This is a genomic window from Ruegeria sp. CF5, assembly GCF_056537325.1.
In genome coordinates this window covers 55,138-112,209 of the sequence record NZ_JBQFRI010000002.1, presented here as the reverse complement: position 1 = coordinate 112,209, position 57,072 = coordinate 55,138, and the positions used below count along the sequence as shown (strand labels likewise).

Sequence of the window (57,072 nt, the reverse complement as noted above, 5' to 3'; positions counted from 1 at the left end):
GTTCTTGAGATGCTGCGCCCCGGTGGATACTTTTGGCTGGCTGTCCCATTTTTTGTGCCATTTCATGCGGCTCCACAGGATTGCTCGCGCTGGTCGGCGCGAGGATTGAAGAACCTTCTGCTTGAAGCAGGGTTTGATCCATCCGCAATCAAGGCCGAGCAATGGGGGAATCGTCAGGCGGCCATTCGAAACTTGGAACCTGAATGGCCACCTGTCTTCAAACCGGACACGGACGTTCTGGACAATGACCCGAACTTTCCGATCGTCGCCTGGGCGCTGGCCCGGAAAAGCCACGAATGAGGCAAACCGGGTGAAATCTTGCTTGTTCACTATTCGTTCGCATTTTTCGGTTGGAGTCTCGGCTCAGCTCGCCTATCTCTAGGACACTTGTTTGTTGGGGGCCGAAATGGCTGAGCTGAAGAATATTGAGGTGCGCGGCGCGCGCGAGCACAATCTCAAAAATATCGACGTGGATATCCCGCGCGATCAGCTGGTGGTGATCACTGGCCTGTCCGGTTCCGGCAAGTCGTCACTTGCGTTTGACACCATCTATGCCGAAGGGCAGCGCCGCTATGTCGAAAGCCTTTCGGCCTATGCGCGCCAGTTCCTGGATATGATGGAAAAGCCGGATGTGGATCACATAAGCGGCCTTTCCCCGGCAATCTCGATTGAACAAAAGACCACATCGAAAAACCCACGCTCGACCGTTGGCACGGTGACCGAGATTTATGACTATCTGCGCCTGCTTTTTGCGCGCGCGGGAACACCTTTCAGCCCTGCAACCGGATTGCCGATCGAGGCACAGCAGGTTCAGGACATGGTCGACAGAATCATGGCAATGGAGGAGGGGACGCGGGGTTACCTTCTGGCTCCAATCGTGCGCGACCGTAAAGGCGAATACAAAAAGGAATTCCTTGAGCTCCGCAAACAGGGGTTCCAGCGGGTCAAGGTTGATGGCGAGTTTTATGAACTGGACGAGCCGCCTGTGCTGGATAAGAAATTCCGGCATGACATTGACGTTGTTGTTGATCGTCTTGTCGTGCGCGAAGGCATGGAAACCCGGCTGGCCGACAGTTTGCGTACCGCACTGGATCTGGCGGATGGCATTGCGATTCTGGAGACCGCACCACGTGAAGGCGAAGCAGAGCGGCTTACATTCTCAGAGAACTTTGCCTGTCCGGTCAGTGGGTTCACGATTCCAGAGATCGAACCGCGTCTGTTTTCGTTCAATGCTCCGTTTGGGGCATGCCCGGATTGCGACGGGCTGGGCGTTGAGTTGTTTTTTGACGAACGCCTCGTGGTGCCGGACCAGACCCTAAAAGTATATGATGGCGCTTTGGCCCCTTGGCGCAAAGGCAAGTCGCCGTACTTCCTTCAGACCATCGAAGCGATTGCCCGGCACTATGAGTTCGACAAGAACACGGCGTGGAAAAACCTGCCGGAGAAAGTGCAGCAGGTGTTCCTGTACGGGTCCGGGGATGAGGAAATCCAGTTCCGGTATGACGAGGGCGGCAGGGTTTATCAGGTGACCCGTACGTTTGAAGGCGTCATCCCGAATATGGAACGTCGTTACCGTGAGACGGACAGCGCCTGGATTCGTGAAGAGTTCGAAAGGTATCAGAATAACCGCCCCTGCGGCACATGCCGGGGTCACCGCCTGAGAGAAGAGGCGCTGGCCGTCAAGATTGCAGGGATGCACGCCGGTAACGTGGTGCAAATGTCCATTCGTGAGGCGTTGAGCTGGATCGAAGATGCGCCAAACCACCTGAGCGCGCAAAAGAACGAGATCGCGCGTGCCATCCTCAAGGAGATACGCGAACGACTGGGATTCCTGAATAACGTTGGATTGGAATACCTTACGCTGTCCCGGTCCAGCGGGACCCTTTCAGGTGGCGAAAGCCAGCGTATTCGTCTGGCAAGTCAGATCGGTTCAGGTCTGACCGGCGTTCTTTATGTGTTGGACGAGCCTTCGATCGGATTGCACCAGCGCGACAATGACCGACTGCTGGGAACGCTTAAGAACCTGCGTGATCAGGGCAATACCGTGATCGTGGTCGAGCATGACGAGGAAGCCATCCGCGAGGCGGATTATGTGTTCGACATCGGGCCGGGGGCAGGGGTGCACGGTGGCGAGGTCGTCAGTCACGGAACGCCCGATCATATTGCATCGGACACCTCGTCGATCACCGGGCAATACTTGTCCGGAACACGTGAGATTGCAGTGCCCGCAACCCGGCGAAAGGGGAATGGCAAGAAGGTGTCGGTGGTCAAAGCCACGGGCAACAACCTCAAGAATGTCACGGCAGACTTCCCTCTGGGCAAGTTCGTATGTGTTACTGGCGTGTCCGGTGGTGGAAAATCCACGCTGACCATCGAGACGTTGTTCAAGACTGCTTCGATGCGCCTGAATGGAGCGCGTCAGACGCCTGCACCCTGTGAGACGATCAAGGGGCTGGAGCATCTGGATAAGGTCATTGATATCGACCAACGACCGATTGGACGAACACCCCGATCGAACCCAGCCACATATACCGGGGCGTTTACCCCGATCCGGGACTGGTTTGCAGGACTGCCAGAGGCCAAGGCGCGCGGCTATAAGCCGGGCCGATTCAGTTTCAACGTCAAAGGCGGACGATGCGAAGCCTGTCAGGGGGACGGTGTCATCAAGATCGAGATGCACTTTTTGCCCGATGTCTATGTGACCTGCGAAACCTGCAAGGGTGCGCGTTACAACCGCGAGACCCTCGAGATCAAGTTCAAGGGAAAATCCATCGCCGATGTTTTGGATATGACAGTCGAGGATGCGCAGGAGTTCTTTAAGGCGGTGCCGTCCATCAGGGACAAAATGGATGCGCTGGCACGCGTCGGACTTGGGTATATCAAGGTGGGCCAACAGGCGACGACGCTGTCGGGCGGTGAAGCGCAAAGGGTGAAGCTGTCAAAGGAACTCAGCAAGCGGTCTACGGGGCGCACGCTGTATATTCTGGACGAGCCGACCACGGGGCTGCATTTTGAAGATGTGCGCAAGCTGTTGGAAGTGTTGCACGAACTGGTCGAGCAAGGGAACACGGTTGTCGTGATCGAACACAATCTGGATGTTGTCAAAACGGCGGATCATATCATTGATATCGGCCCCGAAGGTGGCGACGGAGGAGGGCAGATTGTAGCTGAAGGCACGCCTGAGGATGTCGCCGAGTGTACACACAGCCATACCGGTCACTATCTAAAGTCGATGTTGAATCCGGAGCGCGTAGCTGCGGAATAGTGACAGCTTTCCAGTTCGTGACATATCGGAAATTCACGCTATGGCACGGTCTGGATTTCAGCTTCCTCAGTTGAGGATATCCGCCACTGCGCCTATGAGGTTCAGAACCTTGTGCGTGTCGCTGTCAACACTGTAGACGTAGTCCCCGGCCCGCACGTAATACCCGTCGCGGCGCAACCCGTACCGATAGGGATCATTGATCCAGACATAATCCCGCGTGATATAGTCACCAACCCGGTAGCGCTGTTTCACCTGTCCGGGCGGAACACATGGAACAGCCTTTTTCGCGAGGCCCGGCGGGCAATGATAGGCTTGCTTGCCGACGGTACTATAGCCCGGTGAGACGCGCTCCACTTTCAGGCTGTTCTTGTTTTTGCCTTTTCCCTTACCATTCCCGTTACCTGCCCAACTGGCAGCCGGACCAAGGGCAAGAACAACAACCATCAAAGTACGGACCAACGTCTTCATATTCCCGTGCTCCTTTGCATCGAAGGATTACGCAGGTTTAGTGCGTATCCACAAAGGAAAGATAGGGCGCCGGGCAGCGGTTTTCGACCAGCAGGCAAGAAACCGCCAGAGCGACCGCGTTAGCTGCGACCGCGTTTTTCGAACCTTGGCAGCATGGCGCTGAAATCCATACCTTGTCCGTCTTCCTGCTCGACGAAAGTTTCGTACAGCGTGGTTGCTGCTTGACCCATCGGTGTGTCCGCATCGGCGCTTTCGGCTGCCTGTTGGCTGAGGCGCAAATCCTTGAGCATCAGTTCTGCGGCAAATCCCGGCAAATATTCATTGTCGGCCGGGCTTTGTGGTCCGACGCCCGGAGCGGGGCAATATGCATTCATGGTCCAGCTGTAGCCGGAAGAGGTTGAGACGACATCGAACATTTTCTGCCGGTCAAGGCCCAGTTTGTCAGCCAGCGCGAATGCTTCGCATGTGGCGATCATGGTTACGCCAAGGATCATGTTGTTGCAGATTTTGGCAGCCTGACCCGCACCCGACTCGCCGCAATGAACTGCCTTTTGACCCATGATGTCGAAAAGCGGTGTGGCCTTGGCGAATGCGTCGTCTGAGCCACCGGCCATAAAGGTCAGTGTACCCGCCGCGGCGCCTCCGATGCCGCCGGAAACCGGGGCATCCACGGCAAGTAATCCGGCGGAAGTGGCCTGGTCGGCGACAGCTCGCGCGCTTTCAACGTCCACCGTAGAACAATCGACAAATGCGGCGCCCTGAATCATTGCGGGGATGATTTCGTTGGCGACTGAGCGGAGGATGCGGCCATTAGGTAGCATCGTAACTACAACGTCAGCGCCCGTCGCTGCGCCTGCCGCAGTTTCAGCCATCGCGACGCCGTCGACCGAGATATCCGCCATGTCAAAACCGATGACTTCGTGGCCCGCTTTCGCGAGGTTGGCCGCCATTGGCGCACCCATGTTGCCAAGGCCAATGAAACCTATCTTCATCTCTCAATCCTCCTCGAATGTCAGGGCATCTTTGCCAAGAGGTTGCAGCATTTTGGAAACGGCCACGCCGGGCACGTCCATATCGGCGTATTGCCAATCAGGGTTGCGGTCTTTGTCAATGATCTGAGCGCGGATTCCTTCCAGAAAATCCCCGTGTTCCATCGCACGGTGCGTAAACCGGTACTCAAGTTCCAGAGATTTGCGGATGGTCAGCGATGGCGTGCGCAGGCGATGAAGCATTTCGGCGGTGCAGGCCATGGATATAGGTGAGTTTCGGTTTAGCGCTTTAAGCGCGTTCTGAGCGAATTCACTTTGATCGTTTTGCAGAGAATTCAGAATATCGCCAAGTGTTTCACCAGAGAAATGTTTGTCTATCATCGCCTGTTCGTCCCGGAGTTTGCCCGGGTCGGCTTTTTGCGCGTGGGATTCGATATGGCTCGCGTCACCCGATGCCTCAAGCATTGCAATCAGGGAGCCCCAATTCTCCTGCGGGATGTAGTGATCTGCGAAGCCCGCAAAAATGGCGTCATCGGGACCCATTCGGCCTGCCGTCATTCCAAGATATTCGCCGCTGCGTCCGGGCGCGAGCGCCAGCATAAGTGTTCCGCCAACATCCGGGATAAGACCAATTCCGCATTCGGGCATCGCGATTTTTGAGCTTTCCCCGACGACCCGGTGCGTCCCATGGCAGCCGATACCGACGCCGCCGCCCATCGTGAAGCCTTGAAGAAAACTGACCACTGGCTTGGGATACTCAAAGATCATCGCATTCATACGATATTCATCGCGCCAGAAAGTGCGGCCGTACTCAAAGTCGCCGTTGGTGCCTGTCTCGTACAATTCGGCAATATCGCCGCCCGCACAGAACGCCTTTTCGCCTTCGGCGTCCAGCACGATCAGATCGATGTCGTCATCCTCGCGCCAATTGCGCATTGCGGTGTCGATCGCCATGCACATGTCATAGCTCATCGCGTTCAGAGCATGTGGCCGGGTCAGCGTGATGCGACCGGCGCGACCGGCAACGCGGATATCAATGTCAGCCATGATGTCCTCAGCGGTTGGCAAGCATGTTGCGCGAAACGATCACTCGCATGATCTCGTTGGTGCCTTCAAGGATTTGATGCACGCGCAGATCGCGGACCAGCTTTTCAATCCCGTAATCGGCGAGATAGCCGTATCCGCCATGAAGTTGAAGGCACTGATCGACAACCTTCGATCCGGTTTCCGTCACAAATTTCTTGGCCATGGCGCAGAATTTTGTCGCGTCTGGCGTACCCTGATCCAGTTTCCAGGCGGCTTGGCGCAGGAATGTGCGCGCCGCCTGCATTTCGATTTCCATATCGGCAAGACGGAACTGAAGGGCCTGAAACTGGTCGATGGATTTTCCGAAAGCCTTACGCTCGGACATGTATTGCAGTGTCATGTCCAGCCCGGCCTGCGCAGCACCCAATGAACATGAAGCGATGTTCAGACGCCCACCATCGAGGCCCATCATGGCGTACTTAAACCCGTCTCCTTCTACACCGACAAGATTTCCGGATGGAATCTTGCAGTCGTCGAACTGAACCTGAGCGGTGGGTTGGCTTTTCCATCCCATTTTCTGCTCAAGCCCTCCAAAGCTGAGGCCGGGCGTGCCGTCCTCGACATAGACCGTCGAAATGCCTTTGGGGCCATCTTCGCCCGTGCGCACCATACAGACATAGGCATCGGAATATCCACCGCCAGAGATAAACGCCTTGGTTCCGTTCAGCGTGTATCCTTCATTGGTGCGTTCTGCACGGGTTTTCAGGGCCGCTGCATCGGAACCAGATCCGGGTTCGGTCAGGCAATAGCTGAGAACCGTATTCAGGCTCAGCACATCCGCCATGATGCGGGATTTCAGGTCATTATCGGCGAAATTGTCCAGCATTTTCGCGCACATGTTGTGGATGGATAGAAACGCCGCGACTGAGGGGCAGGCCATCGAAAGGGCCTCGAACACCAGAGTTGCGTCCAGCCGGGACAGACCGGACCCACCGCCTTCTTCGGACACATACAGACCGCCAAACCCAAGTTCCCCCACCTTCGGCCACAGATCCTTGGGGATTGTTCCTTCGGCTTCCCACTGACGGGCGAAAGGCGCGATGTTTTCCTGCCCAAATGCATAGGCCATGTCGAATATGGCTGTCTGTTCCTCGGTCAGCGCGAAATCCATGGCCTCTCTCCCTTGCAGCGTATGAATTGAACGATTGTTTATTTCCCAATCCTTACAGAAATTTTGCAGCGGCAGCAATCGGACAGCCTCTTACCAAAGGGGTGTTTTGGTGTTTGCCGAGGTCTGACGTATATTTTTGAGGAATTTTGTTGAGGAGAATTGGTATGTCGCATTTCAAAATGGCAGTTGTGATTATTCATGGCATGGGCAGTCAATTTACAGGAACGCCCCTGCCATCGTCTGCCGTGACATTTTCCCGCGATCTTCACAAACAGGTCGGGCGGTTTGTTGGGCCGGATCTGAACCGTGTTGCGTGGCGTGAAATCGTCTGGGCTCATGTTCTGCAACCGCGTCAGAACCGTTATCTGCGGAAAATAAAACGGCGAACCGGTTATGATGACGTTCGGGAGTTCGTGGTTCACAATTTGTCGGACGCGGCTTCGTATCGCAAAACACAGGATGGAAGCGACAAAACCTACGAGGCCATTCATGCCGAGATCGACCGAGTGATGGAGGATGTTAAAACGCAGGTAGGCGATCGTGCGCCGGTGCTGTTGCTGGCCCATTCCCTTGGTGGGCATATCATGTCGAATTACATCTACGATCTGCAAAGCCACCTTCGGCACACTGGGCAAACCCTGCACAATACGCCCGTCCGAAATATGCAGACAGTTGCGGGGATCATGACCTTTGGCTGCAATATTCCGATTTTTCTTTTTGCCTACCCGCAAAACCAGATCAAACCGATTGACCCGCCGAATTCCGAACTGCCGCATGCGCTAAAGTCCAGGACGTGGTGGTACAACTTTTTCGACAAGCACGACGTGCTGGGTTATCCGCTGCGTGATTGCGCACCGGCCTATGATCAACTGGAAGCAAATAACGAACTTCGTGACGTATCGATAAATTCCGGAAACATCTTTACGTCGTGGAATCCGCTTTCGCACAATGGGTACTGGAAGGATCCGGATTTTTATGAACCGGTCGGCCGCAAGATCAAAAACATGTTGCGTGTGATCTGAGCCCGATCACAGATCCATATGAAATTCCTCGATAAGATGTTTCACCACGGCTTTGCCGGGGTCTTCACCATTTGCGACGGCTTCGGCGTGTACGCGGCGCTGGCGGGTGGCCGAAGTGCCGTTATTTGCGATCTGCCGCAGGCGCGCAAGCTCTGTCATAGTGCCCAGCGCCTCGGCATCTTCAGCCAGCATTCCCATGAGTTCGTCCATCAGTTCCGACATCGGTTTGATCGAACGGTCTCCGAAATCAATCAGACCCTCGCCGACACCATAGCGCTGCGCACGCCACCGGTTTTCACCAATCAGGAAGCGGTCATAAGAACGCCAGCGCAGATTGCGGGCCTTCAGGCGGCAGAGCATCCGCGTAAGCGCCTGAACCATCGCGGCAAGCGACAGGGTGTGTTCCAGCCGGGGCTGGACATCCATGATCCGTGTCTCAAGCGTGGGAAATTGGTGCGACGGGCGCAGATCCCACCAGATTTTGGTCGTGTCTTCGATTACGCCCAATTCGACAAGTATGCCCGTTGTGCGTTCGTATTCGGCCCAACTTGTGAATACCGGTGGCAGGCCGGTTCGCGGAAGATTGTCGAAAACCGTCAGCCTGTACGAAGAAAGCCCCGTATCCTCGCCATTCCAGTAAGGCGAGGAGGTAGACAAGGCCAGAAGGTGCGGCAGGAAATAGCACAATTGGGGCACTAGATCAGCGCGCAGGGATTTGTCCTCGACACCTACGTGAACGTGCATCCCGCAAATCAGCATCCGACGTGCGACGCCGCCCAATGCGTGCTGCAGTGCGTCATACCGTTCCTTGCGGGTGTGATGCTGATCTTTCCAGTTGGCAAAAGGATGACAGGACACAGCAATCGGGGCCAGATTGTATTCGGAGGCGCGTCTTGAGACGCAGGAACGCAATCGCTTCAGGTCTTCGCGAGCGCCTTTTATCGTGGAATGTGGGCGGGTTCCCACCTCGATCTGGCATTGCAGGAACTCCGGGCTGACCTGACCTTCAAAGTCATTCTGACATGCTTGCATCAGGCCCTCGGGCGCCTCGGACAATTGAAGGGAAACCTTGTCGACAAGCAGGTATTCCTCTTCGATTCCCAGGGTGAAGTCCTTTTGCATCTTCCGCCTCCCGTCTGGAATTTGAACCAGTGAATACGGAATTTTTCTTTTTGCCAAGGGTTTGCGGTACAGATGCTTGCAGTTGCGGGGCAAGCGGCGGTAAGGACCAGATGCAATCGTCGCAATGGAGCCGTCGCGTGAAACCCAGGAAATTTCCACGTACAAATGCCTTTCTCGATCGGTTTGGCGTCAAGTTGATCGACCGAGTTACAGAGCGGGATGAGCACCAACGGTTGAGCGCCTTTGAGCGGGCAGGGGGATTGACCCGCCCGGCCTATGCTTTGTCGCCCGGGATGGACGGTTTCGATCTTGGTCAACTGGTCGAGGAATATCAGGTTCACGCCGGGGCGCTCTCGGCCCTCAAGGATCCTCAACGAAATCAGACCGGGTACCGCGTAAACAATGGCTACTACGACAGCCCCGATGCTGATGCGCTGTATCTGGTGATCCGGCGGTTCAGGCCGCAACGTGTGATCGAGGTCGGTTGCGGGAACTCTACACGGGTCACGCGGCAGGCGGTGATTGATGGCGGTCTTGAAACCCGCATCACCGCAGTAGACCCGTTTCCGCGCGCAGACATCGCGCACGTTGTCGATCAGTTTGAACAGAAGCGGCTGGAAGAGGTTGATCCCGCCCTTTTTGATCAGCTGGAGGCGGGGGATGTTCTGTTTATCGACTCCAGCCACGTTGTGCGGATGAGCAACGATGTGGCGCACCTGTTCTGCCGCATCATTCCTTCACTCAAGCCCGGCGTTGTCATCCACGTCCACGATGTGTTTCTGCCTTACGAATATCCCAAGCGTTTCTTCTATGATTGCCCGGGATGGGGGGAACAGTATGTGCTTCACGCGATGCTGCAATCGGGTGATTATGAAATGTTGTGGCCCGGGTACTATTTGCAGCAAGACCGCCCCGACGCGATGGAAGCGCTGCCGTTCCTGAAAGAAGGGCGGGCGCAGAGTATCTGGGTTCAGAGAAAGTAAAATCGCACCCAAAGTGATCCGGATATCCGGTCATGCCGTACCTCTCTGCATAACAAGCACCAGAGGAGATCACTGAAATGTTTCGTCGTACGTTTATCGGGGCCGCCGCTGCAATGGCCCTTGCACTGCCACTGAAGGCTCAGGCAAATCAGGATATTGTTGATACAGCCGTTTCAGCAGGCTCGTTCAATACACTTGTCGCAGCGGTTCAGGCGGCCGGACTGGTCGACACCCTGAAGGGTAAGGGGCCGTACACGGTTTTCGCTCCTACGGACGAGGCTTTTGCTGCATTGCCGGAAGGCACTGTTGAGACATTGTTGCTGCCCGAGAACAAGGATCAACTGGTATCCATTTTGACTTACCATGTGGTGCCGGCAAAAATCATGTCCGGGGATATTGCTGGCAAGCGCGCCAAGGTTTTGACTGTTCAGGGCGAACGGCTCAGCGTTAATGCGCGTAACGGCGTCAAGGTGGACAATGCCGATGTCGTGCAAGCAGACATCGTCGCAAGCAACGGTGTAATTCACGTTGTCGACAAAGTGCTGTTGCCTGAATAATTCAAAGTAACCAATGAAAAGCCCCGGTCCTGTGTCAGGCCGGGGCTTTTGCGTTCAGACCAGTCGGACCTGAGTTCCGATCTGTACCAGATCGTACAGTTCCTCGACATGTTGATTATAAAGACCGATGCAGCCGGATGAGCTCTGGCGGCCAATCTTGCGCGTATCATGAGTTCCGTGAACCAGATAGGCAGGCCAGGTCAGATACATTGCGCGTGTGCCAAGCGGATTGTTGGTCTCTCCGCCTTCGACACGGACCGGAAGCGACGGATCGCGTTCCCGCATTGCCGCTGTTGGCGTCCAGCTGGGGTTTTCACGTTTGCGAACAACTTCGGTGTAGCCGCGCTTGGTCAACTCTTCGCTCTGGGGTACCGAGCTTGGATACAGCCTATAGGTTCCGTCAGCGCCCCAATAATGCACTGCACGGCTGGTTATATCGGCGAGCAAACATCCGACCCCCAACTTGTCAAAGTGATCCTGCCAGTTTTGTTGCGAAAAGGACGAAACGTTCCTCCGCACCGGTAGTTGAGTGCCGATTGCATCCTCGCTTTCGGGAAAGGCATCCAGACTTTGCGCGCGGACAAGCGCGGGTGTTGCCAGTGTTGATGCGACGCCCAGCAATGCGGCGCGACGGGTCATGCGGGACTGGGACAAGGGTGCCTCCGGTAATTCTGCTCAATTTGCAATTTTGGCAGCATAACTAAGCACGTTGCCCGGTTTTTTCCAGCCCTCACTGACTGAACTTATTGTGAGGCGGCTTTTGCAGTCTTCTATTCGGCAAAAGCCCGCTTAAAAAAAATCCCGGCCGCTAGGCCGGGATTTGATCGAATTGTTTGAACCGTTGGAACTACGGTCAGTCCATGGCCTTGAAGTTAAACTCGCCACCTTCTTTGATGCCCGAGGGCCAACGCGAGGTGACTGTTTTGGTGCGAGTGTAGAACTTGAACGAATCCGGGCCGTGCTGGTTCAGGTCACCAAACATGGATTTCTTCCAGCCGCCAAAGGTGTGATAGGCCAGCGGAACCGGGATCGGTACGTTGATGCCGACCATGCCGATGTTCACACGGCTGGCGAAATCGCGGGCTGTGTCGCCGTCACGGGTGAAAATCGCGGTGCCGTTGCCATATTCATGGTCCATGGCCAGTTTCAGCGCCTCTTCGTACGAACCGGCGCGAACAGTCGACAGGACGGGGCCAAAGATCTCCTGTTTGTAGATATCCATCTCTGGCGTCACATTGTCGAACAGGTGCGGGCCGACAAAAAAGCCGTCCTCATAGCCCTGAAGCGAGAAGTCACGGTTATCCACGACCAGCTTCGCGCCTTGTTCCACACCGGAATTGATCAGACCCAGAATGCGCTCTTTGGCGGCGGCGGTAACTACGGGGCCCATGTCCACATCGTCGCCTGCTGTGTAGGGGCCGACCTTCAGCTTTTCGACGCGGGGGATCAGTTTCTCGATCAGTGCATCTGCGGTTTCCTCGCCCACCGGAACGGCGACGGAAATCGCCATGCAGCGTTCGCCTGCCGCGCCAAAGCCAGCGCCGACCAGCGCGTCGGCAGCCTGATCCAAATCGGCATCCGGCATCACGATCATGTGGTTTTTTGCGCCGCCAAAGCACTGTGCACGCTTTCCGTTCGCAGTGGCGCGGGCGTAAATGTACTGCGCAATCGGGGTCGAACCCACGAAAGACACGCCCTGAATGATGTCGCTGTCGAGCAGAGTGTCCACAGCTTCTTTATCGCCGTTCACGACTTGGAACACACCCTTGGGCAGACCTGCCTCAACAAACAGTTCCGCCAGCATCAGCGGGACAGAGGGGTCACGTTCGGACGGTTTCAGAACCACTGCGTTACCGCAAGCCAGGGCAGGCCCGACATGCCAAAGCGGCATCATGGCGGGGAAGTTGAACGGCATGATCGACGCGACAACGCCCAGCGGCTGGCGCATCGAATACATGTCGATACCTGGGCCTGCGCTGTCGGTGAACTCACCTTTCAGCATCTGCGGTGCGCCGATGCAGTATTCAACCACTTCCAGACCGCGCTGCAGATCGCCCTTGGCATCAGGCAGGGTCTTGCCGTGCTCGCGGCTGAGTGCTTCGGCCAGCTTGTCCATGTCGCGGTTCATCAGGCCAACCATTGCCATCATGACGCGCGCGCGTTTCTGGGGGTTTGTTGCGCCCCACGCCAGTTGCGCCGCAGCGGCCTGTTCGATCGCGGCCGTGGTTTCGGCAGCGCTGGCCATCGGGCATTTGTACTGCACCTCGCCAGTCGCAGGGTTAAAGACATCGGCGACACGGCCGGACGTACCGGCGACATTCTCGCCATTGATGAAGTGGGACAGTTCCTGCATCTCAATCTCCTCCGGTAAATTTGTGCGCACCATAGGCTTGCAGAAATCCCCTGAACAGAGGCAATGTTCCAAAAGTGTTTTGCAAAAATGCAAGGATGCAAGAGTGGAACCCAACTGGGATGATATGCGGGTGTTTCTGGCTGTCGCGCGTGAAGAGAGCCTTTCTGCAGCGGGTCGGTTGCTGAAGATGGACCCCGCAACCGTCGGTCGGCGGATCGGGCGCCTTGAGTCAGCCCTGGATGCGCCGCTTTTTGTCAAATCACAGCAAGGATATGTACTGACCCCGGCCGGTGAACGTTTGCTGGAACACGGAATGCAGGCCGAAGAGGCCATGCGTGCCGCCGCCGGAGCGATGGAGGGGCCGACAAAGTCTCTTAGCGGCCAGATCCGGATCGGAGCACCGGACGGAAGTGCAAATTATTTGCTGCCGCAGGTGTGTGCAAAAATCAGCGAGGCAAACCCTGATCTGGATATTCAGATTCTGGCGCTGCCCCGCATTATCAACCTGTCCCGGCGCGAGGCGGACATGGCCGTGACAGTCAGCGCCCCGACAGCCGGGAAATTGCTGGTTCAGAAAATAAGCGATTACAAACTGCATATGGTGGCGACGCAGGACTATCTGGACCGTCATTCTGAAATAACATCCCTTGCGGACCTCAAGGGTCACTGCATGATTGGATACATTCCGGATATGATCTTTGATCGCGAGCTTGATTATCTCAATGACATTGGAATTGACCGTGTCGCTCTTGCATCGAATTCGGTCTCCGTTCAGTTGCGGCAGGTGTCACATGGATCAGGGGTATGCGTGGCCCACGACTTTACCCTGCCGTTCCATCCGAAACTGCGGAAAATACTGACGGATCAAGTCAGTCTGACGCGTAGTTTTTATCTGGTGCGCCATCAGGGGGACCAGCGCAACGAACGGTTGAACCGTTTCGCGAATGCGCTGACAAGAGGTATCCGCGATGAAGTGGCGCGGCTTGAGGCCGAGGCTTCACCTTGACAGGCTGCCACAATCGGGCAACGCTTTGGAAAACGTAAAATAATTTCGGAGGTGTTGTATATGCTTGTTCAGGCCATTCTGAAGTCCAAGGGGGCTGTGGGCGTGGTATCGGTAAGCCCGTCGGCAAGCGTTTCCGAAGCAGCTAAAATACTGGCAGAGAAACGGATCGGTACGGTTGTTGTCTCAGAAGATGGGGGTGAGACGGCAGTTGGAATTTTGTCCGAGCGTGACATCGTTCGAGAGCTGGCGGCAAGTGGCGGAGATTGCCTGTCACAGCCTGTCAGCGCCTATATGACGAAAGAACTGGTTACGACGACCCGTCAGGCTACGGTTCAGGACATTATGGCGCAAATGACCCAGGGGCGGTTTCGCCACATGCCGATTGTAGAAGAAGGCAAGCTTGTCGGCATCGTGACGCTGGGGGACGTCGTTAAGGCGCAACTCACTGAACTTGCAATGGAAAAGGATGCCTTGCAGGGCATGATCATGGGCCACTGATTTCGGTCTGGCCTTTCCCGCCTCTTGCACCTGCGGCAAAGATGTGTTTGCTTGCGCAGAAATATTGTTGCGCAGGAGTGCACCATGCGGGTTGGATTGTATCCGGGAACCTTCGATCCAATTACATTGGGTCACATCGACATCATCCGTCGTGCTACCGCCTTGGTGGACAAGTTGGTGATCGGGGTGGCCATCAATCGCGACAAGGGGCCACTTTTCCGGCTGGAAGAGCGAGTGGCAATGATCGAGGCGGAATGCGCCCGGCTGACGGAACAAACCGGTACCGAGATTGTGGCCCATCCGTTCGAAAATCTGCTGATTGACTGTGCTCATGACGTGGGTGCGCAGCTTATCGTGCGCGGTTTGCGCGCGGTTGCCGATTTCGAGTACGAATTCCAGATGGTCGGCATGAACCGCGCGCTGGATGATACCGTGGAAACGGTGTTCCTGATGGCCGAGGCGCGGCATCAGGCCATCGCCTCGAAACTGGTCAAGGAAATCGCCCGTCTAGGCGGGGACGTGTCCAAATTCGTCACGCCGCGCGTGAACACTGCTTTGCTGGAAAGACTGGGATAAACCTCCCATCGCTGCGGCGGTGTCCAGCATCCGGTTGGAAAACCCCCATTCGTTGTCGTACCAGGCAAGGACGCGCACCAGCGTCCCATCTGTCACGGTGGTTTCCGGCAGCGAAACGGTTGAACTGTGCGGGTCGTGGTTGAAATCCACCGAGACCAAAGGCCGACTTTCCGCGGCAAGAACGCCCGGTATCTTATCGGCTGCACTGGAAAGCAGAGCATTCACCTCATCGACGCTTGTCTTCCGGGACACTTCGACAACAAGGTCCACAACTGAAACGTTGGGCGTCGGTACCCGTATTGCCTGGCCGTTCAATTTTCCGGCCAATTGAGGCAGCACAAGGCCAACTGCGGCAGCCGCGCCCGTGGTGCTGGGGATCATCGAAAGGGCTGCGGCCCTCGAACGGTAGGGGTCTTTGGTTGCGGTGTCGTGAACAGGTTGACTGACGGTATAGGCATGGACGGTCGTCATCGAGCCGTGTCTGATCCCAAGGGCTGCATCAAGCGCCGCAGCAACCGGTGCCAGGCAATTTGTGGTGCAGGACGCGTTTGAAACGATCTTATGATCTGAGGTCAACTCGTGATCGTTAACGCCGAATACGACCGTTTTTACGTGTGTTGTCCCGCGGGCGGGGGCGGATATCAGAACCTTGCCCGAGCCATTTTTTAGGTGCCGGGCAGCGTCTTCGTAGGTGCGGAACGCGCCGGTACATTCCAGCACGACATCGACATCCGACCAGTCCAGGTCTTCGGGGTTTCGATGGCTGCTCAGCCGGATGGGCCCGGCACCAACATCAATCTGGCTTTGTGTAAATGTCACCGGTGCGCGATAGCGGCCATGCACACTGTCGAACTCGAACAGATGGGCGTTCATCTCAGGCGGGGACAGGTCGTTAATGGCGACGACTTCGATATCCTTGCGACCGCGTTCCATAGCCGCACGCAGCACACCGCGCCCGATCCGTCCAAAGCCGTTGATTGCCAGCCTGAGTGTCATTAGCGCAGCCTTTCTTTTGCAGTTCAGTGAAAAGTTAGCGCTAACATCGCGATTGCTGAAAAAATGTCAACAGGCATTGTTTGTCAGCGCCAAAAAGCGAGCCAATCCAAAAATTCGTAGAATTTTTTTCCAAGGAAAAGCAGATGCTCTGTGCCGTAAAGTGCGTAGTCGAGCATCACGGCCCCCAGAATCAGAACAGCAAGCCAGATTGCGAGTTGATTGGTCATGTCTATCCCGAAGCACAAAAAAGCCCGCCCAGATAACCTGAGCGGGCTTTGTCTCTCAAGGGGTTAGGCAGAATTCAGCCTAGTTTTCCCATGGCGACCGCGACGTCTGCCATGCGGACGGAGAAACCCCATTCGTTGTCATACCAGGCCAGAACCCGTACCATACGGTCCTCGACGACGCGGGTCTGATCCGGTGCAAAAATCGAGCTTTCATTGGTGTGGTTGAAATCGGTCGACACCAGGGGGGCGGGCTCGTATCCCAGAACACCCTTCATCTTTCCTTCGGCTGCGTTTTTCACAGCTGCATTTACTTCCTCTGCGCTGACGTCACGGCCCGCGCGGAAGGTCAGGTCAACGGCCGAAACATTCGGGGTAGGGACCCGGATCGCAGATCCGTCGAGGCGGCCCTTGAGGCGCGGCAGCACTTCTCCCAGCGCTTTGGCAGCACCGGTGCTTGTGGGAATCATCGACATCGCTGCAGCGCGGGCGCGGTACAGATCCTTGTGGCGGCGGTCCAGAGTTGGCTGGTCGCCGGTATAGGCATGGATCGTGGTCATGATGCCATGTTCGATTCCAAACGCGTCGTCCAGAACTTTGGCCAAAGGCGCAAGGCAGTTGGTGGTGCAGGAACCGTTCGAGATCATCTTGTCGCCCGCTTCAAGCTGATCGTCGTTCACGCCGAAGACAATCGTCTTGTCCACGTTCTTGCCCGGAGCAGACAGCAGAACCTTCTTTGCGCCGCGATCCAGATGGGCCTTGGCCTTTTCACCATCATTGAACTTGCCGGTGCATTCCAGAACGACATCACAGCCGTCCCAATCCAGTTCGCCCATGTCATAGGTCGAGAACATCTGCATATCGCCACGACCCAGGTTCATGGTTCCGTCGCCGATGGTCACTTCACCTGGGAAGCGGCCATGAACACTGTCGTATTTGATCAGGTGGGCAGCAGTATCCAGAGGACCGGTGGCGTTAACCTTGATCACTTCGATATCGTCGCGCCCCGAGGCTGCGATGTGGGACAGGGTACAGCGGCCGATACGGCCAAATCCGTTGATGCCAACCTTGATGGTCATTATGCGACTCCAAAAGACGTGAAACTTGCAGGCCGTATAGACCCGGCCTGATGGCTCAGAAAGGGGAAAATCGTCCTAAAATGAATATGGTAGCGCAAACTTTCGACGATTGCGCTAACGCTTGCGCTAAGCGTCGGATCGTTTAGGTTCCTGTTGCGGCAGGATGAGCGAAAAGGAACGCGGATGAGTGGTCTTCTGGCTTTGTTGGATGATGTAGCGGGCATCGCAAAGGTTGCGGCATCCTCGATCGATGATGTGGCAGCGGCAGCTGGCAAAGCCGGGGCAAAGACCGCAGGTGTGATCATCGACGATGCAGCCGTCACGCCGAAATACGTTCAGGGATTCGCCCCCGCGCGGGAGTTGCCGATTATCTGGCGCATCGCGCGCGGTTCGTTTTTCAACAAGCTGGTTCTGCTTTTGCCCGTCGCGATGCTGCTTGCGAACTTTGCGCCGTGGCTGATCACCCCGTTACTGATGATCGGCGGGGCGTATCTGTGTTTCGAGGGAGCCGAGAAGATTTTTCACGTTCTGTTTCCCCACGGCAGTCATGTGATCGAAGAGGACATGACCATCCGTGATCCCGGTCATCTAGAAGAACAAAAGGTCAGGGGGGCGATCAAGACAGATTTCATTCTTTCGGCCGAGATTATGACGATTGCCCTGGCGGCCATCGAAGCACCCAATGTCTGGATGCAGGCTGCAACACTGGCTGTTGTTGGGATCGGGGTCACCGTCGCCGTTTACGGATCAGTCGGAATTATCGTGAAAATGGACGATGTGGGTTTGTTTTTGGCCAAGAATGGAAAACTCGGCATTACGCAATCGCTGGGACGCGGGCTGGTCAAAGGAATGCCATATCTGCTGAAGCTGCTGTCCGTGGTCGGTACGGCAGCGATGCTTTGGGTTGGCGGATCGATCATCGTTCATGGGTTGGAGGTGTTAGGCTTTGGCTGGCTGGGCCACCACATTCACGACTGGGCTTACGCAGCTGGGCATGCCGTGTCTGAACAGTGGACCGGCGTTGTCGAGTGGATTGCCAAAGCAACGATGGACGGGATATTTGGCCTTGCGCTGGGGCTAATTTTGATACCGCTCGTGATCAATGTCATCGCGCCTGTTTGGAATAGCTTGGCCGGGACGAAAAAAGAGCACTGAGGCAAAAAACATTCGTGACGTGGGGTCGCAGTAGTTCGCGCTGAGCGGCAGGATATGATCGCCTGCGAAGTAAGTGGCGGAATGATCATGTCAGAACCAAATTTGTCCGATGTACTGGATGCAGTGGAGGCTCGTGAAGACGGCTTGGGCTATCCTGTTCCTGCGAACTGGATGCAAGGCCGGACAACCTATGGCGGGTTTTCATCAGCTTTGTTGCTTTCTGCTGCACGCGCGCAGGTGGACGACTTGCCACCATTGCGATCAGCATTGATCAACTTTACTGCGCCAATCGGCACGTCCCCTACGATCAAATCGGAAATCTTGCGGCAGGGTCGCAATGTCACGATCATCAGCGCGCGGGCCGAGATCGATGGGAATGCCGCAGCAGTTGGGACTTTTTCCTTTGGTGCGCCGCAAGACAGTCACGTGGCCTTCTCTTGCCCGCCAAAACCGGCCGAAGACCCGGAGCAGACTGAACACTATTTTCCGCCCGGATTGCCCCGGCCGCCTGTCGCTTTTTTGGGCAACTTCGACGTCAGGCTGATCGAAGGCGCGCGTCCATTCGAAGGTGCTGAGCGGGGTTACGTTCGTCTCTGGGCACGCCACCGGGATGAGAGGATGCACGGTACACTTGAAGGGTTGATTTCCATAGCCGATCTGCCGCCCCCGGCAATTTATCCAACTCTGAAAAAGCCCGGCGTGAACTCGTCAATGAATTGGATTTTCAACGTGTTGTCCGAGGATGTTCACACACGGGACGGCTGGTGGATGCTGGAACATGAACTGACCGCAGGCCACAACGGATACAGTTCTCAGGTCATGCGGGTTTGGAATACCCAAGGCGATCTTGTCGTTGATGGGATGCAATCGGTCATAATATTCGTATGACAAAAAAAGCCCCGGCGATGCCGGGGCTTTTTGATTCCGTAAAGCCGATATTAACCGAGCAGTTCCTTGACTTTGGCAACGGTCGCTTCGGCGGTGATGCCGAAATGCTTGTACAACTCATTTGCAGGGGCTGATGCGCCAAAGCTGGACATGCCGATGAAGCCTGCTTTGGCCTCCCGGCCACGCTCGCCCAGCAGCCAACGGTCCCAACCGCCAGCGCGAACTGCGGCTTCGATACCAACGCGAACTGCACCTGCGGGCAGGACGCGCTTGCGATAGGCTTCGTCTTGCTCGGCGAACAGTTCCATGCAGGGCATGGACACAACTCGGGTGCCGATTCCTTCGGCCTCAAGCATGGCTTTGGCTTCCATTGCTAGCGAGACCTCGGAGCCGGTGGCGATCAGGATGGCCTGACGTTTGCCTTCGGCCTCGGCCAGAACATAAGCGCCCTGAGCAGTCAGGTTTTTGGTCTTGTGCTGGGTCCGTACGGTCGGCACACCCTGGCGGGTCAGCGACAGGACCGAAGGGCTGTCCTTGAATGTCAGCGCCAGTTCCCACGATTCCGCAGTCTCAACGGAGTCTGCAGGGCGGAACACATAGGTGTTCGGCGTCGCGCGCGAGATGGCCAGATGCTCGACCGGCTGGTGGGTCGGGCCGTCTTCGCCCAGCCCGATCGAGTCGTGGGTCATGACGAACACCGAAGGCACCTTCATAAGCGCCGCCAGACGCATGGACGGACGGGCATAATCGGTGAAGGCCATGAAGGTCCCGCCATAGGGGCGGATGCCACCATGCAGCGCCATACCGTTCATTGCAGCAGCCATGCCGTGCTCGCGAATACCGTAGTGGATGTAGCGACCTTTGCGGTTTTCCGGCAGGAACACACCCATATCGGCGGATTTTGTGTTGTTCGACCCGGTCAGGTCAGCCGAACCGCCAACGGTCTCGGTCATGATCGGGTTCACGACGTTCAGAACCTTTTCGGACGACGCCCGGGTGGCCAGTTTTGGCTGATCTTCCGACATCTGCTTTTTGAATGCACGAATGGCACCGGCCAACTTCTTGGGCGCCTCAAACGCATAGGCGCGGTTGAACTCGGCCTGCTTGCGTTCGGACAGTTGCGCGAAACGCTCTTCCCATGCAGCGCGCTCGGCCGCGCCGCGGGAACCGATGGATTCCCATGCGTTTTTCACGTTTGTGGGAACTTCGAAAGCATCATGCGGCCAGCCATAGCCGTCTTTGGCATCCTTCAACTGCCCCTGATCGGTCAGCGCGCCATGGCCCTTCGAGGTGTCCTGAGCGGCGTGGCCCAGAGCAATGTGGCTTTCACAAGCGATCATGGTCGGCTTGTTCGACTTTTTCGCCTGAACGATGGCGGCGTCGATAGCCTTGGGATCATGTCCGTCAATCTCGATCACATGCCAGCCCGAGGCAGCAAAGCGGCGCACCTGATCGGTGCGGTCGGCGATATCAACGGTGCCGTCGATGGTGATGTTGTTGTTATCCCAGAATACGATCAGCTTGCTCAGCTCGTGACGACCTGCAAGCGTAATCGCCTCTTGGCTGACGCCTTCCATCAGACAGCCGTCGCCCGCGATCACGTAGGTGTAGTGATCGACGACTTTCTTGCCGTAGTGGGCGCGCTGGATTTCCTCGGCCATGGCGAAACCAACGGCGTTCGAGATACCTTGACCCAGCGGGCCAGTGGTGGTCTCGATCCCGTCGATCAGAAAGTTTTCGGGGTGGCCTGCGGTTTTTGCACCCAGTTGGCGGAAGTTCTTAATCTCTTCCAGTGTCACATCCGCGTGGCCGGTCAGATACAGCAGCGAGTATACCAGCATCGAGCCATGACCCGCAGACAGGATGAACCGGTCGCGGTCCGGCCAGTTCGGGGCCGAGGCGTCGAATTTCAGGTGTTTTTCAAACAACACGGTCGCAACATCGGCCATGCCCATCGGCATACCAGAATGGCCGGAATTGGCGGCAGCGACAGCATCAAGGGTCAGGGTGCGGATAGCCGCAGCCTTGTCCCAGTGTTCAGGGTTGGCATTGCGCAGCGCAGTCAGGTCCACGGGCGTTATTCCTTTGGATTACAGGCAGATTGCGCGCTCAATACCATCCACCCTCCAAAGTGCAAGTGGAACCCGGCGTGACAGGTCATGTGTGCTTCAAGAGTTGTGGCCAAGTGGTTGAAAGCAAAGAGGGGGGTATTTCCCGCAGCATTCCGCTAAACTACTGCTGATCGCAGCCAATTCCGATTCGGGGCGGCTGCGCAACAGAATGAACCTTGGTAAACAGGTGACAGGGGCATGAGTCAGATCGAGGAATTGCAGCGCCGGATTACTGCCGCGATGGAGCGGATCAGCGTCGGCGTGGATGTACTAAGCGAAAAATCCCCGGCTTCTGGTGGTGAAGATTCGGCATTGCGCGAAGCCTTGGACGAGGAAAAGCTTGCCAACGCGCAACTGGAAGAAAGGCTCAGGGCGCTGAAAGAGCGTCATGAAGCGGAAATCGACACGCTGCGCCAAGAGAACGCTACTAACGGGGACAGCGCAGCCTTGCGATCTGAGATCGAAGAGCTTCGCGCAAGTTCGGTTGACGCCAGTGTAGCGGAAGATTTGCGGTCGCAACTTGCGGAAGCGTCGTCAAAATTGGCAACGGTTGAAGCCGCGCGAGCGGAATTGGCGGCCGCCAAGACGGCGCTGGAAGACCAAAATGAGGCGTCCGCACTAAAGGTCGAAATCGAGGCGCTGCGCGATCAACTGGATGCGGTTGAGGATGTCGAACCCCTGAAGGCCGAACTGGAAACACTGCGGCAACAGGCAGGGAACACCGAAGAACTGGATCGGTTGCGTGCTGAAAACAACCGGCTGACATCGGAACTTGCAGACAGTGAACGTATTGAAGAACTGAGCGCAGAGCTGGAAATGCTGCGCGCGGAACGGGCCAGCCATGGAACGGCCATGTCTCGACTGGACGGGGATTTGCAGCGTTTGCGCAAGGCCAACGAACAATTGCGCACGTCTGTCGAAGAACTGCGTGCGGCAGCCGCCGACGGATTGTCCGATGCCAATTTGCTGAACCGGGCCACCGCTGCGGAACTGGAGGCCACCCGCGCGGCGCGCGCGACCGACGCGGCAGAAGCGCATGCTGTTCTGGCGCGGCTGGAGCCGTTGCTTGCCCGTGCCAACCTGACGGAAGGAGAGGTGGAGTGATGCCCGAAGTTACCATTCATATCGGCGGTCGTGGGTTCGAAGTCTCATGTCAGGAAGGCGAAGAAAGCTATCTGCATGCCGCAGCAAAATTGCTGGATGATGAGGCTCAGGTTCTGTCGGATCAGATCGGGCGCATGCCCGAAGCGCGCATGTTGCTGATGGCGGGGTTGATGCTTGCCGATAAATCCGCAGCGGCGGACGATCGGGTCAAGTCGGTTGAGGCAAAGCTGGCAGATATGGAGGCGGAACTGAACCGTCTTCGTAATGCGCCGCCGCCGGAACCGGAGCGAGTAGAAGTCGCCGTGGTTCCGCCTTCGGTGACAGACACGCTGGCGGAACTTGCCGCTCGGGCCGAGGCTCTGGCTTCGGTTGTTGAGGAGAAGTCAGGGAAATGAAGGCTTTGCGTAGTTTTGTCTGCGGCGTGTTGGTGATCGTTCCAGCGTCGGCGGCAATGGCGGAAATCGATATTCTGTCGGTGACATTCACCTGTGAAAACAACATTCCTCTGCCGGTGACTTATTTCAACTCATCCGACGGGTCCGGAGCGGCAGCGATGCTGGTGGATAATTCGCTTGTGCCCATGCGTCAGGAGGCGAGTGGGTCTGGTATCCGCTATGAGTCCATCGGCTCGAGCGGAAAATACATCCTGCGCTCCAAGGGCTGGAACGCGACCGTCAGCTATCTGGCGACAGGGGATGCCGCCAGCGAGCAGGTTATTCTTAAGGATTGTGTCAGCCGGTAACAGCTGATCAGGCGTTCGCTTCGCGGATTTTGTCGGCGGCTTCCTTGTTGTAGCCGACGCCGTTTTCGTCAAACAGAGTGTCCAATTCGCCTGACAGTGTCATCTCGGTGATGATGTCGCATCCACCGACAAATTCGCCTTTGACAAACAGTTGCGGTACGGTCGGCCAGTCAGAATAGTCTTTGATGCCCTGACGAACATCCTCATCAGCAAGAACGTTCACGTCCGTATAGTCGACCCCCATGTAGTTCAGTACACCGGCCACGCGCGAGGAGAATCCACATTGCGGCATCTCCTTGGTGCCTTTCATGTACAGCACCACGTCATTGGCTTTGACGGTCTCGTCGATCTGGGTCTTAACGTCGGTCATTTTGCTCTTCCTTTTCGCCATTCTCTGCGGCGGATGTTCCATTTTCAGATGAGCCTGGTACCCATCCTTCTTCTTCCAGCCTGCGGTGTTCGGCTTGTGCCAAAGTCACCGGATCAAGCCCGTGTCTGTCTATGCCCGCAATCTTGCTGATGTCGTCCGGATCGGGGCGCATGTCCGCAAGATTCCGTTTTCTGTTTCGCTTCACATAGGCCTCGATCAGCGCAGCGGCAACTATCAATCCCGCTATTCCGCCAATCCAGATCAGGCCGTTGTTCATTTTCCTGGCACCATTGCTTTGGAGTATTGGTGTGGATCGCCCTGTACGAAAATAGCCGAAGCTCGGTCGCTATCTCTGGCTAAGTGGTTTGTTGAGACAACGATGGCATTTTGATCAGGTATGGCTCCGCGCCCAGTTCGAGGCCGAAAAATGCCAAATGATGAACGGATAGTCAGTGCGCTTCCGACAGATATCAACAGCGCGAAACCGGTGTATGCCCAAGTGGCAAACGTCATTCAGGCACTTTTGTGGTCAATGCCAGCGCGTGAAGTTCACCATCGGGGCCGTCCATCTTGCCCTTCAGCGCGGCATATACGGCACGCTGCTGCTGAACGCGATTTTTCCCGCGAAAGCTCTCGTCCACCACCATTGCAGACATGTGAACGCCATCGTTGCCACCCACCTGAATTTCCGCGTCAGGAAAGGCTTCGCGCAGCAGGTGTTCGATTTCATAGGCGCTCATCGGCATGTAGGTAACTCCTGAAGGTCTTTATCAAGATGTAGAGCGATGCGCAGGGCCGCGCAAGGTGTGGCGGAGGGTCCGATCCGGTAAAACCTGCGCTTGCGGACAAGCGCAGGAATTTCCGTATTTGGAACGAGAAGAAGGGGCCGTGATCAGGCCACAGCCGCTGCAAAGCTGCTGCGGAAGGTCTCGGTCAACTCGGACAGGGGGGCCTCGGAACCGCCGATTTTCACGGTGTCGCCGGTGAACCGGCCAACCGAGGTCAGGGGCACACCGGCCTGGCTGGCGGCGATCATCAATGCCTCGGCCTGATCGAAGTTGCAGGCGACAAGATAGCGTGCCTGATCTTCGCCAAACAGGAAATCGGTCGAAGCGCCGTCGAGATTGATGCCAACACCTGCCGCCTCGGCAAGCTCGAAAGCGGCAAGCGCCAGCCCACCGTCGCCCAGATCAGTGCAGGCCTTGATCATTTCGCGGTTGGAACGGATGAAGTCGCCGTTGCGTTTTTCCGCCTCCAGATCAACGTGAGGTGCATCACCGTCTTCGCGGTTGAAAACCTCGGCCAACAGGGCGGATTGCCCGAGATGACCGTTGGTTTCACCGATGACCAGTGCAACATGACCCTCGCGGACCTCGTTGCCGATGATCTCATCCGTATGGGCCAACAGGCCAACCGCGCCAATGGTCGGGGTGGGCAGGATGGCCTGACCGTCGGTCTCGTTATAAAGCGAGACGTTGCCGGACACGATCGGCATGTCCAGAGTGGCCACTGCGGCACCGATCCCTTTGATTGCGCCAACGAACTGACCCATGATTTCGGGCTTTTCTGGGTTTCCGAAGTTCAGGTTATCAGTCGTGGCCAGCGGTTTGGCCCCGACAGCCGTCAGGTTACGATAGGCCTCGGCCACCGCTTGTTTGCCGCCTTCTTCGGGATTGGCCCGGACATAGCGCGGGGTAACGTCCGAGGTAAAGGCCAGCACCTTGTCTGTACCGTGGACACGGACCATGCCCGCGCCCAAGCCGGGTGTGCGGGCGCTGTCGGCCATGACCATCGTGTCATATTGTTCATAGACCCATTGCTTGCCCGCATAGTTGGGCGAGGAGAGCAGGGCGCGCAGACCGTCGATGGGATCGATCTGGGGAACCTCCGATAGCTCTTCTGCAGGCGGAGTAGCTTCCCACGGGCGGTCATATTCGGGGGCCGTCGACGACAGTTTGGACAGAACGAGGTCTGCTTTTACTTCGCCGTTGTGCATGATTAGAAAGCGGTCTTCGGCGATGGTTTCGCCGACGATGGCAAAGTCCAGATCCCATTTCTCGAACACGGCACGTGCCTCGGCCTCGAGCTCGGGCTTGAGAACCATCAGCATGCGTTCCTGAGATTCCGACAGCATCATTTCATAGGCTGTCATGTCCTCTTCGCGCTGAGGTACGTTTTCCAGATCCAGACGAACGCCGAGGCCGCCCTTGTCGCCCATTTCAACCGCCGAACAGGTAAGGCCGGCGGCGCCCATGTCCTGAATCGAGATTACGGCGCCGGTTTTCATCAGTTCCAGCGTCGCCTCCATCAGTCGCTTTTCTGTGAAGGGGTCGCCAACCTGAACGGTGGGGCGCTTTTCCTCGATGGTGTCGTCAAATTCGGCAGAGGCCATGGTAGCACCGCCCACACCGTCACGGCCGGTTTTGGCGCCTAGATAGACGACGGGCATGCCAACACCAGAGGCAGCGGAGTAGAAAATCTTGTCGCTGTCAGCGAGACCGGCTGCAAAGGCATTCACGAGGCAGTTGCCATTGTAGGCGGGGTGAAAGCGAACTTCACCGCCCACACAGGGCACGCCAAAGCAGTTGCCATAACCACCGATACCTTCAACCACGCCGTTTACCAGTTGGCGGGTCTTGTGGTGGCCCGGTTCGCCAAACGACAGCGCGTTCATTGAGGCGATCGGACGCGCGCCCATGGTAAAGACATCGCGCAGGATACCACCCACGCCGGTCGCCGCACCCTGATAGGGTTCGATGTACGAAGGGTGGTTGTGGCTTTCCATCTTGAACACGACGGCCTGTCCGTCACCGATATCCACGACACCTGCGTTTTCACCGGGGCCGCAGATGACCTGCGGTCCGGACGTGGGCAGGGTGCGCAGCCACTTTTTCGACGACTTGTACGAGCAATGCTCGTTCCACATGGCCGAGAAAATACCAAGCTCGGTAAATGTCGGCTCGCGCCCGATGATGTCTAGGATCATGTCGTATTCTTCGGGTTTCAACCCGTGCGCAGCAATCAGATCCGGTGTTATTGCGGGCTCTTGCATCGTCTGTCCTGTCCCCAAGCTGGCCGATATTGCGCGCCTTTTAGGGCAATGGCGCGCCGGGGGGAAGTGTCAAGAACGCGCAGCGGTCCTAGAACCGTTGTCCGACGTAGATATACAGGTTGTTTTCCTGCTCATCATTGCGGCTGACATCTACTGAGAAATCCAGTGGAAACTTCTTGGACACACGATACCGCGCACCCAGGCCAACCGCGCTGTGGGTGCCGCCGTCGCCCAGTTCGCCGAAACTTGGGCCAGTCAATCCGGAGCCGCCGAATACAACAACGCCAAGCCGTTTTGTTAATCGCTGCCGGGCTTCAACCTGCACAGAGGTAGAATAAAAGTCCAGATACTGGGTCGCCGAAAAGCCGCGGAAAGCATCGACCGTCCCAAGGCTGCACTGGTCAAAGAACGGAGTTTGCGATGAGGATCCGCAAACCGAAAAACGGGCAGCGATTACGGTTTTTGAGCCAGGGCTGAAATAATGTGTGTAATTCGCGTAGGCTTTGGAATAGTCGTCCACCAACCCCTGAAGCGCAAAACCCTGGAATGCCTCGACGTGCAGGCTTTGCCCCTTGGTGGGGTAAATCGTGTCGTCTCTGGTGTCCCAGTCTGACAACAGCCCGACATTGCCAATTCTTGTGTCCAGAAATTGATCAAAAGGTGGCGGAATAGGTGGAAGATTGGCAAATCCCGGAGAAACAGTCGTGTCCAGATAACGGAATGATGCCCCAAACGAGAGATCGGGCGTGACACCATAGGCAAGGCTGAACCTGCCTAGAACACCATCCTGTTGGATCGGCAAAATGCCGACGTCAGTGTACAGATCGTAGTGAACGTCCGCTTCGGCATACAGCGCTTTGATAAGCCATCGGTTGTCATTGAAGTTAATATTGACGGATGCGCCGCCGACCCTGCTGCCATTGTCTGACTTCAGGGCCGCAACGCCGATAACGGACGGTTTCGAGCCCTCATCAAGGTTGAACAGATACCCGGCGCCAAGGATAAGACCCGAGCCGATTGTGGGGTTGGAAAAGGGAATAGGGGCCAGAACAAACGATCCGCGCCGAAAACCGATAGTGTTTTCCTTGCCGGTATTTCCCAACCCACCAGTATGAGTATCGACAACACCCCTTGAGCTTTGCGGTAAGGCCTGAGTAGCAAAAAGACTGGCCAGGCAGAACAAGGTGATTTGTGACACATGTCGAAGCATCTCAACCCTTCTGGTGGCCAGTCTTTATCATATCTGCGCCTCTATTTTTTTCCCTGTTCCTGCTGCTGTTGCGCCTGCTGGGCAGCGGCATCGCTTGCCGCACCTGCAATCGCCGTTTTCTGTTCCTCGGTCAGGTTTTCAGACTCGTCCAGACCAGGGATCGCGACCCGCACCTCACGACGTGCAAAGTCGATCCCGTTTTCCTTGAACGCAGCTTTGACCCTGTTGAAGATTTCCTTGCGCAGGGTGAATTGCTTACCCGGCTTGGCCATGAATTTTCCGCGGATAATCATGCCTACATCGTCGAAATCGAAAACGCCCTGCGACTTGAATGGTTGCAGGAAGCCATCCTTATGCACTTCGTCCGCCATCATCTCGGCACCGATCTTTTTAAAGATTTTCTTGACCTTATTGGGGTCAGTGTCGAAGGGCACCGTGAACTTGAGCTTCATGATCACCCAGTCACGGCTATAGTTCGTCAGCTTTTGAATTTCACCGTAGGGAATGGTGTGAACCGGGCCACGGTGGTGACGCAATTGCATCGAACGGATCGAGATCTTTTCGACCGTTCCGGTGGTGCCTCCAACGTCGACATATTCGCCAACGCGGAAGGCGTCATCGACAAGGAAGAAGATACCCCCCACGATGTCCGAAACCAGCTTTTGCGCACCAAAACCGATGGCCAGACCCAGGATACCTGCACCAGCCAGCAGTGGCGTGATATCAAGCCCCAGGGCTCCCAGTGCCAGAAGGCTAAAGATCACGGCGATGGCCACCTGTGCTGTGACACGAAGCAAAGGCAGAACTGTTGCCAGGCGTGAACCGCCAGACCCGCCGCCTTCACCGGCCTCTTCGTCCGGGCTTTGCTCGGCTTCAGTTTGTTCTTTCGCAAGCCGACGGTTGATCCAGAGCGAAACAACTTCGTTAAGGATGTATCCGATCGCTGCAATGATAAAGAACTGAATGACCTTGCCACCAGCATCTGAGCCAGCACCCGCAATTTCCTGTAAATCCAGATCCCATGCATTTGCGATCATCAGGACAACGAAAATACCCGCAAGTACCCGACCGATCCGTATATAGCTGCGCTTGGTTGATTTGTATGCGCGTTCGGCAATTGGACCACCGCCGATCATTGGCGGTTGCAAATGGCGAACCAGACCGCGGATTGCTGTATCCAATGCCGGAGCGATCAGCAGCCAGAACATCGTTACAAAGTGGGCCCCTTCGGCAGCGGCAGCGGCCAGTTGCGGAGCATTCGTTGCCGCAAGGTATTCCACGATCAGCCACATGACTGCTGACACGCCGATTGCGAAATAGGGATAGAAAAAGGCCACTCTCTCGTCGAACTCGGTCCGATCGGGGTCCGTGCCGCGCATCATGTCACTCAGCCCTTCGCGGGCTGTCCAGGCGATGAGTGCGATATAGATATGTATCGAAGTGTTAAGCCAGAAACCCAGTCGCGTTTCACTCATCTGCACGCCGTTAAGAGCGTTGAAAGTGATGATGAACATCGTGAAGCCAATCAACAAGAACAGGCCGATCAGGTTTCGATGCAGGTATTTTGCCCAGTGGTCGCTGATATTTACAAGCCGCAATGCGGATTGGTTGGGGGCAATAATAAAACGCGAAATGGCCGCACCAAGACGTGGAATCCAGATCAGATAGAACACGAACGGAGCCGCTTGCGCGATCTGCTGTACGTCCAGCAACTGCCGCCCGACAAAGACCAGCGTGTAGTAAAACACGAGAAGGCCCAGAAACTCGCAGAGAAAACGCTTAACCAAAAACGTCACGGCGCCGCGCAAATCGGTCGAGGCGTCGCCGTCCACAACCTTGACCCAGCGGCGGGTCCAAAGGCCCACCGCCTTTTCCGCAGCGAAACCGATGGCGAGCGCCAGGAATGTATAGCCGAACAACGTGGCCAACCCGCTTGGGCCAAATGTCGAGGCAAAGGTTGAAAATGCCTCGTATTGTTTGCTGACAAGAGTCGGCAGCTTTCGGACTACATCCACCCACGAGGCCGCCATGGCGCTACCGGTATCGGCGATTGTCTTGACGACGCCCTTCTTGGACTTGGCTACTTCTGTCTGCTGTGCTGCGACAGCGTCAAGACGTTCAAGCAACAGGGATCGAACCTGATCATCCGACATGCGGGCGACAAGATCGTCGACCTGTTCTGGCGTCAGGTCCTCGGGGACGGCCACTGATGACGAAGTGTTTGAGCTGCCCGATGCCCCGGGTACCTGAGCAAAAGTGGGAAACGCCAAGAAGAATACGGAAGCCAGCGTCAAAAATAGCCGGAATGGATGGAACATTGAATTTGCCCTCGAACGCGGAATTTTGTTTGTTTCCCATATCATACGCTAATGCGTCGAAAATCCTAGAGAATTTGGGAGGGCTGATCGCGTTATTGGGTGTCGTAAGCAAAAAAAAGGCCGAGCACTAAGCTCGGCCGTAGTCCAACAGGGAGGTATGAAGATGATGAGCGTTTCAGCATCACCGCCTTCGAGAGCTCATTTAGGGGGCGTTTTGTGAACGTTCAAGGATTATCAGGCTGCAATCGTAGCAACTCCGTTATGTTCGGTGTGCATAGCTAGAGTTTTCCCATCTGCCTCAGGTGCTTACGGTGCGCTATGATTTCGTCCTGAACGAAATCCCGAAAGGCTGCGACCCGCTTGGAGTGCCGTAATTCTTCGGGATAAGCGAGATAGACCGGTACATCTGCGCTTTCGATATCCGACAGCACCGGAACCAGGTCCGGGAAATCCTCAGTCACATAGTCGGGCAGGACGCCGATACCCAGATTGTGCAGAACTCCCTGAAGGACGCCAAAGTAGTTGTTCACTGTCAGCAGCGAACCGGGGTTATAGGTCATCAGATGTTTGACCATCGTCGCACTCGCTCCGACCTGTGGTGCCGAGGGGTTCTGGCAAATCAGGCGATGGGCGGTCATTTCCTCCAGTGTTTTTGGCGGACCGTCGTGCTGGTCCAGATAGCTGCGAGTTGCATACAGCAGCATCTGCACGGTCATAAGGCGCTTTCGCACCAGATCAGCCTGGCTTGGCTCTTTCATCCTGATGGCGACGTCAGCTTCGCGCATGGGCAGGTCCAAAACACGCTCTTCCAGCATCAGATCGATGTTCAGCTCGGGGTACTTCTCATAGAGTTTCGGAAGTCGGGGGGCCAGCCACAAGGTACCGAACCCGAATGTCGTGGTTACGCGCAGAACGCCAAAAACCTCTTCTTCGCTGTCACGAATCCGGGCGGCGGCCGAGTCGAGCCGTTTCGACATTGCCGATGTTGCATCGAACAACAACTCACCCTGTTCGGTCAGGATTAGACCGCGTGCGTGACGATGAAACAGGGTGGCATTCAGTGATTCTTCTAGGGCGCGAATTTGTCGGCTAACCGCAGATTGGGATAGATTTAGCTTGTCTCCGGCATGAGTCAGGCTGCCCGCGTCGGCTACCGCGTGAAATATTCTGAGCTTGTCCCAATCCATCTTCGAAACTTTCGATATCCTTTTGCAGCCCTATATGAAACACGTAACAATTTCTACATTCAAAAGGCGAAATCGTTACGGAATATAGGGATATTACTATACAGGTCAGAAATTATGACCTAATATGAGGGAAGTTGGAGCACACTAATCAGGCGAGGGGAGACGTCAGATGAGTCAGCCGAAAATAACTCTGAATGACCGGTTTGACCTGTCAAAAAGTCCCGTTTTGTTAAACGGAACGCAGGCGCTTGTGCGTCTCATGATGATGCAGAAGGTCAGGGACCAGTCGCTGGGGCTGAATACAGCAGGTCTTGTTACGGGATATCGAGGATCGCCCTTGGGGGCGGTCGATCTGCAAATGACCCGAGCGCAGAAACAACTCGTCGAAAATGACATAACCTTTCAATACGGATTGAATGAAGATCTGGCGGCAACTGCCTTGTGGGGCAGTCAGCAGGCCGGGTTGCGTGGCGACGGCAAGTTCGATGGCGTCTTTGGCCTTTGGTACGGAAAGGGGCCAGGGGTTGACCGGTCCGGTGACGTGATGCGGCACGCGAATATGGCCGGAACGTCTGCGCATGGCGGCGTTTTGATGGCGATGGGCGATGACCATACCGGGGAAAGCTCGACCGTATTGCATCAGTCCGAATGGTCGCTGGTCGATATGTATATGCCAGTGGTCAGTCCGGCGGGTGTGCAGGAAATCCTAGACTATGGCATCTACGGCTTCGCACTCAGCCGGTTTGCCGGCGTTTGGGTTGGCCTCAAAACGATGAAGGATACCATTGAGGTCACGTCGGTGGTAGACGGTCGCCCGGACCGCATGCAGCTTGTGATGCCGGAATTTGATATGCCCGACGGTGGATTGAATATCCGGCTGGGCGATACACCGCATCTGCAGGAATCGCGGATCATCGATTACAAGCGTTTCGCGGCAGAGACATTTTCGCATGCCAATAAACTGGACAAGCGGGTCTGGGGCAAACCGGGCGCCAAGATTGGTTTTGTGGCCGCTGGCAAGAACTGGCTGGACCTGACGCACGCCATGTCCCTGTTGAATGTCAACGAGCATGAATCCGAACGTTTAGGCATAACCACGTACAAGATCGGTCAGACCTTCCCGTTGGACATGAAGGGGTTCCACGACTGGGCCGAAGGGCTGGATCTGATCGTCATTGTCGAGGAAAAGCGCAAGCTAATTGAGGTACAAGTCAAGGAGGCCATCTTTGACGACCGTCGCGGCCGGAGGGTTTACGGGTGGTACAAGGGCGGCGCAGGAACCATGCACCGAGAGGAGCTGTTCCCGACACGGGGTGCCCTGGACCCGGTGATGATTGCCGAGAAACTTGGGCAAATCCTGATCGAAGAAGGCCACGATACAGATGGAATCCGGGCCGGTTTGGCGAAACTTTCCGATGCGCGCCGGGCTGATAACGCTCAGGAAATCGCGACGCGTCTGCCTTATTTCTGTTCTGGGTGTCCGCACAACAGTTCGACAAGACTTCCAGATGGAAGCCGAGCTTATGCGGGGATCGGCTGCCACTACATGGTGCAGTGGATGGACCGGGAAACGACAGGTTTCACCCAAATGGGCGGTGAAGGCGCAAACTGGATCGGCGAGGCACCGTTCTCCACGACCAACCACGTTTTTCAGAACCTTGGGGACGGTACCTACAACCACTCGGGCGTTCAGGCAATTCGGGCCGCATTGGCGGCTGGGACAAATATCACCTTCAAAATCCTGTTCAACGACGCGGTTGCCATGACCGGGGGGCAGGAAAATGAAGGGGGTTTGAGTTCGGAACGGATCGTCAATGAACTGACGGCCATGGGCGTTAAACACATAGCGGTCGTGTACGACGAGAAAGAGGATGTGAATTTCAAGGCATTGCCGGCCGGTGTTGAAACTTCTGAACGGTCGGAACTGATGAACGTGCAAAAGCGGTTCCGGGATATCGAAGGTGTATCTGCCATCGTCTACATTCAGACCTGCGCCGCCGAGAAACGTCGCCGCCGCAAGCGTGGAACGTTTCCCGATCCGGACAAGCGGGTTTTCATCAATTCGGACATTTGTGAGGGCTGCGGCGACTGCGGTGTTCAATCAAACTGTGTTTCGATCGTTCCCAAGGAAACTGAACTGGGGCGCAAGCGGGCCATTGATCAGTCAAGCTGCAACAAGGATTTTTCGTGTCTGAACGGGTTCTGCCCGTCCTTCATCACACTCGAAGGCGCAAAAATCCGCAAAGAGGCGACGACGCACATTGAACTGCCGGACCTGCCCATGCCGGAACTGCCGCAAATCAATGGCACCCACAACGTGGTAATCACTGGTGTCGGCGGAACCGGGGTTGTGACCATCGGCGCCGTGCTGGCGCAAGCCGCCCAGATCGATGGCAAGGGCGCGGGCATGATGGAAATGGCTGGCCTTGCCCAGAAAGGCGGAGCTGTGCACATCCACTGCCGTCTTGCCAACTCTCCTGATGATATCAGCGCCATTCGGGTGGCGACGGGAGAAGCGCACGCGCTGATCGGTGGTGATCTGGTTGTGTCGGCGGGATCCAAAACTCTGGGTTTGACGAAAACCGGGGTGACCGGTGCCGTTGTGAACAATCATGAGATCATAACCGGGGATTTCACCCGTGATACCGAGTTCAACATCCCGAGCGATCAGCTGGAGCTGGCACTTGAGGCGCGGTTGAAAGATGGGGTCGCTCTGTTCGACGCGACCGAATTGGCGCGAGCTGTGATGGGCGATTCGATCTATTCGAACATGATGGTCTTTGGTGCGGCGTGGCAGCGCGGGCTGCTTCCGGTCAGCCATGATGCGATATCGCAGGCGATTGAGCTGAACGGAACGGCAATCGAACGTAACAAGCGGGCTTTCGAAGTCGGACGCTGGGCCGTGCTGCATCCTGACGAGGTAGGCAAAATCCTGAAGCCTGGCGTTGTCGAACTTCCAAAATCACTTGATGAGAAAATTGAGTTCCGTGCCGATCATCTGATCGCCTATCAGGGTGAGCGATTGGCCAGACGGTATCGCAAGCTGCTTGAGGGTATCGACGACGCAGCTGTGAAAGAGGCGGTCGCCAAGGGATATCATAAACTGCTGTCCTATAAGGACGAATACGAGGTAGCGCGATTGCTGATGAGCAGCCGCGAAAAGGCTGAGGCTGAGTTTGACGGTGATTTGAAGATGACCCTGCATCTCGCGCCGCCGTTTCTAGGAGGCAAAGGTGCGGACGGTCGCCCCAAAAAACGGGAATACAAAGAGTGGATGCTTGGTCCGCTTAAACTGTTGTCGCGGATGCGGTGGGTGCGAGGCACACCGCTGGATGTCTTTGGCTATAGTGCCGAGCGCAAATTGGAGCGGGCTTTGATCCGTCAATACGAGAAGGACATGAAGGGCGTCCTTCCGAAATTGTCAGCCGACACGCGCGATGCGATCGTGGCCTTGGGCCAACTGCCGCTGGAAATCCGGGGATTTGGTCCGGTGAAAATAGCAAATGAGGCCAAAGCGGCGAAAAGACGGGAAGAGTTGCTTGCAACCATCCGCCAGGGAGGGCCAGAGCTGAAGGCTGCAGCCGAGTAAATCGTCACACGCCTGTCACGAAGTCTGGGCAAAATCGCTGTCTGCGCATATTTTGCCGACAAACCATCGGAGTTGCCCATGCCTTCGCACCGTCATGTCGCTCGTGACATTTCATACGCCTTTTCCGCCGAAACTAAGGGTGGGCAGGCGATGATCAAGCTGATGGAAAATACAACTGGCCGTTTGCGCCTGATCAAGCGCGCGGATGGGTATGAAAAAGAAGTCGCCAGCGGGCGGGACTTCTGGGCGGTCATGGTCGAGCGCTATGGCCTATCACTGGATGTGGTCGGCGGAGCGCTGTCGAATATCCCCAAAGACGGTCCATTGATCCTGATCGCCAATCATCCGTACGGCATTCTGGATGGTCTGATGATGGGGCACATCCTGTCGCAGACGCGCGGTGATTTTCGTATCCTGGCCAATCAGGTGTTTCGCAAAGCCGAAGACCTAAACAGAATCATTCTGCCGATTTCGTTCGACGATACGAAAGAGGCGATGAAGCTGAATTTGCAGACCCGCAAGACCTCTTTGGATTATTTGGGGCAGGGTGGAGCAATCGGTATTTTTCCCGGCGGTACCGTCAGTACCGCCGCAACGCCGTTTTCTCATCCGATGGATCCGGGTTGGCGCGGGTTTACTGCGCGGATGGTTGCCAAATCAAATGCAACAGTTGTTCCCCTTTTCTTTGATGGACATACCTCGCGTCTGTTCCAGATCGCCAGCCATTTGCATTACACGCTGCGCATGGGACTGCTGATCAAAGAGTTCAAGAAAAGGGTCGATGCGCCGGTCAGAGTGGTTGTGGGTGACCCCATTGGGCGCGATGTTTTGGACCCTTTGGCCACCGACACGCGCAAGATGATGGATTTTCTGCGCAAAGCCACGTATGAGCTGTCCCCGAAGCCGCTGAAGTCTTATGACTATGGCTATGAATTTGAGGAACGGCATCGCGCCTGAAGGGGCTAATGGCAGTAGGCATCTTTGATTCCGGATTGGGCGGGCTGACCGTCCTTGGCGCCGCGCAGGAACACCTGTCCGGCGTGGATTTCCTGTATTATGCAGACAGCGCACACGCGCCTTACGGCGTTCGTGACGCCGAGGATATTTATTCTCTGACCCGCAACGCTGTGCATGCACTGTGGGACCGGGGGTGCAAACTGGTGATCCTCGCCTGCAATACTGCAAGTGCTGCAGCGCTTCGTCGGATGCAGGAAGAAGGTGTGCCGGACGGAAAGCGCGTGCTGGGCGTATTCGTTCCGCTTATCGAGGCCCTGACCGAGCGGCAGTGGGGCGACAACTCGCCCCCGCGCGAGGTTGAGGTAAAGCATGTTGCGCTTTTTGCGACCCCTGCAACCGTGGCAAGCCGCGCATTTCAGCGCGAACTGGCGTTCCGCGCGATTGGCGTTGATGTTGAGGCACAAAGTTGCGGTGGCGTTGTAGACGCCATCGAAGATGGCGACATGATTCTGGCTGAGGCGCTGGTGCGCTCTCATGTGGATGCGCTGAAACGCAAAATGCCGCATCCGCAAGCTGCCATACTTGGGTGCACGCATTACCCGCTGATGGCCGAAACGTTTCAGGCCGCACTTGGACCGGACGTGAAGGTTTTCAGTCAGGGTGATCTGGTAGCCGCAAGTCTTGCGGACTACCTGCGGCGGCATCCGAACATGTTGGGCGAAGGCACAGGCGGCTTTCTGACCACAGGCAAACCAGGCTTTGTTAGTGACCGGGCGACGCAGTTCCTCCGACGACCTATCACCTTTGAAGCCGCCTGACTTCGGTCAAGGACCGCGCTTAACCCATCCCGTATTCCCAAGGCCGTCGCATCGGCGGTCGTGACATGTGACACATCAAGACAAGAGGTCTGACATGACCCATAAAATCGCAATTCTTGGCGCTTCCGGTTATACCGGCGCAGAACTGGTGCGGCTGATCGCCGAGCACCCCAACATGGACATCACCGCACTGGCTGCCGAGCGTAAGGCCGGACAAAGCATGGCTCAGGTCTTTCCGCATCTGCGGCACCTCGACCTGCCGGATTTGTGCAAGATATCCGAGATCGATTTCTCACAGATCGACCTGTGCTTTTGCGCGTTGCCGCACAAGACGAGTCAGGAAGTTATTCGTGAGTTGCCCAAAAACCTGAAAATCGTGGACCTGTCCGCAGATTTTCGCCTGAGTGACCCGGCTGAATATGAAAAGTGGTACGGCAATCCTCATGTTGCGCTGACGCAGCAGCAAGAGGCGGTTTATGGCCTGACTGAATTTTATCGCGAGGAAATCCGGCAGGCACGTCTTGTGGCTGGCACAGGATGCAACGCGGCAACTGGTCAGTATGTCCTGCGTCCGCTGATTGGGGCTGGGGTGATTGATCTGGATGATATCATTCTGGACCTGAAATGCGCCGTGTCCGGGGCAGGCCGGTCGCTGAAGGAAAACCTTCTGCACGCAGAGCTAAGCGAAGGTTACAACGCTTATGCGGTTGGCGGGACTCACCGGCATCTGGGTGAGTTCGATCAGGAGTTCTCGAAGCTTGCGGGTCGCACGGTCCATGTGCAGTTCACGCCCCATCTGGTTCCCGCGAACCGGGGAATTCTTGCGACGACCTACGTAAAGGGTGACCCGCAGAGTGTTTATGAGGCGTTGTGTAACGCCTATGAAAACGAACCCTTTATACAGATGTTGCCATTTGGCGAGGCTCCGTCGACGCACCACGTGCGGGGATCGAACTTTTGCCATATCGGCGTGGCTGCAGATCGGATCGAACGCCGTGCGATCGTGATCGGCGCCTTGGATAACCTGACAAAAGGTAGCAGCGGGCAAGCCTTGCAGAACGCGAACCTGATGTTAGGTGAAAACGAAACCAGGGGCCTGATGATGGCCCCATTGTTCCCGTGAGGACGAGATGAAATCGCTCAAGAAACGTCGCCGTATTCAGGTAATCGTGCTGGCAGCTTTGGCTCTTGCGATTGCGACGGGACTGATTGGGTATGCGATGCGCGATGGCATCAACTTTTTCCGCTCACCCAGTCAGATCATAGCTGAGCCGCCGGAACCGACTGAAGTGTTCCGCATCGGTGGACTTGTCGAAGAGGGGACTTTGGTTCGCGGTCAAGGAGAGGTCGTGAGGTTTTCAGTGACGGATGGAGGTGAAACTGTACCGGTGGTTTTCACCGGAGTTCTGCCGGATCTGTTCGCCGAAAATCAGGGAATGATCGGCACCGGAAAATATGTAAACGGTGTGTTCGAAGCTACTGAAATTCTTGCGAAACACGACGAAACATACATGCCGAAGGAAGTCATGGACGCCCTTAAAGAGCAGGGTGTTTACCAAGAGGCCGGCGAAAGCTGATCCGCCCCCAAGTCCGGTCGAAATTCGAACACCGATAACCAAGAGCGTTGCGTGGAAGGACCACGCAGCGCTCGTTTTGTATCGTCAATCTTAACCTCTTTTCGGGACCGTCCCTGCATTTACCGGAGGTGGTTAGATGCAGACTGTACGGCAGATTGCCGAGGAAATCGTGGCGCGCGAAGGGGGATTTGTTAACGACCCAGACGATCCCGGCGGCGCCACGAAATACGGGGTTACAATCCACACCCTTCGCAGGCTTGGGCTGGACCTGACCGGCGATGGGCGGATCGGATTGGCGGATGTTCACGCGCTCGGCCGGGATGATGCGGTGGAAATCTTCTTGCGTCATTACTATCAACAACCCTGCTTGGAGCGTATGCCCGAAGCGCTGCAACCGTCGCTGTTCGATATGTATGTCAATGCCGGGGCGAAGGCCGTTAAAATTCTGCAACGGCTGCTAAGAGACATGGGATTTGGTGTTACCGTAGATGGCGTAATTGGCCCTCAGACCCAGGCTGCGGCACAGAACGCGGCCGAGCCCGACCCGATCCTTTTGAGGGATGCCTACGGCATAGCGCGACGGAACTATTATTTTCGACTTGCTGACGGCAGACCTGCATCCAGAAAATACGCGCGCAACAGGTCAGGGGGCAAAGGCGGGTGGATACGCCGGGCGGAAGAGTTCCTTTCGCCAAAATACCACATGAGCGACGCAGAGTTTCAGCGCAGGGTGGCGGCATGGGCCTGATATCGGGTTTCTTGAGCTTGTTGTTCGGTAACGGGCGAAATGTAGTGCGCGAGACAGCCGAAGTTTTTCGCGAGAACGCAGAGGCAGGGGCCGAAAGGGCGGTTTCTGTGCACGGGCAGGCGATGGCTCAGTTCGCGGCCGAGTTTCAGGTGCCGCGAAAGGGCGGTTTTGATCGCTTTATGGATGGGATCAACCGTATTCCGCGTCCGGCGCTGGCCTTGGGGGCCATCGGGCTTTTTGTGTCTGCGATGGTCGATCCGCTGTGGTTTGCTGCGCGGATGCAGGGGATTGCGCTGGTGCCAGAACCGCTTTGGTGGCTGTTCGGAGTGGTTGTTTCGTTCTATTTCGGTGCGCGTCATCAGTCCAAAGCGCAGGATTTGCAGCGTGAAATCGCAGCGACGATGATACGAGCGCCTGAAATTGCAGCGAATGCCCGAGCGTTGCAAAGGCTGCGGCATGACAACCCTGGAAATGCTGAAACCAATGGCGATGCGGAACTTGCGATGAAGTCGATTGAACCTGATGACAATCCGGCTCTGACTGTATGGCTGAAGCAGAAAAACAGCTAAACCGCGACACTATGTGCGCCTGAAACCGGCGAAAGTGATTGGCGCCTGTCTGACCGTGGGATTATACCCACACCATGATTACAGAGCTTGGTCACTTCGCCCTCATCCTCGCGTTCTTCGTCGCGATTGTTCAGACCGTTGTCCCTCTGGTTGGCGCCGGTAAACGCTGGTCCGGATGGATGGCATTTGCCGAGCCCGCTGCCACAGCGCAGTTCCTGTTGACGGCCTTTGCATTCGGTGCGCTGGTCTGGGCGTTCGTGACGTCGGATTTCTCGTTGCGTGTGGTGGTCGAGAACAGCCACTCTGCCAAACCGATGCTGTACAAGATCAGCGGTACATGGGGGAACCACGAGGGCTCTATGCTGTTGTGGGTGCTGATCGTCACGCTGTTCGGCGCCTTGGCCGCATGGTTCGGGGGTGGGCTTCCGCCTACTCTGAAGGCACGCGTGTTGGCCGTTCAGGCGGCGATTGGCGTGGCGTTTTTTGCGTTCATACTGTTTACGTCAAACCCGTTTGTCCGATTGGCTGTGCCGCCGTTTGACGGGCAGGACCTGAACCCGCTGTTGCAGGACCCGGGTCTCGCATTCCATCCGCCGTTTCTGTACCTTGGATACGTGGGCCTGAGCATGGCGTTCAGCTTTGCCGTCGCCGCCCTGATCGAGGGGCGCGTGGACGCCGCATGGGGACGCTGGGTTCGCCCATGGACGCTAACGGCTTGGATATTTCTGACCATCGGTATCGCACTGGGTTCATGGTGGGCCTACTACGAGCTTGGTTGGGGCGGGTACTGGTTCTGGGACCCTGTTGAAAACGCATCATTCATGCCGTGGTTGTTGGCTGCTGCGTTGCTGCATTCGGCCATTGTGGTCGAAAAGCGCGAAGCGTTGAAAAGCTGGACGATCCTCCTGGCGATCATTGCGTTTGGTTTTTCGCTGATCGGCACGTTTATCGTGCGCTCGGGCTTGCTGACTTCGGTTCATGCGTTTGCCAATGATCCCGAAAGGGGTGTCTTCATCCTGTTCATCCTGATCGTTTTCATCGGTGGCGCGCTGACTCTTTTCGCCGCGCGGGCTCAGGCCATGCAGGCCAAGGGTGTATTCGGCATGATCAGCCGTGAAAGCGCCCTGGTGGTGAACAACATTCTGCTGGCCGTAAGCTGCTTTGTGGTGTTCTTCGGAACACTTTGGCCGATTGTGGCCGAGATGCTGTTTGATCGGAAGCTGTCAGTTGGGGCGCCGTTCTTCGACGCGGCATTCACGCCATTCATGGTCGTTCTGGGGCTGGTTCTGCCTCTGGGCTCGATGCTGCCGTGGAAGCGGGGCAAGCTGGGGCGTGTCGCTTGGTCGCTGCGTTACGCGTTTGGACTGGCGTTGGCGCTGGCGCTGCTGGTTTGGGCGATGCAAAGCGGGCGCAGTGCACTGGGGCCAGTCGGGCTGTTCCTTGGCGCATGGATCACCTTCGGTGCAGCCGTTGATTTATGGAGCCGCACTGGACGAAAGGGGAATCTGGCACGCCTGATGCGCCTTCCACGCGCTGATTGGGGCAAGGCCGTTGCACACACCGGTTTGGGGGTCACGATCTTTGCCATTGCTGGTCTGACGTCGTGGGAGGTCGAGGATATTCGCGTCACGAACCTTGGCGCACCCTTCGAGGTTGGTGGGTTTACCCTGACACTTCAGGATGTTCAGGGTGTTCAGGGGCCAAACTACAATTCGACGATGGCGTCAGTTTTGGTGGAAAAGAACGGCCGTTTCGTAACCACTTTGCACCCCGAAAAAAGAGAATATCCGGTGGCGCGTATGCCGACGACCGAGGCCGCTATCGACTATCGCTTCTTGCGTGACGTCTATGTCGTGATTGGCGACCGCCAGAACGACGGAAGCTGGATCATGCGGACCTATATCAAACCGCTGGCCAACTGGCTTTGGGGGGGCTGCATTCTGATGGCTCTTGGCGGCTTGCTCAGCCTGTCGGATCGGCGCTTTCGTGTCGCTGCTGGTGCGCGCAAGACCCCGGTTAAGGGAGTGCCTGCAGAATGAAACGGTTTATCCTGATCCTTTTGCTTGCGGCATCACCGCTGTTCGCGGTCGAGCCTGACGAAGTTCTGGATGATCCGGCACTGGAGGCGCGCGCGCGTGATCTCAGCACCGGGTTGCGGTGTCTGGTGTGCCGCAATGAGAGCATCGACGAAAGCAACGCCGATCTGGCCCGCGACCTGCGTATCCTGCTGCGTGAACGATTAGTGGCAGGTGATACTGATGAAGAAGCTGTGGCATTCATCGTTGACCGGTATGGCGAATATGTTCTGCTCAAGCCGACCAATACAGGCGCCAACATGCTGTTGTGGCTTTCTGGGCCGATCATGATGTTGATTGCGGCCGGGCTAGGCTGGAATTTCCTCAGAGGGCGCTCGCGGTCGTCCTCAAACCCTGAAAGCGCCGGGTTGAGTGACGAGGAAAAGGAACGACTGCGTCAAATTCTGGACGAGTGACGCGCGGTTCCGCTTTCCCTTCACGTTAGCTTACGTCAGTTTGCAGGCAGCCAAAACGCACGCGAGGGTCTTTCATGGAATACGAATCCGTTCTTCTCGATATTACTGACGATCTTGCGGTTCTGACTTTGAACCGGCCGGACAAAATGAACGCGCTGACAGCCCAGATGCGGGCCGAGATCACCCATGCGATGAAACATGCGGCGCGCCATGCCCGCGCAATCGTATTGACAGGGGCAGGAGGGGCGTTTTGTTCCGGGCAGGATCTGGGCGACGCGTCGAGTACGGGTAACATCGACCTCGAACGCTCCCTGCGGGACGAATACGAACCCATGCTTGAGGCGGTGTACGACTGCCCCGTTCCAACTGTTGCTGCGGTGAATGGCCCTGCCGCAGGAGCGGGGGCGAATTTGGCGTTGTGCGCCGACGTCGTCATTGCAACTGAAAGTGCGTATTTCTTACAGGCTTTCGCCCGGATCGGCCTGATGCCGGATGCAGGCGGTACATGGTTCATGCCGCGCCAGATGGGCTTTGCCAAGGCCATGGGGGCCGCACTTTTTGCAGACAAGATCAGCGCCCGTCAGGCCGATGACTGGGGGTTGATCTGGGAAGCAGTAGCGGATGACGAATTCGATGCTCATTGGCGCAAACGGGCTGATTATCTTGCAAAAGGCCCCACAGCAGGTTTCGGTGCGATCAAAAAGGCGATCCGCGGAACGTATGACAAGAACCTGTCCGAGCAGTTGACGATCGAGGCGCATCTGCAGGGCGATTGCGGGCGCACGCGTGATTTCACTGAAGGTGTCGTCGCCTTTCTTGAAAAGCGTCCCGCGAGGTTTGAAGGACGCTAAGACATTGACAAAGCTCTGGCGCAGGGGCGTGATACTCGGGCGATGACAGTCCCGACACCAAGCCCCTGTGCCGCAGTTCTGGAACATCTCACCGGTCGAAACCGGGGCCATTACTCGTGGATCACAACAGACGCCATGGACATCTGGCTGGATCCGGATGGTGGCCTGCGCGTTCTGTTGCCGGGTGCAAGACTGCCAGAGGGACTGCACGTTGCGCGTATGTTGCGCGATGGTGAGGTTTTTTCGGTCGAGGCCGTTGACGGCGCGGAAATCTGGGTCAATCGAAACCCGGTATTACAAACGCCGCTTTCACAGGGCGACACGATCGAATTCGGGGACATCGGTCCATTATCCAGGTTCAGGGTTTACGACGACGATAGTTGTCCCAAACCTACCTTTGGCGAAGTCCTAGACGATGCCGTATCCTATCTGCGCAGCAGTCGAAAACCGGTAGCCAGCCGGATTGTTCATTCAGTATCCGGGGTATTTTCACGCATAGTTGGCGACAGGACGCTGTTGTTTCGTACCGGCGTTCTGATCTCGCTGCTTTTGTTGGCGATGGCGGTCTTTGCCCAGTTTCAGGCAGACCGAAACCTGAAGGCCCAAATCGAAAGTGGTCAGTTTCAGGTGGAAGCTGTCGCCGCCGCACTGTCCGAAACACAGCGGCAGGTTATCCGGCCCGGTGATCTGGCGGCTTTGCAGGAAGAGTTGCGTGCGCGGGTTTCGGTGCATGCCGAACGGCTGCAGTCGCTGGAGGCGCGATCGGGGGCAGCCACCCGTGTTGTTGGTCAGGCGACTGAAGCAATTGCGTTTATTCAGGGCGGGTACGGATTGGTGCACGTGGAATCGGAACGCATGTTGCGGCAGGTTCTCGACCCAGGCGGGGTGCCGATGCGGTTACCCAATGGCAAACCAATGCTGTCACTGGACGGGAACGGACCTGTTGCCGAAGTGCAGTTTAACGGAACAGGGTTTGTTCTGCGCGATACCGGCCTGATCGTCACCAACAGGCACGTCGCCGTTCCGTGGGAAGGGGAGCCGGGGGTCAGCGTGGCTGGTGAATCGATGGAGCCTCGGATGATCCGCTTTGTGGCCTATTTTCCGGATCAGACCGGCCCCGTCGATCTATCCCGGGTTGCGGTCAGTGACTCAGCGGATCTGGCGCTGATCAGGCCTGTGCAGGACATGAAGTTGCCTGACGGTTTACCTTTGGCCGATCAGGTTCCCGAGCCGGGACAGGAAGTTCTTGTGATGGGGTATCCCACAGGTCTCATGTCGCTATTGGCGCAATCGGGTGAGGCGTTCGTGGAACAGCTTCGGGAGAAGGGTGAAACAGGGTTCTGGCAGGTTGCTGCGCGTCTGTCAGAGGCCGGATTGATGTCGCCGCTTTCCAGCAGGGGGATTGTTGGGCAGGCCACCGACGCTGCAATCGTCTATGATGCCGAAACAACGCATGGCGGCAGCGGCGGTCCGGTTCTAAACCTTTCAGGAGAGGTCGTGGCGGTGAATGCCGCCATCATTCCCGAGTTTGGCGGATCGAATCTGGGTGTGCCGACTGCTCAGGTCAGGGCATTACTTGCAGCATTCGAACCGTCACAATGAAACAAGCCGCCCTATGGGCGGCTCGTAGCTTTTGGAGAAGTTCAGCTTTTAGGCTCTGCGGCGACGACGACTGCGACGCTCAGTGGCTTCTGCGTCGTCGCCAGTTCCGTCTGATGCCGACGAGAAAGGCCCCAACGCGCTGGTGATCTGATCAAGCGTCGGGCGGTTTCCGCGTGTTTCCGTATCCAGCGCCTCACGCATTTTGCGCAGGTGCTCAGGCTTTGTACCGCAGCAGCCGCCGATGATGGTCGCGCCCGAATCCCGCGCCATCGCAGCATAATGGCCCATAAGTTCCGGCGTTCCGTCATAGTGAATATGTCCGTCGACATATTTTGGAATACCCGCGTTTCCCTTGGAAATAATCGGGCGCTCGGTGCCTTGGGCCGCAAACCCCAATACCGTGCGTAAAATGTCTGATGCGCCAGTTCCGCAATTTGCCCCAAATGCAATCGGCGGGTTGGGCAGCGTTTCAACCAACTGCGCCAGATCTGAGGACGTAACGCCCATCATGGTGCGCCCGGCTGTGTCGAAGCTCATGGTGCCGCACCAGGGCATATCCACCAAGGCAAATGCTTCGGCCGCAGCGCGGAATTCCTCGGGTGCACTGATGGTTTCCAACCACAGAACGTCAACACCTCCCTCTTTCAGACCCTCAGCCTGTTCGTGGAACATTTCGACGGCCTCGGCATGAGACAGGCTGCCAACGGGCTCCATGATCTCTCCGGTCGGGCCAACTGACCCTGCGACGATCACAGTTCGACCCGCCTTGTCTGCAACTTCCCGGCCAATTTCTGCGCCTGCACGATTCAACTCACGAACTCGACCTTGCGCATCGTGCAATTTCAGTCTTGCCGCCGTTCCTCCGAAGGTATTGGTCAGAAACAGATCGCTGCCCGCATCGACAGAGCCTTTGTACAGCGCCGTGATCTTTTCGGGTGCATCGCAATTCCATAATTCAGGTGCGTCGCCGGATTGAAGGCCCATGTCGAACAAATTCGTCCCGGTCGCACCATCCGCAAGGATGGCATCAGCGGTGTCGAGCAGTTTGGAAAGCGCGTTTGTCATTGTTGTGATCCAAAGAAGTGGTGTTTACTGCACACCAAAAAAGAGACGCCCCATGTTTCATGAACGGGGCGTCAAATCAAATTCATAAAGCTCATGAAGATCATGAGTTTTTGGTCAAGTTACTCAGATTCGCTGAGAACCTGTTCTTTTGCTTCAACCAGCAATTCGGCCATCTTTTGACGAACGGTTTGCTCATCGGTCAGATCACCCAAATAGCCAAGAACGGCATTGACCACATCATCTTCGTTGACGTGCTGAAGATCGGTCTGAACCAGTTCTTGCCCATATTTCCGGGCCTTCTCGACAGTTTCACCTTTCAGCGCAGAAGCCCAAACAGCCATGAACCGGTTACGGCGCATCCGGGCAAGAAACTGCATTTTTTCGTCATGGGCGAACTTGTTTTCAAACGCTGTTTCGCGTTCGTCAAATGTGGTCATGGTATTAAGGACCTCTTTGGGTGACATTTGCTTTCCTGATGATATGACCATACGCGCCACGGTGCGCAAGGTATTTGCGCTGCGTCAAACCCCCTCGGGCATGTAAACTTGCGGGAAAGGGGGGCTTGGCTTATGAGGGCGCCAACGCGAAGGGACTCAATCCCTCGCTCCAGACTGGAAGGGTCGCTTATGGCGCGTCGCAAGAAGATTTATGAAGGCAAAGCCAAGATTCTGTACGAAGGCCCGGAACCGGGTACGATCGTTCAGTATTTCAAGGACGACGCCACCGCCTTCAACGCGGAAAAGAAAGACGTTATCGAAGGCAAAGGCGTTCTGAACAATCGTCTGAGCGAATTCTTCATGACGGGTCTGGCCCAGATCGGTGTGCCGACGCATTTCATTCGTCGTCTGAACATGCGCGAGCAGCTGGTGCGCAGCTGCGAAATCGTCCCGCTGGAGGTGATCGTGCGCAACTATGCAGCCGGGTCGCTGACAAAACGTCTGGGCATTGCCGAGGGCACACAATTACCGCGTCCGATTGTTGAATACTGTTACAAAGATGACGCGCTGGGTGATCCTTTGGTGACCGAAGAACACATCGCCGCGTTTGGCTGGGCTGGTCAGCAGGACATGGACGATATTCTGAGTCTGGCGCTGCGCGTTAATGATTTCATGAGCGGCATGATGCTGGCAGTGGGCATCCGTCTGATCGATTTCAAGATCGAGATTGGTCGCGTGTACGACGGTGACTTCCAGCGCCTGATCGTGGCGGATGAGATCAGTCCGGATAGTTGCCGGTTGTGGGATATTGAAACCGGCCAGAAACTGGACAAGGACGTTTTCCGCCGGGATCTGGGAAGCCTGACAGACGCATATTCCGAAGTCGCGCGCCGTTTGGGTGTGCTGCCCAAGTCAGCGGTAACCAAGCCAACGCTGATCAACTGACTTCGTATCCGCCACAGGTTTGTGGCCACAAGAAATGAAACGCGAATCGCCTTTTTTGACGGTTCGCGTTTTTTACTTGCCCGCTCGGTCAGATTGACAGTGCAGTCTGGTTTCGATCTTTTCTGAGAGCAGTTGGAACAAGGGTAATTAAAAATGGGCGAACTGTTTGATCAGGCGATATTTTTGAAGTTCCTTGCGGCTTTGTTGGCAATCTTCAATCCGCTCTATGGCATTCCGATCTTTTTGGGAATGACCGAAGGCTACTCTCAGTCCGAGCGGAGGCGCATTGCCTTGATCGTGACGGCGACGGTGACCGTAGTGGCCTTGGTTGCCGTAATGGTCGGAGAAGAGGTGCTTGCCATATTTGGAATTGATATTCCGTCATTCCGAATTGCGGGCGGGATCATTATCTTTGGCGTTGGCCTGACCATGCTGAACGCCTCGGACAGATCGCAAGGAGATCAGGATGCGGCCAAGGACGGACATGCCAGGAAGGGAAGCATCGCCGTGGTGCCGTTGGCGATTCCCCTGACGATCGGACCTGGGACGATCGCAACGACGATTGTGTTTGCCCATATGCTTCCCACGGGTGCCGAGGTTGTGACATTGGGGTCTGCGGTACTGATTGCCTGTACCATCGTCGGGCTTGGGTTGATTTTTGCGGATGGTATTTCGCGGTTTCTTGGCCCGACAATGATCAGTGTAATTACCCGTATTATGGCAATAATTCTGGTCGCAGTATCGGTCGAGATGGTACTGACTGGAACATTCCACGCCATTGACGCGCATTATCCGGGGTTGAGTTCCGGGCAGACTGGCGCCGGATCGAACTGAGCGCGACTTACCTGCGGTCATCAGTCATCATGTCAAAGGGTTGTCCAATTATTTGAAGCAGGGTATCCCCCGCGCAAAGGAAAAGGTTCCGTTGGTTGGCGGGGCACAGGTGGAGTTGCAGGAAATGAAAGCACGGGTACATGTGATGCTCAAGAACGGGGTTCTGGACCCGCAGGGCGAGGCGGTGCGTCACGCGTTGGGTGCCTTGGGCTTTGACAAGGTCGAGGGTGTGCGTCAGGGCAAGGTGATCGATCTTGAACTGACCGAAGGTGCGACCGAGGCGGATGTGACCGAGATGTGCGAAAAGCTGCTCGCCAACACTGTGATCGAACGCTACGAGATCGAGCTGGTCTGACCCTCTCGGGCCGCGGATGCGGCAACCCAATTGATTTGAGACCCAGGAGGTTTTGCCATGCGCGCAGCCGTTGTTGTTTTTCCCGGTTCCAATTGTGACCGTGATCTGGCCGTTGCCTTCGAACAGGCCGGTTTTCAGGTGGACATGGTCTGGCACAAGGACGCGTCGCTGCCGGATGGTGTCGATATCGTCGGCGTTCCGGGCGGCTTTTCCTATGGCGACTATCTGCGTTGCGGCGCCATCGCGGCACAGTCACCAATCTGCAAGGCAGTGGTCGAACACACTGCTCGGGGTGGGTACGCTGTCGGGATTTGCAACGGGTTTCAGATTTTGACGGAAACCGGCATTCTGCCGGGGGCTCTTCTTCGCAATGCGGGTCTTAAATATATCTGCCGAACCGTTGGGTTGAAGGTAGAAACAAGCGACAGTGCGTTCACTGAAGGCTACAACGCGGGTGACGTGATCAACATTCCGATCGCACACCACGATGGCAACTATTTTGCAGATGACGAAACACTGGCAGCCCTGCGCGATCAGGATCGCATCGCTTTCACCTATGCCGACAACCCAAACGGTTCGTGTGACGACATCGCGGGGGTTCTTTCCGACAACAGACGGGTATTGGGCATGATGCCGCACCCTGAACGGGCGGCGGATGAGGGCCACGGCGGAACGGATGGGGTGGCGCTCTTCCGCGCATTGTCAGGTGTCCTCGCACCGGCGTGACTTGAGTACGCTGGTTCAGGGGCGTAGCTTCTGGCCATGACGTCGGAAACCCAACCTGAACATAGCAAGCTTAGGAACCTGTTTAGCGGCCCGCCATTGGGGTGGCGCTTGCGTTTGGCTGTTGTTGTCCTGCTGTTGTGCGCGGTCGCGACGGTGTGGATCACCAACCGTCTTCTGACGGACAGATTTACCGAATCCACCCGCAATCGCGCCGAACTTAGATTGGCGCTTTATTCAGGTAACCTGCTGAGCGAACTGCGCCGAAACGCAATCGTCCCGCAGTTGCTGGCGCGTGATCCGACGCTAATATCCGCCCTGCAGTCCAGCGATTACTCATTATCGACGCAGCGCCTTATTTCGTTTGTGGAAGAAATTGGTGCGGCGTCATTGATGCTTTTGGACCGGGATGGTCGCACGGTAGCGGCCACAGACCGGAACCGATTGGGTGAAGCACACCGAAATTCGGCATACTTTGTCGATGCAATACGATCGAATGCCACACTATTTTCGGTCATTCAGCGCGATTCCGGTGGGTACAGTTTTTCCTATTCCCGGCGAATGGAAGCAGGGTCGGAAATTCTTGGCGTAATCGTTGTCGAAGTCGACCTGCAAAAATTCGAACGAGCCTGGGCCGGGATTTCCGACGCGGTCATGGTGACCGACAGTACGGGTACGATTATCCTGTCGACAGAGCCACAATGGCGGGGGCTGGACGAAAATGCCGCAATGCTGAGGCAACCGCCCCAGAACGCCATACTGAAGGCAATTCGTGCAACGACCGACTGGACCTCTCTGCCACCCGATGCCTACCTGCAAGGCGAGGCGGTGATGCGGATGGAAACCCGGATACCGTTCCGTGGCTGGCAGATGACGTCGTTCACCACTTACGCCTCGATTCGGGAAAAGGTGAACAGCGTGCTGGCGCTGGAGATCATGGGCTTTGCGATTCTTCTGGCGCTGGCATTTTATGCTCTGAGCCGCAGGGCAACGCTTCGCATGACGCTGTTTCAGCGCGAGTCGGCGGAGCTTCGCGCATTGAACGCAAGGCTACAGCGGGAAATTGCTGAGCGGGAACGTGTTGAAAAGACGCTGGAAGTTGCCGAACAGACGCTGGCGCAAAGTTCAAAATTAGCGGCCTTGGGTGAGATGTCTGCGGCCGTCAGTCACGAGCTGAACCAGCCGCTGGCGGCGATGAAAACCTATCTTGCTGGCGCACGCCTTTTGTTGCGTCGCAACCGGCCGGAAGAAGCGCTGGCAAGCTTTGGCCGCATCGACGGTCTGATTGAGCGAATGGGCGCGATTACACGCCAGCTGAAATCCTATGCGCGAAAAGGGGCGGATGCGTTTTCCCCAGTAAATCTTAGCGAAGCACTGGCTTCATCGCTTTCGATGATGGAGCCACAGTTGCGCCAGCGCCATGTTAAGATCACTCAGATCATTCCCGAGGAACCTGTGTTAGTCTTGGGGGATAGGATGCGGATCGAACAGGTCATGGTGAACCTCTTGCGAAATGCACTGGATGCCACCAAATCTGTTGCAGAGCCGGATGTTGAAATCATCCTTGCAGCGGGGGACATGGCGGTCCTTACGGTGCGCGACAACGGTTACGGGATCAAAGATATCGAGAACCTGTTCGAACCGTTCTACACGACCAAGCAGCCCGGGGACGGCGTTGGACTGGGGCTTGCCATCTCGTCCGGGATCGTGAACGACCACGGGGGACGGCTGACCGCGCGCAATGGACAACTTGGTGGCGCAGTGTTTGAAATGCAATTGCCGATACTTGGCAAAGACGGCCTCGAGGCCGCTGAATAAACGAGGAATTATTATGGCACAGGCCATGAAAATCGCCATTGTGGACGACGAACAAGACATGCGTCAGTCGATCAGCCAATGGCTGGCACTATCCGGATACGATACTGAAACCTTTGCCAGTGCCGAAGAGGCGCTGAAGGTATTGGGCGCCGATTATCCCGGGATTGTGATCTCGGACATCAAAATGCCGGGTATGGACGGTATTCAGCTTTTGAAAAAGCTCATGGGCGTAGACAGCACCCTGCCGGTTATCATGATTACCGGTCACGGGGATGTGCCGATGGCAGTGGAAGCGATGCGCGTTGGCGCGTTCGACTTCCTTGAGAAGCCCTTTAATCCGGACCGTATGTCCGAACTGGCCAAACGCGCCAGCAATGCCAGACGTCTGACACTGGATAACCGGGCGCTGCGGCGTGAGTTGTCGGGCGGCACCCAGATCATGAACAAACTGATCGGCGCCAGCCCGGTGATGGAACGCCTGCGCGAGGATATTCTGGATCTGGGACAGGCCGATGGTCATGTGCTGATTGATGGCGAAACCGGCACAGGCAAGACACTTGTGGCCCATGCGTTGCATGCGGTTGGCAGCCGGGCGGGTAAGAAGTTCGTTCTGGTTTCCTGCGCGGCGCTTGAGGAAGAGGCGCTGTCGAAGCGTCTGTTTGGGCCGATGATGCCCGAGGACGCTCAGTTGCCCGCAGTCGAAGAGGCAAGAGGCGGAACGCTGGTTCTGGAGGATGTCGAAGCGTTGAGTGATACGCTTCAGGCCCGTTTGCTAAGCATGATGAATGAGCAGGGCACGCCCGCCGAGACCCGGATCGTGGCCATTTCGAATCTGCAGGAGGCAGGCAAGACCAGCGAGGACGTTCTGCGCCCGGACCTGTTCTATCGACTGGCGGCGTTGCGTATCACAATGCCGCCGCTGCGACAGCGGGGAGAGGATATCCTGACGCTGTTTACCCGCCTGAGCGAGCAATTCGCCGAAGAATATGGGTGTGACGCACCGCAGGTCAGCGCTCAGGAGGCTGCGCAGCTGTTGCAGGCACCTTGGCCGGGTAACGTGCGCCAGTTGATCAACATTGCCGAACGGGCCGTGCTGCAATCGCGGCGGGGATCGGGAACGATTGCGTCGTTGCTCATGTCGGATCACGAAGAGATGCAGCCGGTCATGACGACGGAAGGCAAGCCGCTCAAGGAATATGTTGAGGCGTTCGAGCGGATGCTGATCGACAACACCATGCGCCGCCACAAGGGGTCGATTGCATCTGTGATGGACGAATTGTGCCTGCCGAGGCGCACACTGAACGAGAAGATGGCAAAGTACGGGCTGCAGCGCTCAGACTATCTGTAGAAGTGCCATTTAGCGCCGGGAGGGGGCCAGCCCCCTCTTGAGCCTGCAGCTCAATTCACCCCCGAAGTATTTCTGGCCAGATGATGAGATCCGTCTGATCAGGTCGTTGCCTGTGCATTTGTGTACGGGAATGGGTTCTGATCGGGTGTTTGAAGCAGTGGGACTGCAGTTTGCCCATTGTCTTTTCCACAAGACTGCTTTTATTGTGGCGGGACGGGCCGGGCCGTTTTGGTGCCCCTAAGCCCCGAATCTTTGAGTTTCGCTGCTCTGCCGCGGATGGCGATAGTCCCCACGAGGCAAAGCAGACCGATTGTGCCCCTGATGTGGGCAGTAGAATGCCTTTGTCCGAGTAGTCGGGCGAAAGGAATAATGGGCAGGCAGCGGGTTAGTATCGCACCTGTCGGAGAAAGAACCGCGATGACGCGCGCGCGACGATTGAATGAACGGGCAGGGGGCCAATGCGCCAGACCCTGCCGCGCGCCGTCTGAAATCGCCCTGACAAGACACCATCCCAAAAGCGCCCGTCCTCCCGGACGGCGGAGGACAGCGTTTTTGGCGCGGTGCACCAAGGAAACATGGCAAAGAAGATGCTTATCGATGCCACCCACGCGGAGGAAACCCGCGTCGTGGTGGTGGACGGAAACAAGGTTGAGGAGTTTGACTTTGAATCCGAGAACAAACGACAGCTTGCAGGCAATATCTATCTCGCAAAGGTAACGCGGGTTGAGCCGTCATTGCAGGCGGCGTTTGTAGACTATGGCGGAAACCGGCATGGGTTTCTGGCGTTTTCCGAAATTCATCCCGACTACTATCAGATTCCGGTCGCTGATCGCGAAGCGCTGATGGAAGAAGAGCGCGCCTATGCCGAGGCGATGAAGGCGAGGGATGAGGCTGATGAGGCAAAGCCCAAGAGGCGGCGGTCACGGTCCCGTACCAAGGCGGAAGACGTAAAATCTGACGATCTGATCGAGACCAAGGAATTGGTGTCCGAACCGACCGGTATGGAGACCATTGACCTGGACTCGGGTGAGGAAGAGGTGGATCTGGCGGTGCCGGAAGGGACTTCGCCGATCGAGCTGGTCGCGGAAACGCCTGTTGAAACGCCGGATGATGGTGAAGCGGCAGAAGTTGATGAAACAGACGCGCCAGCTAATCCTGAAGAGCCTACATCAGAAGATGTAAACCCGGACGATGCAGCGGAAGTTGCGATTGAAGGTGACTCTGACGCTGCTTCATCGGAGGAAGTTACCGATGAAGCGCAGAACGCTGAAGTGTCCACCGAAGAAGCGTCCAGTGAAGATTCTTCTGCCGAGACCGTAGAGGAAGATCGTGGGGGCGAGGAAGATGGCGCCGCCGCTGAGGCTGAGGACGAAGACGACCAAAAGCCAACGGTTGCCCGTTCTGATGCAACGGACAAGGACGACAGTATTGAATCCGTCGCTGACGAAGACGACAGCGAGGATATCCGTCCGCCGCGCAAGCCGCGTCCGCGCCGATACAAGATTCAGGAAGTTATCAAGGTGCGCCAGGTTCTTCTGGTGCAGGTTGTAAAGGAAGAGCGCGGCAATAAAGGCGCTGCTTTGACGACGTATCTGTCACTTGCCGGACGCTATTGTGTGTTGATGCCCAACACTGCGCGTGGTGGCGGTATCAGCCGCAAGATCACCAACGCGGCTGACCGCAAGAAGCTGAAGGATATTGCATCTGAAATTGATGTCCCGACCGGGGCAGGGCTGATTGTCAGGACCGCCGGTGCAAAGCGGACTAAGTCGGAAATCAAGCGTGACTATGAATATTTGCAGCGCCTGTGGGAGCAAATTCGGGAACTGACGCTCAAATCCATTGCACCTGCAAAGATCTATGAAGAAGGCGATTTGATCAAACGGTCGATCCGAGATCTGTATAATCGCGATATTGATGAAGTTCTTGTTGAAGGCGAAGGCGGTTACCGCATTGCCAAGGACTTCATGAAGATGATCATGCCATCCCACGCCAAGAACGTGAAACGGTATGAGGATGCGCTGCCATTGTTTGCACGGTATCAGGTGGAAAGCTATCTGGCCGGGATGTTCAACCCGACGGTTCAGCTGAAGTCCGGCGGCTATATCGTGATCGGCGTGACCGAGGCGCTGGTGGCGATCGACGTGAACTCGGGCCGGGCTACTAAGGAAGGCTCGATCGAGGAAACTGCGCTCAAGACCAATCTTGAGGCCGCTGACGAGGTCGCTCGCCAGTTGCGTCTGCGCGATCTGGCCGGTCTGATTGTTATTGACTTCATCGATATGGATGAACGCAAGAACAACTCGGCGGTCGAAAAGCGTCTGAAAGATAAGCTGAAAACAGATCGTGCGCGTATTCAGATGGGACGCATCTCGGGTTTTGGCCTGATGGAGATGAGCCGTCAGCGTCTGCGTCCGGGAATGCTTGAGGCGACTACGCAACCTTGCCCATCCTGCCATGGTACCGGTCTGATCCGGTCTGATGACAACATGGCGCTGTCGATACTGCGGCAGATCGAAGAAGAAGGTACGCGTCGCCGGTCGCGTGAGGTTTTGGTGCGCTGCCCGGTTAGCATCGCCAACTTCCTGATGAACCAGAAGCGCGAACATATCGCACAAATTGAGGCGCGGTATGGCCTGTCGGTTCGGATTGAAGGTGACGTGCATTTGGTCAGCCCGGACTTCTCGATGGAGAAGTTCAAGACCGCCAGCCGGATCGTGCCGGAAGCAACGGCGCCGGTTGTTTCAGTGGACGCTTCGTTGATGGATCAGGTCGATGCGGCAGAGGACGAAGAAGAAATCGTTCAGACCGAAGAAGAACAAAAACCCAAGCGGAAACGCCGTCGCCGCCGTCGCAAGAAGGGTGGTGGAAACGCCGATGCGGCGGATTTGAATGACGAATCCAGCGAAGAATCCGCTGAGTCTGCAGACGGTTCTGAACAGCCGCAGGAAGCTTCGCCCTCAGAGGCTGACGCGTCTGACGCTGAAGGTGAGAGTAGTGAAGAGGCCGTTGAAAAGGCGCAAAAGCCGAAAAAGCGTCGTGCTCCGCGCCGGAAGAAGAAAGATGTAGAAGCCACAGAGGATTCAACTCCCGCAGAAGCCGAAGCATCGAATGAGGCTTCTGAACCAGCCGCAGAGGACAATCTTTCCGAGAATGCTGCAGAGGCTGAAGAAATCGTTGTGGTAAGCGAGGTTGACGTGAACGCCGACCCGATTGAAGCAACGGCAAATACGGACGATGCGCCAAGCGAGGCCGAAAGCCCTGAACCGGAGGCTGAAGCCGAAGAGGCAAAAGAACAGTCCGCTGATGAAACCCAGCAGTCGGTGGAACCGGAATCTGAGGTCGAACCTGCGCCTGAAGAAGCCGAGAAACAGCCGGAACCGGTTTTGGAGGTGGTGGCGGAAGAGCCGCCTCAGCCAGAGGAGCCGCCCAAGCCCAAGCGGCGTGGATGGTGGTCGCTGGGAAGCTGATGAACTGAACAGGGCGGGTCCAATCGGGCCCGCCTTTTTCATCCGCCTTTGCGGATAAGATAGAACTGGTGGCCGTCTTGCTCGCCTTGGGAAATCAAGCAGTGGCCCGCCTCTGCACAGAAATGCGGAACGTCGATGACAGCTGCGGGGTCATCTGCCAGCACCTGCAAGACGGCACCGTCAGGCAGATGTTTAAGTCTTTTTCGGGCTTTCAGGACGGGCAGGGGACAAAGCAACCCCAATGCATCCAGAGTATCGGTCACGTCATTCATACATTGCAGATATTCGGCCTTTTCTGTGCTGTCCAGCATCAGACCACGAGGATGTGACCGATTGGCCCCGTGACGCGGGTCAAGCGATGGCATATGTCGAGAAACATGTTCGGAATTGAAATCATCGACGCGGGTCTGCTGCCTGCCATGTTCGTCGCCATGATCGGCGGGATTATCAGTTTTCTCTCGCCCTGCGTTTTGCCGATCGTGCCGCCCTATCTGGCGTATATGAGCGGCGTTACCCTTCATGAAATGCAGGATGAGGTGCAGGCGAGGCGCAAAGCAACATTGGCTGCCCTGTTCTTTGTTATGGGGCTGTCCACCGTCTTTCTGTTGCTGGGGTTCACAGCTTCGGCTTTTGGGGCGTTTGTGCTGACGAATCAGGTGTTGTTCGCCAAAATTTCCGGCGCGGTTGTCATCGTTTTCGGGCTGCATTTCATGGGCGTCTTCAGAATTCCGATCCTTGACCGTGAAGCGCGCGTAGACGCCGGCGAGGCAGGTGGTTCGGTTTTTGGTGCATACCTTCTTGGGCTGGCATTTGCCTTTGGCTGGACACCCTGCATCGGTCCGCAACTGGGGGCGATCCTGTCATTGGCGGCGTCCGAAGGTTCGGTCGCGCGGGGAACTGTGCTGCTTGGCGTTTACGCTGCGGGGCTTGGAATTCCGTTCCTGCTTGCCGCCATGTTCGTCAACCGGTCAATGTCTGTCATGAACCGTATCAAGCCATACATGGGGTTGATCGAAAAGGTGATGGGCGGGCTGTTGCTGTTCGTCGGCATCATGCTGATTACTGGCTTGTTTACCGAATTCAGCTGGTGGCTTTTGGAAACGTTCCCGGCTTTGGCTGTTCTGGGTTAACCTCGAAAGTGACGCAGATGGCAAGCCTTACACTTGCCATTTGACTGCGCTAACGTGCCCGGCAGAGGTCATGGTGATGAGCAGTCAGGAATCCCGAACAAACGTTCACAGACGCCGGGTTTTTTACATTCCGGGCTACGATCCGATTCATCCCCGCCGCTATCGTGAGCTATACCGCAAGGAGGGTCGCGAGCAGGCGAAAATTTCCGGCTATGACATCGCAATAGAGGCAAAATCTACAAGCGGTCCTTATGGCTGGCAGGTGTTTTCCTG

General features: G+C 56.4%; 54 protein-coding genes (2 of these 54 cut by a window edge). 33 read left to right on the top strand and 21 right to left on the bottom strand.

What is annotated here, in order from left to right; all coding sequences use genetic code 11:
- On the top strand, positions 1–300 hold the 3' portion of the coding sequence (locus ACR0NW_RS06750; protein WP_480449732.1) for a class I SAM-dependent methyltransferase. The gene continues 222 nt to the left of window position 1, outside the view; only the last 300 of its 522 coding nucleotides appear in the window; the start codon falls outside the window, past its left edge; its stop codon occupies positions 298–300.
- Between the two features lie 106 nt (positions 301–406).
- On the top strand, positions 407–3,265 hold the full coding sequence (uvrA, locus tag ACR0NW_RS06745; protein WP_480449731.1) for an excinuclease ABC subunit UvrA: 2,859 nt from the start codon (positions 407–409) through the stop codon (positions 3,263–3,265).
- Between the two features lie 66 nt (positions 3,266–3,331).
- On the opposite strand, the gene ACR0NW_RS06740 is transcribed toward uvrA, so the two are convergent.
- The 4 genes from ACR0NW_RS06740 to ACR0NW_RS06725 form a co-directional block, all read right to left on the bottom strand.
- Complete coding sequence (locus tag ACR0NW_RS06740; RefSeq protein ID WP_480449730.1) at positions 3,332–3,733, bottom strand: hypothetical protein; 402 nt, start codon at positions 3,731–3,733, stop codon at positions 3,332–3,334.
- A 119-nt stretch (positions 3,734–3,852) separates the two neighbouring features.
- Positions 3,853–4,725 (bottom strand): 3-hydroxyisobutyrate dehydrogenase, encoded by an 873-nt coding sequence (gene mmsB / locus ACR0NW_RS06735; RefSeq protein WP_480449729.1) that lies wholly within the window; start codon positions 4,723–4,725, stop codon positions 3,853–3,855.
- A 3-nt stretch (positions 4,726–4,728) separates the two neighbouring features.
- The gene (locus ACR0NW_RS06730) at positions 4,729–5,769 is read right to left on the bottom strand and encodes an enoyl-CoA hydratase/isomerase family protein (RefSeq protein WP_480449728.1); all 1,041 of its coding nucleotides are present in this window, start codon (positions 5,767–5,769) and stop codon (positions 4,729–4,731) included.
- 7 nt (positions 5,770–5,776) lie between these two features.
- Positions 5,777–6,919 (bottom strand): acyl-CoA dehydrogenase family protein, encoded by a 1,143-nt coding sequence (locus tag ACR0NW_RS06725; protein ID WP_480449727.1) that lies wholly within the window; start codon positions 6,917–6,919, stop codon positions 5,777–5,779.
- A gap of 164 nt (positions 6,920–7,083) precedes the next feature.
- On the opposite strand from ACR0NW_RS06725, the gene ACR0NW_RS06720 reads away from it, so the two are divergent.
- Entirely contained in the window at positions 7,084–7,941 is an 858-nt protein-coding gene (locus ACR0NW_RS06720) for a hypothetical protein (protein ID WP_480449726.1), read from the top strand.
- A 6-nt stretch (positions 7,942–7,947) separates the two neighbouring features.
- Here ACR0NW_RS06720 and ACR0NW_RS06715 read toward each other — a convergent pair whose 3' ends face one another.
- Positions 7,948–9,063 (bottom strand): carboxylate-amine ligase, encoded by a 1,116-nt coding sequence (locus tag ACR0NW_RS06715; protein WP_480449725.1) that lies wholly within the window; start codon positions 9,061–9,063, stop codon positions 7,948–7,950.
- 137 nt (positions 9,064–9,200) lie between these two features.
- Here ACR0NW_RS06715 and ACR0NW_RS06710 point away from each other — a divergent pair, with 137 nt between their 5' ends.
- Both ACR0NW_RS06710 and ACR0NW_RS06705 read left to right on the top strand, forming a co-directional pair.
- Positions 9,201–10,046: a class I SAM-dependent methyltransferase gene (locus tag ACR0NW_RS06710; protein ID WP_480449724.1), complete on the top strand. Its 846-nt coding sequence runs from the start codon at positions 9,201–9,203 to the stop codon at positions 10,044–10,046.
- A 77-nt stretch (positions 10,047–10,123) separates the two neighbouring features.
- Positions 10,124–10,603 (top strand): fasciclin domain-containing protein, encoded by a 480-nt coding sequence (locus ACR0NW_RS06705; RefSeq protein WP_170652355.1) that lies wholly within the window; start codon positions 10,124–10,126, stop codon positions 10,601–10,603.
- A gap of 54 nt (positions 10,604–10,657) precedes the next feature.
- Here ACR0NW_RS06705 and ACR0NW_RS06700 read toward each other — a convergent pair whose 3' ends face one another.
- Both ACR0NW_RS06700 and ACR0NW_RS06695 read right to left on the bottom strand, forming a co-directional pair.
- Entirely contained in the window at positions 10,658–11,242 is a 585-nt protein-coding gene (locus ACR0NW_RS06700) for a L,D-transpeptidase (protein WP_480450162.1), read from the bottom strand.
- 214 nt (positions 11,243–11,456) lie between these two features.
- Positions 11,457–12,956 carry a CoA-acylating methylmalonate-semialdehyde dehydrogenase gene (locus ACR0NW_RS06695; protein ID WP_170652357.1) on the bottom strand — a complete coding sequence of 500 codons (1,500 nt, stop codon included), beginning with the start codon at positions 12,954–12,956 and terminating at the stop codon, positions 11,457–11,459.
- Between the two features lie 103 nt (positions 12,957–13,059).
- On the opposite strand from ACR0NW_RS06695, the gene ACR0NW_RS06690 reads away from it, so the two are divergent.
- The 3 genes from ACR0NW_RS06690 to coaD all read left to right on the top strand — a co-directional run bounded on the left by ACR0NW_RS06690 (position 13,060) and on the right by coaD (position 15,036).
- On the top strand, positions 13,060–13,962 hold the full coding sequence (locus tag ACR0NW_RS06690; RefSeq protein ID WP_480449723.1) for a LysR family transcriptional regulator: 903 nt from the start codon (positions 13,060–13,062) through the stop codon (positions 13,960–13,962).
- Positions 13,963–14,022: 60 nt separating this feature from the next.
- Positions 14,023–14,460, top strand: a complete 438-nt coding sequence (locus ACR0NW_RS06685) for a CBS domain-containing protein (RefSeq protein WP_480449722.1) — start codon at positions 14,023–14,025, stop codon at positions 14,458–14,460.
- An 84-nt stretch (positions 14,461–14,544) separates the two neighbouring features.
- A complete protein-coding gene (coaD, locus tag ACR0NW_RS06680; RefSeq protein ID WP_170652361.1) occupies positions 14,545–15,036 on the top strand; it encodes a pantetheine-phosphate adenylyltransferase in 492 nt (163 codons plus the stop codon).
- On the opposite strand, the gene gap (ACR0NW_RS06675) is transcribed toward coaD, so the two are convergent.
- The 3 genes from gap (ACR0NW_RS06675) to gap (ACR0NW_RS06665) all read right to left on the bottom strand — a co-directional run bounded on the left by gap (ACR0NW_RS06675) (position 14,968) and on the right by gap (ACR0NW_RS06665) (position 17,335).
- Positions 14,968–16,032, bottom strand: a complete 1,065-nt coding sequence (gap, locus tag ACR0NW_RS06675; RefSeq protein WP_480449721.1) for a type I glyceraldehyde-3-phosphate dehydrogenase — start codon at positions 16,030–16,032, stop codon at positions 14,968–14,970. The genes coaD and gap (ACR0NW_RS06675) overlap by 69 nt on opposite strands.
- 83 nt (positions 16,033–16,115) lie before the next feature.
- Positions 16,116–16,259 carry a hypothetical protein gene (locus ACR0NW_RS06670; RefSeq protein ID WP_170652365.1) on the bottom strand — a complete coding sequence of 48 codons (144 nt, stop codon included), beginning with the start codon at positions 16,257–16,259 and terminating at the stop codon, positions 16,116–16,118.
- A 74-nt stretch (positions 16,260–16,333) separates the two neighbouring features.
- Positions 16,334–17,335, bottom strand: coding sequence for a type I glyceraldehyde-3-phosphate dehydrogenase (gap, locus tag ACR0NW_RS06665; RefSeq protein WP_480449720.1), 1,002 nt, complete (start codon positions 17,333–17,335; stop codon positions 16,334–16,336).
- Between the two features lie 183 nt (positions 17,336–17,518).
- Between gap (ACR0NW_RS06665) and ACR0NW_RS06660 the strand changes: the two genes are divergently transcribed.
- Complete coding sequence (locus tag ACR0NW_RS06660; protein WP_480449719.1) at positions 17,519–18,490, top strand: DUF808 domain-containing protein; 972 nt, start codon at positions 17,519–17,521, stop codon at positions 18,488–18,490.
- 87 nt (positions 18,491–18,577) lie between these two features.
- The gene (locus ACR0NW_RS06655) at positions 18,578–19,378 is read left to right on the top strand and encodes a thioesterase family protein (RefSeq protein ID WP_480449718.1); all 801 of its coding nucleotides are present in this window, start codon (positions 18,578–18,580) and stop codon (positions 19,376–19,378) included.
- A gap of 50 nt (positions 19,379–19,428) precedes the next feature.
- On the opposite strand, the gene tkt is transcribed toward ACR0NW_RS06655, so the two are convergent.
- Positions 19,429–21,450 carry a transketolase gene (gene tkt / locus ACR0NW_RS06650; RefSeq protein WP_480449717.1) on the bottom strand — a complete coding sequence of 674 codons (2,022 nt, stop codon included), beginning with the start codon at positions 21,448–21,450 and terminating at the stop codon, positions 19,429–19,431.
- A gap of 237 nt (positions 21,451–21,687) precedes the next feature.
- Here tkt and ACR0NW_RS06645 point away from each other — a divergent pair, with 237 nt between their 5' ends.
- The 3 genes from ACR0NW_RS06645 to ACR0NW_RS06635 are packed head-to-tail and all read left to right on the top strand — an operon-like array spanning position 21,688 to position 23,335.
- Positions 21,688–22,593 carry a hypothetical protein gene (locus tag ACR0NW_RS06645; protein ID WP_480449716.1) on the top strand — a complete coding sequence of 302 codons (906 nt, stop codon included), beginning with the start codon at positions 21,688–21,690 and terminating at the stop codon, positions 22,591–22,593.
- Positions 22,593–22,988, top strand: coding sequence for a cell division protein ZapA (locus tag ACR0NW_RS06640; protein ID WP_480449715.1), 396 nt, complete (start codon positions 22,593–22,595; stop codon positions 22,986–22,988). The genes ACR0NW_RS06645 and ACR0NW_RS06640 overlap by 1 nt, the downstream gene beginning before the upstream one ends.
- Positions 22,985–23,335: an MliC family protein gene (locus ACR0NW_RS06635; RefSeq protein ID WP_480449714.1), complete on the top strand. Its 351-nt coding sequence runs from the start codon at positions 22,985–22,987 to the stop codon at positions 23,333–23,335. The genes ACR0NW_RS06640 and ACR0NW_RS06635 overlap by 4 nt, the downstream gene beginning before the upstream one ends.
- Before the next feature lie 7 nt (positions 23,336–23,342).
- On the opposite strand, the gene grxD is transcribed toward ACR0NW_RS06635, so the two are convergent.
- The 7 genes from grxD to ACR0NW_RS06600 all read right to left on the bottom strand — a co-directional run bounded on the left by grxD (position 23,343) and on the right by ACR0NW_RS06600 (position 31,472).
- Entirely contained in the window at positions 23,343–23,705 is a 363-nt protein-coding gene (gene grxD / locus ACR0NW_RS06630) for a Grx4 family monothiol glutaredoxin (RefSeq protein WP_170652380.1), read from the bottom strand.
- Entirely contained in the window at positions 23,692–23,982 is a 291-nt protein-coding gene (locus ACR0NW_RS06625) for a hypothetical protein (protein WP_480449713.1), read from the bottom strand. Before ACR0NW_RS06625 ends, grxD begins: the two co-directional genes overlap by 14 nt.
- A 232-nt stretch (positions 23,983–24,214) precedes the next feature.
- A complete protein-coding gene (locus ACR0NW_RS06620; RefSeq protein WP_170652384.1) occupies positions 24,215–24,451 on the bottom strand; it encodes a BolA/IbaG family iron-sulfur metabolism protein in 237 nt (78 codons plus the stop codon).
- 146 nt (positions 24,452–24,597) lie between these two features.
- A complete protein-coding gene (gene purL, locus ACR0NW_RS06615; RefSeq protein ID WP_480449712.1) occupies positions 24,598–26,757 on the bottom strand; it encodes a phosphoribosylformylglycinamidine synthase subunit PurL in 2,160 nt (719 codons plus the stop codon).
- An 88-nt stretch (positions 26,758–26,845) separates the two neighbouring features.
- Positions 26,846–27,967, bottom strand: a complete 1,122-nt coding sequence (locus ACR0NW_RS06610) for a BamA/TamA family outer membrane protein (RefSeq protein WP_480449711.1) — start codon at positions 27,965–27,967, stop codon at positions 26,846–26,848.
- A gap of 41 nt (positions 27,968–28,008) precedes the next feature.
- Positions 28,009–30,285: a mechanosensitive ion channel domain-containing protein gene (locus ACR0NW_RS06605; RefSeq protein WP_480449710.1), complete on the bottom strand. Its 2,277-nt coding sequence runs from the start codon at positions 30,283–30,285 to the stop codon at positions 28,009–28,011.
- A 278-nt stretch (positions 30,286–30,563) separates the two neighbouring features.
- Positions 30,564–31,472 carry a LysR family transcriptional regulator gene (locus ACR0NW_RS06600; protein WP_480449709.1) on the bottom strand — a complete coding sequence of 303 codons (909 nt, stop codon included), beginning with the start codon at positions 31,470–31,472 and terminating at the stop codon, positions 30,564–30,566.
- A gap of 169 nt (positions 31,473–31,641) precedes the next feature.
- Here ACR0NW_RS06600 and ACR0NW_RS06595 point away from each other — a divergent pair, with 169 nt between their 5' ends.
- The 11 genes from ACR0NW_RS06595 (at position 31,642) to ACR0NW_RS06545 (ending at position 44,674) form a co-directional block, all read left to right on the top strand.
- Complete coding sequence (locus ACR0NW_RS06595) at positions 31,642–35,061, top strand: indolepyruvate ferredoxin oxidoreductase family protein (RefSeq protein WP_480449708.1); 3,420 nt, start codon at positions 31,642–31,644, stop codon at positions 35,059–35,061.
- A 78-nt stretch (positions 35,062–35,139) separates the two neighbouring features.
- On the top strand, positions 35,140–36,018 hold the full coding sequence (locus ACR0NW_RS06590; RefSeq protein WP_480449707.1) for a lysophospholipid acyltransferase family protein: 879 nt from the start codon (positions 35,140–35,142) through the stop codon (positions 36,016–36,018).
- Between the two features lie 8 nt (positions 36,019–36,026).
- Entirely contained in the window at positions 36,027–36,836 is an 810-nt protein-coding gene (locus ACR0NW_RS06585; protein WP_480449706.1) for a glutamate racemase, read from the top strand.
- 94 nt (positions 36,837–36,930) lie between these two features.
- Positions 36,931–37,959, top strand: a complete 1,029-nt coding sequence (argC, locus tag ACR0NW_RS06580) for an N-acetyl-gamma-glutamyl-phosphate reductase (protein ID WP_480449705.1) — start codon at positions 36,931–36,933, stop codon at positions 37,957–37,959.
- Positions 37,960–37,966: 7 nt separating this feature from the next.
- A complete protein-coding gene (gene ccmE / locus ACR0NW_RS06575; RefSeq protein WP_170652401.1) occupies positions 37,967–38,413 on the top strand; it encodes a cytochrome c maturation protein CcmE in 447 nt (148 codons plus the stop codon).
- Between the two features lie 136 nt (positions 38,414–38,549).
- Positions 38,550–39,161, top strand: coding sequence for a holin-associated N-acetylmuramidase (locus tag ACR0NW_RS06570; RefSeq protein ID WP_480449704.1), 612 nt, complete (start codon positions 38,550–38,552; stop codon positions 39,159–39,161).
- Positions 39,152–39,730 (top strand): holin family protein, encoded by a 579-nt coding sequence (locus ACR0NW_RS06565; protein WP_480449703.1) that lies wholly within the window; start codon positions 39,152–39,154, stop codon positions 39,728–39,730. Before ACR0NW_RS06570 ends, ACR0NW_RS06565 begins: the two co-directional genes overlap by 10 nt.
- Positions 39,731–39,804: 74 nt before the next feature.
- The gene (locus tag ACR0NW_RS06560) at positions 39,805–41,769 is read left to right on the top strand and encodes a heme lyase CcmF/NrfE family subunit (protein ID WP_480449702.1); all 1,965 of its coding nucleotides are present in this window, start codon (positions 39,805–39,807) and stop codon (positions 41,767–41,769) included.
- Positions 41,766–42,221, top strand: coding sequence for a cytochrome c-type biogenesis protein (locus ACR0NW_RS06555; RefSeq protein ID WP_170652409.1), 456 nt, complete (start codon positions 41,766–41,768; stop codon positions 42,219–42,221). Before ACR0NW_RS06560 ends, ACR0NW_RS06555 begins: the two co-directional genes overlap by 4 nt.
- 74 nt (positions 42,222–42,295) lie before the next feature.
- Positions 42,296–43,072, top strand: coding sequence for an enoyl-CoA hydratase-related protein (locus ACR0NW_RS06550; protein WP_480449701.1), 777 nt, complete (start codon positions 42,296–42,298; stop codon positions 43,070–43,072).
- Positions 43,073–43,114: 42 nt separating this feature from the next.
- Positions 43,115–44,674 (top strand): S1 family peptidase, encoded by a 1,560-nt coding sequence (locus tag ACR0NW_RS06545; protein WP_480449700.1) that lies wholly within the window; start codon positions 43,115–43,117, stop codon positions 44,672–44,674.
- Between the two features lie 48 nt (positions 44,675–44,722).
- Here the strand turns inward: ACR0NW_RS06545 and bmt are convergent, their stop codons facing one another.
- Together bmt and ACR0NW_RS06535 are read right to left on the bottom strand one after the other, a co-directional pair.
- A complete protein-coding gene (gene bmt / locus ACR0NW_RS06540) occupies positions 44,723–45,739 on the bottom strand; it encodes a betaine--homocysteine S-methyltransferase (RefSeq protein ID WP_480449699.1) in 1,017 nt (338 codons plus the stop codon).
- A gap of 119 nt (positions 45,740–45,858) precedes the next feature.
- A complete protein-coding gene (locus ACR0NW_RS06535; protein ID WP_480449697.1) occupies positions 45,859–46,203 on the bottom strand; it encodes a DUF1476 domain-containing protein in 345 nt (114 codons plus the stop codon).
- A 162-nt stretch (positions 46,204–46,365) separates the two neighbouring features.
- Between ACR0NW_RS06535 and purC the strand changes: the two genes are divergently transcribed.
- The 7 genes from purC (at position 46,366) to ACR0NW_RS06500 (ending at position 55,669) form a co-directional block, all read left to right on the top strand.
- On the top strand, positions 46,366–47,121 hold the full coding sequence (purC, locus tag ACR0NW_RS06530; RefSeq protein ID WP_170652418.1) for a phosphoribosylaminoimidazolesuccinocarboxamide synthase: 756 nt from the start codon (positions 46,366–46,368) through the stop codon (positions 47,119–47,121).
- 153 nt (positions 47,122–47,274) lie between these two features.
- The gene (locus ACR0NW_RS06525) at positions 47,275–47,955 is read left to right on the top strand and encodes a MarC family protein (protein WP_480449695.1); all 681 of its coding nucleotides are present in this window, start codon (positions 47,275–47,277) and stop codon (positions 47,953–47,955) included.
- A 124-nt stretch (positions 47,956–48,079) separates the two neighbouring features.
- Positions 48,080–48,310, top strand: coding sequence for a phosphoribosylformylglycinamidine synthase subunit PurS (gene purS, locus ACR0NW_RS06520; protein ID WP_170652422.1), 231 nt, complete (start codon positions 48,080–48,082; stop codon positions 48,308–48,310).
- A 57-nt stretch (positions 48,311–48,367) separates the two neighbouring features.
- Positions 48,368–49,036 (top strand): phosphoribosylformylglycinamidine synthase subunit PurQ, encoded by a 669-nt coding sequence (purQ, locus tag ACR0NW_RS06515; RefSeq protein WP_480449693.1) that lies wholly within the window; start codon positions 48,368–48,370, stop codon positions 49,034–49,036.
- 36 nt (positions 49,037–49,072) lie between these two features.
- Positions 49,073–50,851 (top strand): ATP-binding protein, encoded by a 1,779-nt coding sequence (locus tag ACR0NW_RS06510; RefSeq protein ID WP_170652426.1) that lies wholly within the window; start codon positions 49,073–49,075, stop codon positions 50,849–50,851.
- A gap of 13 nt (positions 50,852–50,864) precedes the next feature.
- Positions 50,865–52,199: a sigma-54-dependent transcriptional regulator gene (locus ACR0NW_RS06505; protein ID WP_170652427.1), complete on the top strand. Its 1,335-nt coding sequence runs from the start codon at positions 50,865–50,867 to the stop codon at positions 52,197–52,199.
- A 575-nt stretch (positions 52,200–52,774) separates the two neighbouring features.
- A complete protein-coding gene (locus tag ACR0NW_RS06500) occupies positions 52,775–55,669 on the top strand; it encodes an Rne/Rng family ribonuclease (RefSeq protein WP_480449691.1) in 2,895 nt (964 codons plus the stop codon).
- A gap of 38 nt (positions 55,670–55,707) precedes the next feature.
- Here ACR0NW_RS06500 and ACR0NW_RS06495 read toward each other — a convergent pair whose 3' ends face one another.
- A complete protein-coding gene (locus ACR0NW_RS06495) occupies positions 55,708–55,941 on the bottom strand; it encodes a sulfurtransferase TusA family protein (RefSeq protein WP_170652631.1) in 234 nt (77 codons plus the stop codon).
- A 105-nt stretch (positions 55,942–56,046) separates the two neighbouring features.
- Here ACR0NW_RS06495 and ACR0NW_RS06490 point away from each other — a divergent pair, with 105 nt between their 5' ends.
- Positions 56,047–56,799 (top strand): cytochrome c biogenesis CcdA family protein, encoded by a 753-nt coding sequence (locus tag ACR0NW_RS06490; protein ID WP_480450161.1) that lies wholly within the window; start codon positions 56,047–56,049, stop codon positions 56,797–56,799.
- A 76-nt stretch (positions 56,800–56,875) separates the two neighbouring features.
- Positions 56,876–57,072: the 5' end (the start) of a hypothetical protein gene (locus ACR0NW_RS06485; protein WP_480449689.1), read on the top strand. 1,018 nt of this gene lie beyond the right edge of the window; 197 of the gene's 1,215 nt are visible here — the first part of the coding sequence; it begins with the start codon at positions 56,876–56,878; the stop codon falls past the right edge of the window.

Coding starts and splice junctions, on each gene's coding strand:
- ACR0NW_RS06545 (WP_480449700.1), top strand. CDS start 43,115: ATGACAGTCCCGACACCAAGCCCCTGTGCCGCAGTTCTGGAACATCTC.
- uvrA (WP_480449731.1), top strand. CDS start 407: ATGGCTGAGCTGAAGAATATTGAGGTGCGCGGCGCGCGCGAGCACAAT.
- ACR0NW_RS06670 (WP_170652365.1), bottom strand. CDS start 16,259: ATGACCAATCAACTCGCAATCTGGCTTGCTGTTCTGATTCTGGGGGCC.
- ACR0NW_RS06595 (WP_480449708.1), top strand. CDS start 31,642: ATGAGTCAGCCGAAAATAACTCTGAATGACCGGTTTGACCTGTCAAAA.
- ACR0NW_RS06700 (WP_480450162.1), bottom strand. CDS start 11,242: ATGACCCGTCGCGCCGCATTGCTGGGCGTCGCATCAACACTGGCAACA.
- purL (WP_480449712.1), bottom strand. CDS start 26,757: ATGCAAGAGCCCGCAATAACACCGGATCTGATTGCTGCGCACGGGTTG.
- ACR0NW_RS06500 (WP_480449691.1), top strand. CDS start 52,775: ATGGCAAAGAAGATGCTTATCGATGCCACCCACGCGGAGGAAACCCGC.
- mmsB (WP_480449729.1), bottom strand. CDS start 4,725: ATGAAGATAGGTTTCATTGGCCTTGGCAACATGGGTGCGCCAATGGCG.
- ACR0NW_RS06725 (WP_480449727.1), bottom strand. CDS start 6,919: ATGGATTTCGCGCTGACCGAGGAACAGACAGCCATATTCGACATGGCC.
- ACR0NW_RS06610 (WP_480449711.1), bottom strand. CDS start 27,967: ATGCTTCGACATGTGTCACAAATCACCTTGTTCTGCCTGGCCAGTCTT.
- ACR0NW_RS06535 (WP_480449697.1), bottom strand. CDS start 46,203: ATGTCACCCAAAGAGGTCCTTAATACCATGACCACATTTGACGAACGC.
- ACR0NW_RS06740 (WP_480449730.1), bottom strand. CDS start 3,733: ATGAAGACGTTGGTCCGTACTTTGATGGTTGTTGTTCTTGCCCTTGGT.
- argC (WP_480449705.1), top strand. CDS start 36,931: ATGACCCATAAAATCGCAATTCTTGGCGCTTCCGGTTATACCGGCGCA.
- ACR0NW_RS06525 (WP_480449695.1), top strand. CDS start 47,275: ATGGGCGAACTGTTTGATCAGGCGATATTTTTGAAGTTCCTTGCGGCT.
- ACR0NW_RS06495 (WP_170652631.1), bottom strand. CDS start 55,941: ATGAATGACGTGACCGATACTCTGGATGCATTGGGGTTGCTTTGTCCC.
- ACR0NW_RS06490 (WP_480450161.1), top strand. CDS start 56,047: ATGTTCGGAATTGAAATCATCGACGCGGGTCTGCTGCCTGCCATGTTC.
- ACR0NW_RS06620 (WP_170652384.1), bottom strand. CDS start 24,451: ATGCCGATGAGCGCCTATGAAATCGAACACCTGCTGCGCGAAGCCTTT.
- ACR0NW_RS06570 (WP_480449704.1), top strand. CDS start 38,550: ATGCAGACTGTACGGCAGATTGCCGAGGAAATCGTGGCGCGCGAAGGG.
- ACR0NW_RS06660 (WP_480449719.1), top strand. CDS start 17,519: ATGAGTGGTCTTCTGGCTTTGTTGGATGATGTAGCGGGCATCGCAAAG.
- ACR0NW_RS06640 (WP_480449715.1), top strand. CDS start 22,593: ATGCCCGAAGTTACCATTCATATCGGCGGTCGTGGGTTCGAAGTCTCA.
- ccmE (WP_170652401.1), top strand. CDS start 37,967: ATGAAATCGCTCAAGAAACGTCGCCGTATTCAGGTAATCGTGCTGGCA.
- ACR0NW_RS06635 (WP_480449714.1), top strand. CDS start 22,985: ATGAAGGCTTTGCGTAGTTTTGTCTGCGGCGTGTTGGTGATCGTTCCA.
- ACR0NW_RS06695 (WP_170652357.1), bottom strand. CDS start 12,956: ATGCAGGAACTGTCCCACTTCATCAATGGCGAGAATGTCGCCGGTACG.
- coaD (WP_170652361.1), top strand. CDS start 14,545: ATGCGGGTTGGATTGTATCCGGGAACCTTCGATCCAATTACATTGGGT.
- ACR0NW_RS06720 (WP_480449726.1), top strand. CDS start 7,084: ATGTCGCATTTCAAAATGGCAGTTGTGATTATTCATGGCATGGGCAGT.
- ACR0NW_RS06510 (WP_170652426.1), top strand. CDS start 49,073: ATGACGTCGGAAACCCAACCTGAACATAGCAAGCTTAGGAACCTGTTT.
- ACR0NW_RS06565 (WP_480449703.1), top strand. CDS start 39,152: ATGGGCCTGATATCGGGTTTCTTGAGCTTGTTGTTCGGTAACGGGCGA.
- ACR0NW_RS06600 (WP_480449709.1), bottom strand. CDS start 31,472: ATGGATTGGGACAAGCTCAGAATATTTCACGCGGTAGCCGACGCGGGC.
- ACR0NW_RS06715 (WP_480449725.1), bottom strand. CDS start 9,063: ATGCAAAAGGACTTCACCCTGGGAATCGAAGAGGAATACCTGCTTGTC.
- purC (WP_170652418.1), top strand. CDS start 46,366: ATGGCGCGTCGCAAGAAGATTTATGAAGGCAAAGCCAAGATTCTGTAC.
- purQ (WP_480449693.1), top strand. CDS start 48,368: ATGCGCGCAGCCGTTGTTGTTTTTCCCGGTTCCAATTGTGACCGTGAT.
- ACR0NW_RS06705 (WP_170652355.1), top strand. CDS start 10,124: ATGTTTCGTCGTACGTTTATCGGGGCCGCCGCTGCAATGGCCCTTGCA.
- ACR0NW_RS06645 (WP_480449716.1), top strand. CDS start 21,688: ATGAGTCAGATCGAGGAATTGCAGCGCCGGATTACTGCCGCGATGGAG.
- ACR0NW_RS06585 (WP_480449706.1), top strand. CDS start 36,027: ATGGCAGTAGGCATCTTTGATTCCGGATTGGGCGGGCTGACCGTCCTT.
- bmt (WP_480449699.1), bottom strand. CDS start 45,739: ATGACAAACGCGCTTTCCAAACTGCTCGACACCGCTGATGCCATCCTT.
- ACR0NW_RS06590 (WP_480449707.1), top strand. CDS start 35,140: ATGCCTTCGCACCGTCATGTCGCTCGTGACATTTCATACGCCTTTTCC.
- gap (WP_480449721.1), bottom strand. CDS start 16,032: ATGACACTCAGGCTGGCAATCAACGGCTTTGGACGGATCGGGCGCGGT.
- ACR0NW_RS06555 (WP_170652409.1), top strand. CDS start 41,766: ATGAAACGGTTTATCCTGATCCTTTTGCTTGCGGCATCACCGCTGTTC.
- ACR0NW_RS06655 (WP_480449718.1), top strand. CDS start 18,578: ATGTCAGAACCAAATTTGTCCGATGTACTGGATGCAGTGGAGGCTCGT.
- ACR0NW_RS06505 (WP_170652427.1), top strand. CDS start 50,865: ATGGCACAGGCCATGAAAATCGCCATTGTGGACGACGAACAAGACATG.
- ACR0NW_RS06730 (WP_480449728.1), bottom strand. CDS start 5,769: ATGGCTGACATTGATATCCGCGTTGCCGGTCGCGCCGGTCGCATCACG.
- ACR0NW_RS06685 (WP_480449722.1), top strand. CDS start 14,023: ATGCTTGTTCAGGCCATTCTGAAGTCCAAGGGGGCTGTGGGCGTGGTA.
- ACR0NW_RS06605 (WP_480449710.1), bottom strand. CDS start 30,285: ATGTTCCATCCATTCCGGCTATTTTTGACGCTGGCTTCCGTATTCTTC.
- gap (WP_480449720.1), bottom strand. CDS start 17,335: ATGACCATCAAGGTTGGCATCAACGGATTTGGCCGTATCGGCCGCTGT.
- ACR0NW_RS06625 (WP_480449713.1), bottom strand. CDS start 23,982: ATGAACAACGGCCTGATCTGGATTGGCGGAATAGCGGGATTGATAGTT.
- purS (WP_170652422.1), top strand. CDS start 48,080: ATGAAAGCACGGGTACATGTGATGCTCAAGAACGGGGTTCTGGACCCG.
- ACR0NW_RS06560 (WP_480449702.1), top strand. CDS start 39,805: ATGATTACAGAGCTTGGTCACTTCGCCCTCATCCTCGCGTTCTTCGTC.
- grxD (WP_170652380.1), bottom strand. CDS start 23,705: ATGACCGACGTTAAGACCCAGATCGACGAGACCGTCAAAGCCAATGAC.
- ACR0NW_RS06550 (WP_480449701.1), top strand. CDS start 42,296: ATGGAATACGAATCCGTTCTTCTCGATATTACTGACGATCTTGCGGTT.